Source organism: Photobacterium sp. J15, from assembly GCF_963870815.1.
Lineage (GTDB): Bacteria > Pseudomonadota > Gammaproteobacteria > Enterobacterales > Vibrionaceae > Photobacterium > Photobacterium marinum.
The window spans coordinates 346,029-403,699 of the sequence record NZ_CAWMUI010000001.1 but is presented as its reverse complement, the minus strand read 5'-3'; the positions used below and the strand labels follow the sequence as shown (position 1 = coordinate 403,699).

The 57,671-nt window shown below is 50.4% G+C and carries 31 protein-coding genes, 5 tRNA genes, 10 rRNA genes and 1 riboswitch (2 of these 47 cut by a window edge); of the genes, 11 read left to right on the top strand and 35 right to left on the bottom strand.

Going from position 1 to position 57,671, the window contains the following annotated elements:
* From AACQ93_RS01940 to csrD, 7 genes are all read right to left on the bottom strand, one after another.
* On the bottom strand, window positions 1-1,225 hold the 5' portion of the coding sequence (locus AACQ93_RS01940; protein WP_064601759.1) for a tetratricopeptide repeat protein. The gene continues 11 nt to the left of window position 1, outside the view; only the first 1,225 of its 1,236 coding nucleotides appear in the window; it begins with the start codon at window positions 1,223-1,225; its stop codon lies off the left edge, out of view.
* A gap of 2 nt (window positions 1,226-1,227) precedes the next feature.
* Entirely contained in the window at window positions 1,228-2,070 is an 843-nt protein-coding gene (locus tag AACQ93_RS01935; RefSeq protein WP_064601757.1) for an ExeA family protein, read from the bottom strand.
* A gap of 3 nt (window positions 2,071-2,073) precedes the next feature.
* Complete coding sequence (gene mshL / locus AACQ93_RS01930; RefSeq protein ID WP_064601755.1) at window positions 2,074-3,762, bottom strand: pilus (MSHA type) biogenesis protein MshL; 1,689 nt, start codon at window positions 3,760-3,762, stop codon at window positions 2,074-2,076.
* Between the two features lie 26 nt (window positions 3,763-3,788).
* Entirely contained in the window at window positions 3,789-4,115 is a 327-nt protein-coding gene (locus tag AACQ93_RS01925) for a hypothetical protein (RefSeq protein ID WP_064601753.1), read from the bottom strand.
* The gene (locus tag AACQ93_RS01920) at window positions 4,108-4,743 is read right to left on the bottom strand and encodes a hypothetical protein (RefSeq protein ID WP_064601751.1); all 636 of its coding nucleotides are present in this window, start codon (window positions 4,741-4,743) and stop codon (window positions 4,108-4,110) included. Before AACQ93_RS01920 ends, AACQ93_RS01925 begins: the two co-directional genes overlap by 8 nt.
* A complete protein-coding gene (locus AACQ93_RS01915) occupies window positions 4,740-6,212 on the bottom strand; it encodes a PilN domain-containing protein (protein WP_232323269.1) in 1,473 nt (490 codons plus the stop codon). The genes AACQ93_RS01920 and AACQ93_RS01915 overlap by 4 nt, the downstream gene beginning before the upstream one ends.
* Window positions 6,213-6,396: 184 nt before the next feature.
* A complete protein-coding gene (gene csrD, locus AACQ93_RS01910) occupies window positions 6,397-8,328 on the bottom strand; it encodes an RNase E specificity factor CsrD (protein WP_064601747.1) in 1,932 nt (643 codons plus the stop codon).
* A gap of 261 nt (window positions 8,329-8,589) precedes the next feature.
* Between csrD and AACQ93_RS01905 the strand changes: the two genes are divergently transcribed.
* Complete coding sequence (locus AACQ93_RS01905) at window positions 8,590-9,471, top strand: LysR family transcriptional regulator (RefSeq protein ID WP_064601745.1); 882 nt, start codon at window positions 8,590-8,592, stop codon at window positions 9,469-9,471.
* A gap of 72 nt (window positions 9,472-9,543) precedes the next feature.
* Here the strand turns inward: AACQ93_RS01905 and AACQ93_RS01900 are convergent, their stop codons facing one another.
* Window positions 9,544-10,086, bottom strand: a complete 543-nt coding sequence (locus AACQ93_RS01900) for a single-stranded DNA-binding protein (protein WP_064601744.1) — start codon at window positions 10,084-10,086, stop codon at window positions 9,544-9,546.
* Between the two features lie 331 nt (window positions 10,087-10,417).
* Between AACQ93_RS01900 and uvrA the strand changes: the two genes are divergently transcribed.
* The gene (gene uvrA, locus AACQ93_RS01895) at window positions 10,418-13,255 is read left to right on the top strand and encodes an excinuclease ABC subunit UvrA (RefSeq protein ID WP_064601742.1); all 2,838 of its coding nucleotides are present in this window, start codon (window positions 10,418-10,420) and stop codon (window positions 13,253-13,255) included.
* Window positions 13,256-13,339: 84 nt separating this feature from the next.
* A complete protein-coding gene (locus AACQ93_RS01890) occupies window positions 13,340-15,103 on the top strand; it encodes a PglL family O-oligosaccharyltransferase (RefSeq protein ID WP_064606452.1) in 1,764 nt (587 codons plus the stop codon).
* A 63-nt stretch (window positions 15,104-15,166) separates the two neighbouring features.
* Here the strand turns inward: AACQ93_RS01890 and AACQ93_RS01885 are convergent, their stop codons facing one another.
* On the bottom strand, window positions 15,167-16,285 hold the full coding sequence (locus AACQ93_RS01885) for a pyridoxal-phosphate-dependent aminotransferase family protein (RefSeq protein WP_064601740.1): 1,119 nt from the start codon (window positions 16,283-16,285) through the stop codon (window positions 15,167-15,169).
* Between the two features lie 294 nt (window positions 16,286-16,579).
* Window positions 16,580-16,771, top strand: a riboswitch (Lysine riboswitch).
* A gap of 114 nt (window positions 16,772-16,885) precedes the next feature.
* Here AACQ93_RS01885 and lysC point away from each other — a divergent pair.
* Window positions 16,886-18,268, top strand: a complete 1,383-nt coding sequence (lysC, locus tag AACQ93_RS01880; protein WP_064601738.1) for a lysine-sensitive aspartokinase 3 — start codon at window positions 16,886-16,888, stop codon at window positions 18,266-18,268.
* Window positions 18,269-18,327: 59 nt separating this feature from the next.
* On the opposite strand, the gene metH is transcribed toward lysC, so the two are convergent.
* Window positions 18,328-22,002 (bottom strand): methionine synthase, encoded by a 3,675-nt coding sequence (gene metH, locus AACQ93_RS01875; protein WP_064601737.1) that lies wholly within the window; start codon window positions 22,000-22,002, stop codon window positions 18,328-18,330.
* A 185-nt stretch (window positions 22,003-22,187) separates the two neighbouring features.
* Between metH and AACQ93_RS01870 the strand changes: the two genes are divergently transcribed.
* Window positions 22,188-23,468 carry a cation:proton antiporter gene (locus AACQ93_RS01870; RefSeq protein WP_064601735.1) on the top strand — a complete coding sequence of 427 codons (1,281 nt, stop codon included), beginning with the start codon at window positions 22,188-22,190 and terminating at the stop codon, window positions 23,466-23,468.
* A gap of 76 nt (window positions 23,469-23,544) precedes the next feature.
* Here AACQ93_RS01870 and metA read toward each other — a convergent pair whose 3' ends face one another.
* The 22 genes from metA to cysG form a co-directional block, all read right to left on the bottom strand.
* Complete coding sequence (gene metA / locus AACQ93_RS01865; protein WP_064601733.1) at window positions 23,545-24,486, bottom strand: homoserine O-acetyltransferase MetA; 942 nt, start codon at window positions 24,484-24,486, stop codon at window positions 23,545-23,547.
* 240 nt (window positions 24,487-24,726) lie between these two features.
* Window positions 24,727-24,842: ribosomal RNA gene (gene rrf / locus AACQ93_RS01860) — 5S ribosomal RNA — on the bottom strand.
* A gap of 8 nt (window positions 24,843-24,850) precedes the next feature.
* Window positions 24,851-24,926, bottom strand: a tRNA-Thr gene (locus tag AACQ93_RS01855).
* A 48-nt stretch (window positions 24,927-24,974) separates the two neighbouring features.
* A 5S ribosomal RNA gene (rrf, locus tag AACQ93_RS01850) occupies window positions 24,975-25,090 on the bottom strand.
* Window positions 25,091-25,179: 89 nt separating this feature from the next.
* A 23S ribosomal RNA gene (locus tag AACQ93_RS01845) occupies window positions 25,180-28,067 on the bottom strand.
* 240 nt (window positions 28,068-28,307) lie between these two features.
* Window positions 28,308-28,383: transfer RNA gene (locus tag AACQ93_RS01840), tRNA-Val, on the bottom strand.
* Between the two features lie 30 nt (window positions 28,384-28,413).
* A tRNA-Lys gene (locus AACQ93_RS01835) sits at window positions 28,414-28,489 on the bottom strand.
* A 1-nt stretch (window position 28,490) separates the two neighbouring features.
* Window positions 28,491-28,566: transfer RNA gene (locus AACQ93_RS01830), tRNA-Glu, on the bottom strand.
* A gap of 91 nt (window positions 28,567-28,657) precedes the next feature.
* A 16S ribosomal RNA gene (locus AACQ93_RS01825) occupies window positions 28,658-30,209 on the bottom strand.
* A 378-nt stretch (window positions 30,210-30,587) separates the two neighbouring features.
* Window positions 30,588-30,703 (bottom strand): 5S ribosomal RNA (rrf, locus tag AACQ93_RS01820).
* An 86-nt stretch (window positions 30,704-30,789) separates the two neighbouring features.
* A 23S ribosomal RNA gene (locus AACQ93_RS01815) occupies window positions 30,790-33,677 on the bottom strand.
* A gap of 242 nt (window positions 33,678-33,919) precedes the next feature.
* Window positions 33,920-33,995, bottom strand: a tRNA-Glu gene (locus AACQ93_RS01810).
* Between the two features lie 91 nt (window positions 33,996-34,086).
* Window positions 34,087-35,638 (bottom strand): 16S ribosomal RNA (locus AACQ93_RS01805).
* Between the two features lie 378 nt (window positions 35,639-36,016).
* Window positions 36,017-36,132, bottom strand: a 5S ribosomal RNA gene (gene rrf / locus AACQ93_RS01800).
* Window positions 36,133-36,219: 87 nt separating this feature from the next.
* Window positions 36,220-39,107 (bottom strand): 23S ribosomal RNA (locus AACQ93_RS01795).
* A 298-nt stretch (window positions 39,108-39,405) separates the two neighbouring features.
* Window positions 39,406-40,957, bottom strand: a 16S ribosomal RNA gene (locus tag AACQ93_RS01790).
* The 16S, 23S and 5S rRNA genes sit together here with 5 tRNA genes alongside, the layout of an rRNA operon.
* 683 nt (window positions 40,958-41,640) lie before the next feature.
* Window positions 41,641-42,384: a 3'(2'),5'-bisphosphate nucleotidase CysQ gene (gene cysQ / locus AACQ93_RS01785; protein WP_064601731.1), complete on the bottom strand. Its 744-nt coding sequence runs from the start codon at window positions 42,382-42,384 to the stop codon at window positions 41,641-41,643.
* A 12-nt stretch (window positions 42,385-42,396) separates the two neighbouring features.
* Window positions 42,397-43,020 (bottom strand): adenylyl-sulfate kinase, encoded by a 624-nt coding sequence (gene cysC / locus AACQ93_RS01780; protein ID WP_007470754.1) that lies wholly within the window; start codon window positions 43,018-43,020, stop codon window positions 42,397-42,399.
* A 27-nt stretch (window positions 43,021-43,047) separates the two neighbouring features.
* Window positions 43,048-44,784, bottom strand: a complete 1,737-nt coding sequence (locus AACQ93_RS01775; RefSeq protein WP_064601729.1) for an SLC13 family permease — start codon at window positions 44,782-44,784, stop codon at window positions 43,048-43,050.
* Between the two features lie 4 nt (window positions 44,785-44,788).
* Window positions 44,789-46,219 carry a sulfate adenylyltransferase subunit CysN gene (cysN, locus tag AACQ93_RS01770; RefSeq protein ID WP_064601727.1) on the bottom strand — a complete coding sequence of 477 codons (1,431 nt, stop codon included), beginning with the start codon at window positions 46,217-46,219 and terminating at the stop codon, window positions 44,789-44,791.
* 11 nt (window positions 46,220-46,230) lie between these two features.
* Entirely contained in the window at window positions 46,231-47,139 is a 909-nt protein-coding gene (cysD, locus tag AACQ93_RS01765) for a sulfate adenylyltransferase subunit CysD (RefSeq protein ID WP_064601725.1), read from the bottom strand.
* Between the two features lie 14 nt (window positions 47,140-47,153).
* Window positions 47,154-48,563, bottom strand: a complete 1,410-nt coding sequence (gene cysG, locus AACQ93_RS01760; protein WP_007470762.1) for a siroheme synthase CysG — start codon at window positions 48,561-48,563, stop codon at window positions 47,154-47,156.
* Window positions 48,564-48,973: 410 nt separating this feature from the next.
* Here cysG and AACQ93_RS01755 point away from each other — a divergent pair, with 410 nt between their 5' ends.
* The 4 genes from AACQ93_RS01755 (at window position 48,974) to AACQ93_RS01740 (ending at window position 53,053) form a co-directional block, all read left to right on the top strand.
* Window positions 48,974-50,935, top strand: a complete 1,962-nt coding sequence (locus tag AACQ93_RS01755) for a bifunctional 2',3'-cyclic-nucleotide 2'-phosphodiesterase/3'-nucleotidase (protein WP_064601723.1) — start codon at window positions 48,974-48,976, stop codon at window positions 50,933-50,935.
* 108 nt (window positions 50,936-51,043) lie between these two features.
* Window positions 51,044-51,610: a Crp/Fnr family transcriptional regulator gene (locus AACQ93_RS01750; protein ID WP_064606448.1), complete on the top strand. Its 567-nt coding sequence runs from the start codon at window positions 51,044-51,046 to the stop codon at window positions 51,608-51,610.
* An 89-nt stretch (window positions 51,611-51,699) separates the two neighbouring features.
* On the top strand, window positions 51,700-52,164 hold the full coding sequence (locus AACQ93_RS01745; protein ID WP_064601721.1) for a GNAT family N-acetyltransferase: 465 nt from the start codon (window positions 51,700-51,702) through the stop codon (window positions 52,162-52,164).
* Window positions 52,157-53,053, top strand: coding sequence for a DMT family transporter (locus AACQ93_RS01740; protein ID WP_064601719.1), 897 nt, complete (start codon window positions 52,157-52,159; stop codon window positions 53,051-53,053). Before AACQ93_RS01745 ends, AACQ93_RS01740 begins: the two co-directional genes overlap by 8 nt.
* 43 nt (window positions 53,054-53,096) lie before the next feature.
* On the opposite strand, the gene AACQ93_RS01735 is transcribed toward AACQ93_RS01740, so the two are convergent.
* The gene (locus AACQ93_RS01735; RefSeq protein WP_007470774.1) at window positions 53,097-53,768 is read right to left on the bottom strand and encodes a LysM-like peptidoglycan-binding domain-containing protein; all 672 of its coding nucleotides are present in this window, start codon (window positions 53,766-53,768) and stop codon (window positions 53,097-53,099) included.
* 125 nt (window positions 53,769-53,893) lie between these two features.
* Between AACQ93_RS01735 and AACQ93_RS01730 the strand changes: the two genes are divergently transcribed.
* Both AACQ93_RS01730 and AACQ93_RS01725 read left to right on the top strand, forming a co-directional pair.
* Window positions 53,894-54,514: an FKBP-type peptidyl-prolyl cis-trans isomerase gene (locus tag AACQ93_RS01730; RefSeq protein WP_007470777.1), complete on the top strand. Its 621-nt coding sequence runs from the start codon at window positions 53,894-53,896 to the stop codon at window positions 54,512-54,514.
* Between the two features lie 166 nt (window positions 54,515-54,680).
* Window positions 54,681-55,193 carry a DUF2780 domain-containing protein gene (locus tag AACQ93_RS01725; protein WP_064601717.1) on the top strand — a complete coding sequence of 171 codons (513 nt, stop codon included), beginning with the start codon at window positions 54,681-54,683 and terminating at the stop codon, window positions 55,191-55,193.
* Between the two features lie 141 nt (window positions 55,194-55,334).
* Here AACQ93_RS01725 and AACQ93_RS01720 read toward each other — a convergent pair whose 3' ends face one another.
* Complete coding sequence (locus AACQ93_RS01720; RefSeq protein ID WP_064601715.1) at window positions 55,335-56,096, bottom strand: phosphoadenylyl-sulfate reductase; 762 nt, start codon at window positions 56,094-56,096, stop codon at window positions 55,335-55,337.
* A protein-coding gene (gene cysI / locus AACQ93_RS01715; RefSeq protein WP_064601714.1) for an assimilatory sulfite reductase (NADPH) hemoprotein subunit crosses the window boundary here: on the bottom strand, window positions 56,089-57,671 show its 3' portion. 109 nt of this gene lie beyond the right edge of the window; only the last 1,583 of its 1,692 coding nucleotides appear in the window; its start codon lies off the right edge, out of view; its stop codon occupies window positions 56,089-56,091. Before cysI ends, AACQ93_RS01720 begins: the two co-directional genes overlap by 8 nt.

The window sequence follows — 57,671 nt, the reverse complement described above, 5'->3', positions numbered from 1 at the left end:
GAGAATCAAGCGCCGTCAGGCGCTGTTGAATAAACTGTTGTGACTGCGATGAAATACGTCCCATCAGCAATGCCTGCTCATAGGCATCACGGGCTTTACTTTCCTGCGCATCCCGCTCCAGCGCAATCCCTAATCCCATCCACCAGCGTCCGTCGTAAGGCTCATCCTTAACCAACATCCGGTAACTACTCATAGCTAAACCGTTATTATTAAGCTGCTGTGCCAGCGCACCGCGCATCGCCAGGTAGCCACTATGATGTTTTTCCGGCAACTGACTCAACACATTCAGTGCCGCCTGCGGCTGTGATTCATTGGCCAGCAATTTAGCCAGAGTCAGGCGCAGATCAAGCTGCTTGCTGTTCAACTCAAGTCCGTGCTGCAGGGTCGCAATGGCTTCACGAACCTCTCCCCGCCCGTAATACAGTGCCGACAGCTTCTGCCTCGCTTTCACCCACTCAGGCCGGTAAATCACAGCAGATTCCAGGTAACCAATCGCTTTTTTGCTGTCACCATTCTCCCAGGCTTTATGGGCTTTTTCGTATTCAATTTCCGCCAACTGGCCAGCATCCAGCTCTACCGTTTCAATACTCAGCTGTTCATCAGACGAAGCGGTATTCATCACTTCTGCCGACTCACTAACAGTGGCTGGCTCTGTATTTAACGGCTTCTGAGGCTTACTGGCAGAAGGCTTAGCCTTCACTACTTTCGTAATGACAGGAGCTGGCATCTGTTGTTTCTGCTCAGGCCCGGATGAAACAGATATTGGCCCAGCTTTAGACTCTGCCTTCACTCGGACTACGGTGTGTTTACTAGGCTCAGGTAACTGTGTTTTGTTTTCCACGGTTTGTAGCGGCTCTACCACTTCAGACTCAACAGTCGGTTCTGAAACCTTCTGGCTTTCAGCTGGCTGCTCACGCACTGGTAAACTCACCGCAACCGACTCAACAGTGTTTTCTCGTTCAGGCTCAACCGGTACGACGAAGTCATCGTGAACTTCCCGCTCTTCTTCCTGCTGCGCTGCCTGTGTCACTTGTCCGGCTAAACTCTGAGAGCCAAACCACCAACCGGCTGTCCCGGCAACCAACGCAATAGCCACAACCGACCCGGCCCAATAAGGAGCCCGGCTGCGCGGTACAGGCCGGATCGTTGCAGCCTGCAAAGGTGCTGCGGCAGTACTGTTATTCTTACGGCTCAACTCATTGAGCTTTTTATTAATTTCACTCATGCTCAATGCCATCCCCAAAGCACAGGGAACGTCCACCTCGGCTGACGTGCCCCTAAGGTATCTTTTACTGCATTTAAAATATCTTCACGCTCAACTGACGGAGTGTTACTACTGCAGGCCGCGATCAGGGCTTTATGGCACAGCTGGTTGATCAGGCGGGGGATTCCCCGACTCGCCTTCCAGATATCCCGATACTGAGCCAACTCAAACAACGATCGGGAGCAACCCGCACAAGTCAGGCGAAACTCGATATAAGAAATGGTTTCCGCTAAATCCAGCGGACGCAGACAAGCCCGAAACGTAATACGCTGCTGAAACTGTCGCATGTGATGCTGTGCCAGTCGCAAGTCAAGTTCCGGCTGTCCCAGCAAGACGATCTGCAACAGTTTTTCCTGTTCCGTTTCCAGATTGCCAAGCAGGCGAATCACTTCCAGAGCATCATCCGGCAGGGCCTGGGCTTCATCCAGCAACACAACAACAGAACGCCCCTTTGCCTTACGCGCAATCAGTGCTTGCTGCAGGTGCTCGGTCAGTGTCGTATTATCACCATCAGCCAGAACATTCAGCTCTCTTGCCAGCGCCAGGCGCAACTCATGACCGTTCGCAGCTGGCGTCGGCAGATATGCCAGATCAAAATGTTCCGGCAGCTGATTGATTAGCATGCGACAGACCAGAGTCTTCCCCGTTCCTACCTCACCGGAGATCTGGATGATCCCCTCTCCCATCTCCAGTGCCGCCAACGTCGTCTGGATGGCTTCCAGATGCGGTGGCAAAGCATGAAAAAGATCTGTATTCGGAGTAAGAGAAAATGGCAGCTCGCTGAAGCCGAAATGCGCCTGGTACATGACTTAGCCCTCTTCAGGGAACCATTCAGTTACCAGCGCACGAGAACGCTCCAGCTCCTTCTGCCAGGTATTCTCACCCACTACGGTTGGTTTCAGCAGGATCACCAGTTCTGTTTTGGTTTCCAGCTTATTAACATTGCGGAATAAGTGGCCCAGTACAGGAATGTCTCCCAGCAGCGGCACTTTAGATACCTGATCATTGAGTGATGATTTCATCAAACCACCAATCACCACCACATCACCGCTGCGGGCATGGATCACGGAATCCGATTCTCTCACCGAGCTTTTGGCCAGAGGCAGCTTATAAGTACCGAACGTCTGTCCCAACTCAATATCTCTTACCTCGGTAACCACATCGACAACCGCCGGGTGAACATGCAGTAACACGCCGCCTTCATCATCAATTTGCGGAGTCACATCAAGGGAGATACCGGAGAAGAAAGGGGTCAGTTCAATATCTGGAGAAGCGGTACCACCGTCGCTGTTCACTTCACCACCGGAAATATCAGTCACGAAATACTGATCACCACCGACCTTAATCACCGCTTTCTGATTATTGGCCGCCGTGACACGCGGGCTGGACAGAACGTTGAGGTCGCCCTGCGTATCCAGGAAGCTCAGCACGGCATCAAAGTTACCGTCAGAGATGGTGATATTAGTCTGGCCACCCAGTAAATCGGAAATCGCGCCGCCACCTGGCAGTGCCGGAATTTGAAGGTTACCGTTCGCATCTGATGTCAGGTTACCTCTGCCGAAAATGATCTCGGTACCGCCGATGGTCTTAGTAATATTGCTCCAGTTGATCCCCTGCTGATAGCCGTCGCTCAGGGTCACTTCCATGATCTTGGCTTCCAGCACCACCTGACGCTTAAGGCGTTTTTGAGATACCCCCAGAAACTCTTTCACTTCGCGCAGCTCATTCGGATAAGCGCGAACAGAAATCAGACTGGCCTGAGGCGATACAACGATGCTGCGTCCCTGACCACTGCCAATCATTGCCTGTACCGCCTTTTCCAGCTGCTGCCAGAAATCACTTTCAGAGGTCGTCTCAATCACAGTTCCGCCCGTGGCTGAACTTGACGAACGATCATTACTGTTCTGTGAGTTACTATCGTTATTATTGCTGTTAGCAGAACCGGAACTGCTGCCGGAGGAATTCGAACCGTTATCGGTAATCGAGCCGGTAGTCAGCGAGGTCAGAGACAGACCTCGGCGTTTAAGTTGTAGGTAATCAACCGGGATCACTTCAGTGCGCAAAGTGGCTGGGAATACCTGAATGATGTTGCCTTTACGGGTTGTGTTATAACCGTAGATATCTGATACCACATCAAGGACTTCATCCAGGGTTACATCACGCAGAGTCAGTGAAATGCGGCCTTTTACTTCAGGATGGAGCACGATATTAAATGGCGTTCCCTTCACCAGGCTGCCAAAAAAAGCACGGGCATCTACATTACGGGCATTAACCCGAAAACGCTTTTCAAGCGCAGAATGCGCCACGTAATCAGTGCCGTCGAGACTCGGCATCAGATCGGCATTCACCGCTGGAGGCAGATCCTGTAACGGCCGACTTGCGGCTTCATTCACCGCCTCATTCAGTGCACCTTTGACCTCAACGGGATCGCGATGTCCCATATTTGTCGAGCACCCGACCAGGGATGCAACAAGTACACCTACAACTAATCCACGCATGCTAACCACTTTACTCTTTTTATTTATTAATATGTTTTTACTTCGTCAGCAAAAAGCACCAGACGCCACTGCTTTCCGCCGCGTGTTACCGTGACGTAGTCATCCTTAATTTCGGTCAGGGTATAACCGCTAACACGCCCGCCAAGTTCAACAGGCACATTATTCAATATCACCGTACAGGCACTCTGCTCACCGCATACAATTCCCTGCAGCTCCGGTAAGCGAGCTTTTTTTGTTGTATATTTTTTTGCTGGGGCCTGCCATCCCAACGGGGCTGTCGGGTCCTGAGATGCATTGGCATAACCCGCCATTACAACCAGCATTGTCAGAGCCATCAAAACTGACTTAACCACCGATGAAATCCTTACTTTCGCCTAATGTGTAAACATCCAGCTGAATATCAGCCCACGGGTACTGTTCAACCTGATAGTTCAGGCTTTGCCAGTAATATTTCACCGGCAATGCTTCGAGCTGCTCCAGTGAAGAGACAACATCAAAATATCGACCACGTAATTTCAATCGCACCGGGTGAATGTAAAAACCTTCATCATCACCACTAATCAACTGAACCGGTGGCAGTGTTTCCAATGACACCAACTTAAGACGCTCGGAGCGCTGCAGTACCTGCTCCATCAGGCCTGACATCTGGAGAGGAGTAACAAGGCTTCCGACTCGTCCCTGCAGCTGTTCATCCAGCTCGGCATTTTCCAGCTCCAGCCGAGTAATTTTTTGTTCGATTTGCAGATCCGGATCGGCCCTTAGCTTACGCTCAGCGACAATCAGCTGATTGCTGCTGGCCGTTATTTCGTTGGCAACCGACAACATCTGTCGCTTCATTGCCGCAAATGCCTTGCTCTGAGGTTCAACAAACACCACAAAACCGACAAAAAGCAATGCTATCCAGCCGGAAACCAGGATCAGCCACTGCTCGCGGCGAGTCAGCAAATCAAATCGATCGCTTAATTTCTGCCAGCCATTCATGATTGATCCTCTTTAACTGCACGCCGCTCAGCATGCAGCCGGAACGTCACAATATTCTTTTTGTTTCTGCCCAGCGCCATCTGCTCAAAGCGTTTATCCGACAGAAACGGATAATTCCTGAAAGCCTGCAGCCAGGCCGGAACCGAATCAGGGCTTCGTGCCAGCCCCTCCAGATCCAGCTTGTTACCGTTCACCCGAATATGACTGATCGATATATCCCCGCTGGCAGCCGCAGATAACTGCTTCAACATACCGGCATAACCCACTTTCAGGCTGTCGTCATGCATTTCAATCGCCCTGAGTGAGGCCTGCTTCGCCGCCAGGTGCTGTTCCAGGTTACCGGCTAGCTCCACTTTCAACGGACTCGGGATATGTCTGACCAACGCCGCCTTAGCGCGATCCAGCTCAGCTTTTTTACTTGCCAGCCGCTGCTGATCAGCAACCAGCTGCTCTTGCACCAAATAATTCTGCCACTGATACCAGCCAGCAATAGACGCCATCACGACCACAATTGCCACCCAACTCAGCACCACATTCTGTAGTGTCATCAGACGGGTTTGCGGCCTGAGCACATCACTGTAGAAATTGATGCCCGCATCTTCAGGAGTCAGCAACGCAGCATAAGCAACCCGGGCATTGTTACTCACCAGATCTGGATGAGCTGGTTTCAGCGCTGCCACCAACACATTCAGTCGTTCGGTAAGCTCATTGGCCAAAACGCTGTCATTATCATCATCACAGGAAACCAGCAGCTGAGTTATCGGCGCTTCTCTTAACTGCGAACTTAAAAAATCCAGAGAACGCTGCAACTCCAGTGCCAGACTGTCCAACTGTAGCGCCGCTCCCGAATCACCGACTTTTTGCTCATCCAGCAAGGGAATCGGAAAGCCGCGTAACTGACGCTGAAAGCAGATTTCCTGCCGCTTAAACGCGGTGAGTTGCAAATTCGAATGGCGACGGCGATGTAAAATCAACTGACTACGAGATGGTTCAGCCAGCTGGCCCCACACAACTTCTTCAGCCGAAACAGACTGCACCTCACATCCCGCGTCTGAACACGCTTTAATTAGCAGTTCGACCTGTTTCCGGTTTGTAACGAACACCTGCAGACGATCTTTCAGCGGTGCCGGAAAACCGTCAGCGACTAAGTCCAGCGGAGATTCATTAACCAGATCTTTCACCAGAAAAGGCAGCGCCGTCGGATATTCTTCCCGCGGTAGCTCCGGCTTTTCGATCAGCATGCTCTGGTACAGACCGTGCCCAAGCACCACACGTACTGCACTACCTGTCAGCTGATGCTTTTCGAATAAAGAATGAATAGCACTCCCCCTGTCAGCCGAAGAAGAAACTACCACTTCATCAGTGATCCATTCCTGTTCGGTTTCGAAGGCTAAAGTGACCGAATCAGCAAATACAGCGACACTTACGTTCTGTTTCCGAGCTTTTCTTTTGAAATATCTACTAAACAAAGGGTTATAACTCACTAAAAATCAGTATTGCCGACCAATAACCCCTGGCAGGCTAAAGAAAAGTTTAAATAATCAATATGCGTCAATAATTTGACTATTATACCTAGGTTTTATTGATAACCTAATGCTTTTTGACCATTAAGTCGATTGATTTTCAAACAATGTCCTTATTAATTAATAACGGTCATTTAACAAAATTCTTAACAGGCAACTCTGATGCGAAATAACGCCCCTGTCCGCCATGAACACCAAGTTGCTTAAGTACCCGCCATTCCTTTTCATTTTCAATTCCGACAGCAATGACTTGGGCTTTCGAGTCAGCACAAGCCCCTAACATGCTGCGGACGAACAGCTGATTTTCCTGCCGCTGGTTAATCTCACGCACAAGTCCGCGATGCAGCTTAACGTAATCAACTTTGATGTCTTTGATATAATGGGTACTGACAATCGTCCTGCCAGCCTGATCGACCACCAGCTTACATCCCAGCCCCGCCAACATACGGGCAACAGGTCGCATCGCATCTAAGTGCTTCACCAATGCACCTTCAGCTAATTCAAATGACAGGCGGTTTAGCACCGTACGCGGCGTCTGCAACAGCTCATCTCGCAGCCAGCGAACAAACTGTTTCTCCAGCAGAGCCTCAACACTGACATTGACCGACAGCGGCTCGTCAACCGGATGATGCTTTAGCAACTCAAGCGCCTGAGCAACCACCAGTCTGTCCATCCGCGCACTGAAACCGACCTGTTCCACAGCGGTCAGAAAACGTGAGGCTTTAATCAATACACCATTTTCATCTTTTATTCGGGCCAGCAGTTCTCGGTGAATAACGGTCTGATCATCCAGTGCGATCGCTGGTTGCTGATAAAGCAGCGGACCGCCACTATTAAAAACAGCATCCAGCAAAGTACGCCAGCGAACACTGCCTCTTGCATCTTCATATTGCTGCTCTTTTTTGAATAAATACCAGCTGTTGGTTCCCTGAAGCTGGGCACTGCGTAGTGCCATATCTGCCTCATCCATGATCCGTCCGCGGCGATCCCCGCTGGCGCAGAAAGTCACCCCGATATGACACCAATTATCAGGCTGTAAAGGGGATGACGGGACCAAACGGTCTAATGCTTTCATCAGCATTCCGGTAAACAGCTTCACTTCCTTTACCGGCTGCTGAGATAGCAGGATGGCAAACTCAGCATCAAAGTAGCGGGATAAAACCGTGTCCGGGTATCGCTGAATCAGGTTAGAGAGCACCATGCCCACATCCTGGATCAGCTCATCAGCAACATCTTTGCCTTTTTCTGCCACCAGTTCATCCCAGTCAGCAATCCGGATCAAGATCACCGCGCCATGGGTTTCCTGATCCTGCACCATCGACTGCAACCGGCTGTCAAACAACACCCGGTTGGCTGCACCAGTCAGTTGATCCAGAAATGTATGGGTACGAATGAACGTATCAAAGCGGCTTCGTTCCTGGCGGGCATCTTTCAGCTCAGCAATCATCTGATCCAGTGCCAGGCTAGCTGTCGCCGGCCACTCCATCTCATCACCGACCGCATTATCATCGACTTTACCTGCGAGGATCAGTCTGCCACGCTGTTCAAGAAGTTCGGAACCGTGAAGTTGCTGCCGTAACCAGTTCATTCCCCAGACCAGCCCCATAATAATGATCATGATGGCAATACTGATCGAAGACATAGCCCCAAGCGAATAGGTGAATTCGGTATAAGGCGGGATCGACTTAAGTTCGATATAAAAACCGGGATTATGACTAAGTGGATATCGGTTCCGGTGGAGAACCGTCGGATCATTAACTTTCTGTAATCCTTTGAAAGAATAGATAACCCCGGCGGGACTGCCGACTTCAAGTTCAACAACATTGCTGGCCTTAAGCAGTTTGGGTAGCCAGCGCGACAAAGACTGCGCCCCCTGAGGATCAGCCAGTTCCTGATCAATCACTTCAACAACGCCGTCAAGATAATGAGTCAGGTAATCCTGCCCCAGTTTACGAAAACTGATGGCGCCGCCAATGAAAATAACAAATATAGCGCTTATAACGATGAGGGTAACGAAGGCAACCAGACGGTTAGTCAACTTCATGCCAGAGGCTTTTCTCATAGCGATCCGATTATTTTTGATTATTGATATTCAACAGGCCGGAAATAAGCTCAGCCCAAGAAAAACGGAGGGTCCGCAAGGGGGAAAATATCACTCAATACGCCATGATGACAGTATTCAGCGCAATTATTTAATATTTTGTTAACGACTTCAAATTCGGCTATTTCAGCAATCTTTTTCGGTCTGTTGATCCTTCACCTTTCCGGTTTGTTATTATCGCCATACCAGTATCAGTAACAGCCTGCGGATTAAGCGATATATATGGATTGGATCACCTGTACTAACAGCTTTGTCACCGTTGTCGATCAGGGCTCACTGGCCCAGGCCGCCACCAAGCTCAATACCTCAAGCTCAGCCCTGTCAAAGCGGTTGTCCTGGCTTGAAAAACAGCTGGGCGTTCAGCTATTAAAACGTACCACCCGCAGCCTGACCGTCACCGATGCCGGAAAGCTGTTCTACCAGCGCAGTGCCCGGCTGCTCGATGACTGGCACCAGATGCTGGCTGAAACCACTTCGGCCTACGGTGAAGTCAGCGGCGTGTTACGGATTGGAGCCCCTCTGGCTACCGGCAGCCGCCTGCTGGTTCACTACCTGGCGGAATTTATCGAAAGCTACCCCAATATTCAGGTCGAGCTTCACACCATAACACCGGGCCAACTGCCTGATCTTAATCTGGATGTTTTCATCAGCCGGGAGCTGACTGATTTCAACTCATCAAGCTATATCGCCACCCGACTGTTTGACTTCCAGCCGGGATTCTATGCCGCCCCGGGTTACCTAGAAGGTAAGCCGCCAATCGAAACCCCGGAGCAGCTAACCCAGCACAATTGCCTGTTGTTCGGCACTCATGGTCATGAGCAGGAACATATTTTCGAGAATAACCTGCGCCTGCGTCTGCGCGGTAACTTTACCACCCAGAATCCGGAAGCGCTGTTAGCCGCTGCGGTGGCAGGAATGGGACTCATTCTGGTTGGGGAAAACACGGTAAAAAAAGAACTGAACAAAGGCCTGCTGGTACCTGTTCTGCCAGAGCTGAAACAACCGGTCAGCTCAGCGTATGCCTACTACCCGAAGCTCGACTTCAACCATGTCAAAACCAAACTGTTTATCGACTTTATCAAGGCCAAGGCCAATCCGGCCTGACTCCTGTTTTTCAGGCAACAAAAAAGCAGCGACGGGCGCTGCTTTTTCCAATGTTTCAAAGACGATTGTTGATTAGAACGGAATGTCGTCGTCGAAATCCATTGGTGGTTCATTGTACTGCTGAGGAGCAGACTGCTGTGGTGCCTGCTGCTGTTGTTGCGGAGCAAAGTTTTGCTGAGGAGCTGCTGCCGGCTGCTGAGGCTGACCCCAACCACCTTGCTGTTGGCCACCCATAGGAGCGCCCATACCCTGACCGCCGCCCTGACGACCGCCAAGCATCTGCATAGTACCGTTGAAGCCCTGTACCACAACTTCTGTTGTGAAGCGGTCCTGACCGTTCTGATCCTGCCACTTACGAGTCTGCAACTGACCTTCGATGTATACCTGAGAACCTTTACGCAGGTACTCACCAGCTACTTCAGCCAGCTTACCGAAGATAGCAACACGGTGCCATTCCGTTTTTTCACGCTGCTCGCCGGTAGCTTTATCGCGCCATGACTCAGAGGTAGCCACGGTAATATTTGCTACTGCGCCACCATTCGGCATGTAACGGATTTCTGGGTCATTACCTAAGTTACCTACCAGGATAACTTTATTTACGCCACGACTGGCCATAGTTCACTCCAGATTCAGATAACGGTATGGCTTTTAGTCACCAGTACCGATATTCAAAGTTTATACTTAATCGCGCAGTCTAACATGCTTTCCCCCCGGGGGAATAGGGTTGAAACTGTGTAATTCTATGCAAAATAAACCTTCACCCGGGCTGAATACCAGTTCCAGACATCAGAGACCCAATGCAAAATTTTTCAGCATCAGCCACATAGAAATCGCGTTCAATTAATATACACAATACTGTATCTTTATACAGCAAAAATCTTTCCAGCTTTTCTTCGCTGTGACATAATGACTGACCAATAATTTGTCAGTCATATAAGCTCACACTATGGATAAAATCGAAGTCAGGGGCGCCAGAACCCATAACCTCAAGAACATTAATCTCACCATTCCCCGTGACAAGCTGATCGTGATCACCGGCCTGTCCGGCTCAGGTAAATCTTCCCTGGCTTTCGATACCCTTTACGCCGAAGGGCAGCGACGCTACGTCGAATCCCTGTCAGCTTATGCTCGTCAGTTCCTTTCTCTGATGGAAAAACCGGATGTCGACCATATCGAAGGACTTTCACCGGCCATTTCCATCGAGCAGAAATCCACCTCCCACAACCCGCGCTCAACCGTCGGCACCATTACCGAAGTGTACGATTACCTGCGTCTGCTCTATGCCAGGGTTGGTGAGCCCCGCTGTCCGACTCACGATGTCGAATTAGCGGCCCAAACCGTCAGCCAAATGGTCGACAAGGTCCTTGAGCTACCGGAAGGCAGCAAGATGATGTTGCTGGCACCTATCGTAAAAGAGCGTAAGGGCGAGCATGTTAAAACCCTGGCAAACCTTGCTGCCCAGGGATATATCCGTGCCCGCATTGACGGGGAAGTATGCGATCTTTCCGATCCACCGACACTGGAACTGCACAAAAAGCACACCATTGAAGTCATTGTCGATCGCTTCAAGGTCCGCGATGATCTTCAGCTGCGCCTGGCTGAGTCCTTCGAAACCGCTCTCGAACTCACTGGCGGTAACGTGGTGGTCAGCCCGATGACACCAGGCGAGCATGATGAGTTGGTATTCTCGGCCAACTTCGCCTGCCCGCACTGTGGCTACAGCATGGAAGAGCTGGAACCCCGCCTGTTTTCTTTCAACAACCCGGCCGGTGCCTGCGGTACCTGCGACGGGCTTGGCGTCCAGCAGTACTTTGACTCAGATCGCGTGGTACAAAATGGTGAACTGAGCCTGGCCGGCGGTGCAATCCGCGGCTGGGACCGCCGCAATTTCTATTACTTCCAAATGCTGTCATCGCTGGCGGAACACTACGACTTTGATATTGATACACCGTTTGACTCACTGCCGAAAAAGATCCAGAACGTCATCCTGAGCGGCTCTGGCAAAACCAACATTGAGTTCAAATACATCAATGACCGCGGTGATATTACCGTCCGCCGTCACCCTTTCGAGGGGATCCTGAACAACATGGAACGCCGCTACCGCGACACCGAGTCCAACTCAGTACGCGAAGAACTGGCCAAGTACATTTCCAACAAACCATGTAGCAGCTGTCACGGCTCCCGACTTCGCCTTGAAGCGCGTCATGTTTTCATTGCCGATACCACCCTGCCGCAAGTCAGCGAAATGAGCATCATTGAAGCTCTTGAGTTTTTCAATCAGCTCGAACTAACCGGTCAACGGGCACAAATCGCCGATAAGATCCTCAAAGAGATCCGTGAGCGCCTGAACTTCCTGGTGAACGTCGGCCTGAACTACCTTAACCTGTCACGCAGTGCTGAAACTCTTTCCGGCGGTGAAGCGCAGCGGATCCGCCTTGCCAGCCAGATCGGTGCCGGTCTGGTCGGCGTAATGTATGTGTTGGATGAGCCATCGATCGGCCTCCACCAGCGGGATAACGAACGCCTGCTGAACACCCTGACCCACCTGCGTGATCTCGGCAATACGGTGCTGGTCGTCGAACACGACGAAGACGCCATCCGCACCGCTGACCATGTTATTGATATCGGCCCGGGAGCTGGTGTCCACGGTGGTAATGTCATTGCCGAAGGCCCGCTAGAAGAGATAATCAAAATACCGGAGTCGCTGACCGGACAATACCTCAATGGCACCAAGTCCATAGCAGTGCCGGAACAACGCATCGAACATGATCCGGCCAAAACTATCAAGCTGCTCGGCGCAACCGGCAACAACCTGAAAAATGTGGATGTCGAAATACCGGTCGGCCTGTTTACCTGTATTACCGGCGTCTCCGGCTCAGGTAAATCAACCCTGATCAACGATACTTTCTTCCGCATTGCCCACCAGCGCCTCAACGGAGCCACAGCTACCGATGCGGCGCCATACCGTGAGATCCAGGATCTGGAACATTGCGATAAGGTTATCGACATCGACCAGAGCCCGATCGGCCGAACACCACGTTCCAACCCGGCCACCTATACCGGAATCTTCACCCCGATCCGCGAGCTGTTTGCCGGAACCCAGGAAGCCCGCTCCCGTGGCTACAAACCTGGCCGATTCAGCTTCAACGTAAAAGGCGGTCGCTGTGAAGCCTGCCAGGGTGACGGAGTGATCAAAGTGGAAATGCACTTCCTGCCGGATGTCTATGTTCCTTGTGACTCATGTAAAGGAAAGCGCTATAACCGCGAAACCCTGGAGATCCGCTACAAGGGCAAAACGATCGATGAAGTACTGCAACTGACTGTAGAGGACGCGAGGGAATTTTTTGACCCTGTTCCCGCTATTGCAAGAAAGTTGCAGACATTGATGGATGTCGGCTTATCGTATATTCGCTTGGGCCAGGCGGCGACAACCCTGTCAGGTGGTGAAGCGCAACGTGTGAAACTTGCCCGCGAACTGTCTAAGCGAGATACCGGAAAGACACTTTATATTTTGGATGAACCGACAACAGGTCTGCATTTCCATGACATTCAGCAGCTATTGTCGGTCCTCCATCGCCTGCGTAACCATGGCAATACCATTGTGGTGATTGAGCATAATCTTGATGTCATCAAAACCGCAGACTGGATTATTGACCTGGGACCAGAAGGCGGCAGCGGTGGCGGTGAGATCGTGGCGACCGGTACACCAGAGCAGGTTGCACAGGTTGAAGGTTCGCATACAGCACGCTTTCTCAAGCCGTTACTGCCAGCGACAAAAAAGTGAAACTTTCATAAGGTATAAACATCGCTTTGGGCCGGGAAACCGGCCTGAATGTTATCGGACGATCAGGGTAAATTCGGAACCATAATGACAGTGTTATACGTACAAGGCACCAGGCTGGAAGAAAAACAGAGGATAAGCAAACCAATGGTGAAGCCTTTCCTCATCTCGCTCGGTGTACTTTTCCTGCTGGCAATGCACTACTTTCAGCACAACCCGGGCGGTTCAGGACTGGAGCTGTCTTTCAATGTCATGAGCTGGATCCCGTTCAGCTTTGCTATTGCTTTCGGGTTGCTGGAAATCTGCCGTCAGCGTACCTGGCGTTATTCACGTCTGACCCTGACCTTACTTACCTGCTGCCTCTTGCTGACCCTGCCTGTTTTCTATCCGGAAGCGAACGGTGAAAACACAACCAACCGCCTGCTGGGTCTTTGGGCTGGCTTTTTGTTTTTCGTCGGTCTGCAGCAATTCTCGTTTACCGTAAAACAGCGCCAACGCATGCTGTGGCTGATCCTGCTCGCCGTCTGGCTCCAGGCACTGTTTGGCTGGTACCAATTCCTGCTGATGGAACCGGGTAACCCTATCGGCTACGACACAGTACAAAACCGTCCTTACGGTATTTTCCAGCAACCGAATGTTATGGCCAGCTTCCTGGCTACCGGTCTGGTACTGTCAGCTTATCTGCTGGCAAGGATCCCAATGTACCGCGGCAAATGGTCTTGGCTACAACTGCTGCCGTTGCTCACGCCTGTTGTGACAGTTCCCATGCTGGTTGTCGTCAGCTCGCGCACAGGCTGGCTGGGTGCCGGTATCGGTGCTCTGCTGATGCTGCCATACCTGTGTCGTTTTGCAGCCAAAGCACAGATGCGTATGTGGCTACTGATGGTTTTCCTTGGCCTGAGTGCAGCATGGAACATTAGCACTACAACCGGTTGGGCACCGAAAGAAGACAGAGTCAGCCTGGAAAGTGCTCGCTCCATCCACATTCCCCAGGCATTCAGGATGTTCATGAAAGAGCCGCTGACAGGTTATGGTTATGGCACTTTCGAATCAGCCTACCTGACCCAGACAGCCAAATGGCATCAGATCGATCCTGAGCAACCTCATGGCATGGCGGCTCTAGACCATCCTCATAATGAGCTTGCCTACTGGGCTGCAGAAGGTGGCAGTATCCCTCTTGTTGCCCTGCTGCTTGCAGCCTGGGCTGTTCTGGGACGGGTAAGAAAAGCGCGTACCGGAACCCAGTTAGCACTGGTCGGGCTGTTCTTCCCAATTACTCTGCATACCCAGCTGGAGTATCCTTTTTATCACTCGCTGGTGCACTGGGCTTGTTTCATTATTCTGATCTACTGGGTAGATAACCTGTCAGCCAAATATTACAAACTACAATTTGGCTTTGCCCGTTACTTCCGACTGCTTGTGCTGGCATTACCACTGACCGTCACCGGTTTTATGATGACAACTCTCTATTCAGGCCACATGCTGACCAAATATGAAACGACAGTGCCGGTTAATGTTGATTACCTTGATCAGGTCAATAACCCATGGGCCTGGAAAAACCGTTTTGAGTGGGATTTACATCTGACCCAACTTCAGCTGGGAACAGCAACAGATAACCCGGCGCTGATTAATGAGTATGTCCAATGGGCAACAAAAAAAGCGGCAACATGGCCTCGTCCGGCCCTTTACCATAACCTGATCACTGCATATCAGGCCCTGGGGAAAGAGCAACAGGCGGAGCAGATAAAACAGGAAGCCAACTTCCTATTTCCAAACGTTAGCTTCTCCACCCAGGCGCAAAGCATCCAAGCCTCAAACACTGACACAACACCTAAACTGGCAACCCAGTAAGGGTGAACCAAAAAACGGCTACTAAAAAGTAGCCGTTTTTATTCTGTTCGAGCCTGCTCCCTGTTATTTCAGGGTCGTTTCCAGCGCTTTCAAGCACAATGCTACGTTTTCACTGCGGGCCGCATAGCCCATCAAACCAATACGCCACGCCTTACCGGCCAGAGCACCTAATCCGGCTCCGATTTCCAGGTTATATCGCTCCAGCAAAGTCTGGCGAACCAACGCATCATCAACACCATCCGGAATGTACACAGCATTTAGCTGCGGCAGACGGTATTCTTCATCAACTACAAATTCGATACCCAGTTTTTCAAGGCCTTCTCTTAGTTCCAAATGAACATCGCGATGGCGTTGCCATGCATTTTCCAACCCTTCATTCTGCAGCAAAACCAAGGCTTCATGCAGAGCATACAAGCTGTTAACCGGCGCAGTGTGGTGATAACTTCGCTTACCCTCTCCACTCCAGTAACCCAGTACCAGGCTCTGATCCAGGAACCAGCTCTGAACCGGCGTCGAACGACTTTGGATCTTATCAACCGCACGCTGGGAAAACGTCAGTGGTGACAAGCCCGGCACACACGACAGGCACTTCTGGCTACCAGAATACACTGCATCCAATTGCCACTCATCCACCAGCAATGGCACACCGCCAAGCGAAGTCACCGCATCGACAATCGTCAGGCAATCGTACCGACGGGCCAGTTCAGAAAGCGCTTTGGCATCACTCAATGCCCCGGTCGATGTTTCTGCATGTACGAAAGCAACAATCTTCGCATCCGGATTATCATCCAGCGCCTGCTCCACCAGCTTAGGATCGACCGGCTTACCCCAGGCACTGTCCACCATGACCGCTTCACCGCCGCAACGCTCAACATTTTCACGCATGCGATCACCGAACACACCATTACGGCAGACAATGACTTTATCCCCCGGCTCCACCAAGTTAACGAAACAAGCTTCCATGCCGGCACTTCCCGGTGCAGACACCGCAATCGTAAAAGTATTGGTGGTCTGGAATGCATACTGCAACAGCTGTTTGAGTTCATCCATCATACCGATGAACTTAGGATCAAGGTGACCAATGGTCGGACGGCTCAATGCCTGAAGCACCTGAGGATAAATATCTGACGGGCCCGGCCCCATTAAGGTGCGTTGTGGCGGATAAAAACTACCGATTGTCATTATTGTTTCTCCCTGAGTAAGAGTTCGTGATTCCCTGAGAAATGCTGGTAGGGCGGGAATGCTTTTTCAGGCAGAGATACCTTGGACAAATAATCAAAGGTTCCTGCATTTTCATAGACGTAACATAAGAGTATCAGAAGAATCTTCATGTTAGGCAAACAATCACAACATGCTCAAAGCTGCTATTGCATTTTCTTTGCATAAATTCTCAAACAGGCATTGACAATGCCCGGGAAAATCGGCTTCAATTAAGGACACTTTTTGTTCAACCTGATGTTTGTTTAACATCAGGGGAAAAACAGAAGAGGAGCGTTACCCAGGTATCTATGGTTGCGGGGCCCCACCCCAAAGCAGCCTGGAGAGGGGGAGTAACGCCGAGATATGGCATGACAGGGGGCATGGCATATCGGCTTAGAAGGTTGAATCCTTCTGGCTGTCACCTTTCCGGACACAATGGTTTCCGGCAGGTGGAGGGCTTCTGGTTGTTGTACATATTTACATCTTACCTGTTTGTTGCTCTCCTGACATTTTAGTCGGGATTATTCCCGCATCTTCCCCCCTGGGTATTGAAATTAATTTATTCATCCTGGGAGACTCATTTTGAGCTTTGTTGATAATAACTTTACTGTTCCTCCGCCGATCACCGTAGCGAAATTTGGCGGCACCAGCGTAGCCGATTATGCCGCCATGAGCCGTAGCGCGACGATTATTAAGGAAAATCCATCAGCTAAAGTAGTGCTGATCAGTGCGTGCTCCGGTGTTACTAACCTGCTGGTTGAATTAGCAAATGGAATTACCGATAACGAGCAGCGCTCACAACGGCTACAACAACTTCATACTATCCATAAGAATATTCTTAACCACCTCACCAATCCGGAGACGGTATCTGGTGATATCCAACGCTTGCTTGATGATGTTGCCGCACTTTCAGCACAAGCAGCCCAAACCGCTTCTTCACAGTTAACCGACTTGCTGGTTTCACACGGCGAATTACTGTCGACTTACCTTTTTACCCAAATTCTGAATGAAATGGGTGCCGATGCCCTGCGCTTTGATATTCGCCCGGTAATGAAAACCGACAGCCAGTTTGGTAAAGCCATTCCTGACATAGATGCAATCTGTCTGCAGGCCGAAGTACAACTCAAGCCATTGCTGGCTAACGATCAGATTATTGTGTCCCAGGGCTTTATCGGTTCAGATACCAATGGAGTGACCACAACCCTGGGTCGTGGAGGCAGCGACTATAGTGCCGCCCTGATTGCAGAAGCCATTCAGGCCGATAAATTGGAAATCTGGACAGATGTTCCGGGCATGTATTCCACCGACCCCCGACTGGCTGCTGCTGCACAGCCAATTAAGGAGATCAGCTTCTGTGAAGCCTCCGAAATGGCAAACTTCGGAGCAAAAATCTTGCACCCTTCAACCCTGGTTCCGGCTATTCGCCAGCAGATCCCTGTTTTTATCGGCTCATCAAAAGCACCGGAACAGGGCGGGACCTGGATCCGCGAGCATGTCGAGCAGCCTCCGAAGTTCCGAGCTCTTGCTCTGCGCTGCAACCAGACAATGGTAACCCTGACCAGCCTGAACATGTTCCATGCCTATGGCTTCTTGGCGGAAGTCTTTCGCATCCTTGCCAAATACAAGATCTCTGTCGATCTCATCACCACTTCCGAGGTGAGTGTCTCGCTGACACTGGATCAAACCGATACCGGCGGTGGTGCCCCGACACTACCAACGGCGGCTATAGAAGAGCTCAACCAATTATGTCGGGTAGAGGTCGAGCAAGATCTTTGCCTGGTTGCCCTGATTGGTAACAAACTGGGTGAAGCTCCGGGAGCCGCAACGCAAGTATTTAGTACCTTGGAGCAATACAGCCCCCGAATGATTTGCTTTGGTGCCAGCACACATAACCTGTGTTTTTTGGTCAAAACCAATGAATCTCGCGCAGTCATCAAAACGCTCCACCACGCCCTGTTTGAATAACGGGCAAATGACAGAAAAAGTAAAGGCGCTCCATGGGCGCCTTTTATATCTCTGAATTATTAGTGAAGATTCGGCCCAAGCCACTTCTCTGCCTCAACCAAATCCCACCCTTTTCGCTCTGCATAACTGTCACGCTGATCCGGTTGAATTTGTGCCACCGCAAAATAGCGCGACTCCGGATGAGAGAAGTACCAGCCGGAAACCGCCGCCCCCGGCCACATCGCATAACTTTCGGTCAGCGTCATACCGGTATTAGCTTCCACATCCAACAAAGACCAGATTTCACCTTTCTCGGTATGCTCAGGGCAAGCAGGATAACCAGGAGCCGGTCGGATCCCTTGGTACTTTTCCCGGATCAGCGATTCATTGGTCAGCGCTTCATCCGGCGCATAGCCCCAAATTTCCTTGCGCACCATCTCGTGCATACACTCAGCAAAAGCCTCTGCCAAACGATCCGCCACCGCCTGGATCATGATGGCACTGTAATCATCACCGCTGGATTTGAACTGCTCAGCCAAATCCGCCTCACCAATACCACCGGTCACCGCAAACGCACCGATCCAATCAGCCTTACCGCTCTCTTTCGGAGCTATATAATCAGACAAGCAGTAGTTAGCACCTTTGGGTTTTCGGGTCTGCTGACGTAATCCCCTCAGCACGGTTCTCACCTCTGAGCGGGAATCATCGGTATAGATTTCAATATCATCACCGATATTATTGGCCGGAAACAGGCCGCATACTCCATTAGCTCGGATGATGCCGGTCTGCTCAATCTCATCAAGCATATTATTTGCGTCTTCAAACAACCGGCGCGCTTCTTCACCGACAAGTTCATGCTCAAGAATCGCAGGATATTTACCACTAAGGGACCAGGTCATAAAGAAAGGTGTCCAGTCGATATAACGACGAAGCGTTGAAACCGGAAAATCCCTGAACGCATGAACCCCACCTTTAACCGGCTCCGGTGGTGTGTAAGCCGCCCAATCAAGATTAACTTTGTTAGCCCTCGCCTCCTCCAGTGATATGGGCTCGGTTCGTGGCTTCTTGCGCATATGCTGATCGCGGACAATTTCGTATTCCCGATCCAGGCGAGCAACAAACGCCGGTTTCTGCTCATCAGAAAGCAACGCGCTACAGACACCAACAGCACGGGACGCATTCGAAACATAAACCACAGGCGCATGATAGTTTTGTTCAATCTTGACTGCGGTATGGGCTTTTGATGTTGTGGCACCACCAATCAGCAAAGGAATATCAAATCCCTGTCGTTCCATCTCTTTAGCCACATGCACCATTTCATCAAGAGACGGAGTGATCAGGCCACTCAGGCCAATGATGTCGACATTTTCCTCTCTGGCCACTTTCAGGATCTTATCGCACGGCACCATCACACCAAGATCAATGATCTCGTAGTTATTACACTGCAGTACAACACCGACAATATTCTTTCCAATGTCATGAACATCTCCTTTCACCGTAGCCAGCAGGATTTTTCCGTTCGAGCTGCCCGCCTTTTTCTCGGCATTGATAAAAGGCTCCAAATAAGCCACGGCCTGTTTCATCACCCGCGCCGACTTTACCACCTGCGGCAAGAACATCTTGCCTTCACCAAACAAATCACCGACAACATTCATGCCAGACATCAACGGGCCTTCAATCACCTCAAGCGGCTTGCTTGCCTTCTGGCGTGCCTGTTCTGTATCTTCGACAATAAACTCGGTAATTCCTTTCACCAAGGCGTGTTCAAGTCGTTTCTCTACCGGCCAGCCCCGCCACTCCTGTGCTGAAGTATCTTCTTCAGCTTTTCCGCTATCCCGGTACTTATCCGCAATTTCCAGCAGACGTTCAGTACTGTCTGAACGGCGGTTCAGGACAACATCTTCGACTGCATCGCGCAACTCCGACGGCAGGTCATCATAGATAGCCAACTGACCGGCATTGACGATCCCCATGTCCATACCCCGTTTAATACAGTGATATAAAAACACGGCATGAATGGCTTCCCTAACCGGGTTATTACCCCGAAACGAGAATGATACGTTGGATACTCCGCCGGAGACCATCGCATGTGGCAGTGTACGCTTGATATCGCCAACCGCCTCAATGAAATCAACGGCATAGTTATTATGCTCATCAATACCCGTCGCCACAGCAAAGATGTTCGGGTCGAAAATGATGTCTTCAGGCGGGAAACCGACCTCATCAACCAGAACACGGTAGGCATTGGTACAAATTTCAATTTTGCGCTCGCGGGTATCGGCCTGCCCGGTTTCATCGAATGCCATCACGATCACGGCAGCACCATACCTGCGGATCAACCTTGCCTGCTCAACGAACTTCGCTTTTCCTTCCTTAAGCGAAATTGAGTTAACAATCGATTTACCCTGTACACATTTCAGGCCCGCTTCCATGACTTCCCATTTCGATGAGTCGATCATGATCGGCACTTTCGAGATCTCAGGCTCACTAGCACACAAATTAAGGAATCGAACCATCGCCGCCTCGGCATCGATCATTCCTTCATCCATATTGATATCGATGATCTGAGCACCAGCCTCAACCTGCTGACGGGCAACTTCCAATGCCTCGTCATACAGATCTTCTTTGATCAGTCGCTTAAAACGAGCCGAACCCGTCACATTGGTTCGCTCCCCGACATTGAGAAACAACGTGTCGGACTCAATAATTAATGGCTCAAGGCCGGAAAGCCGACAGGCCACAGGAATTTCAGGTAACGGACGCGGAGTAATATCCTGAGTAACATTCGCGATGGCACGGATATGTTCAGGTGTAGTACCGCAGCATCCCCCTACCATATTTAGAAAACCACTTTGCGCCCATTCCTGAATATGAGCAGCCATCTCTTCCGGCCCGAGATCATATTCACCGAAAGCATTCGGCAGACCAGCATTCGGGTGCGCCGACACTGCACATTCAGAAATACGGGAGAGTTCTTCTACATACTGGCGCAGCTCATCAGGGCCGAGTGCACAGTTCAGACCAAAGGAAATCGGCTTTACGTGGCGTAGTGAATTATAGAAAGCTTCTGTCGTCTGACCGGAAAGCGTTCGCCCTGATGCATCCGTTATGGTACCGGAGATCATCACCGGTAAAGTGATGTCGAGCTCGTCGAACACACTCTCAACCGCAAAAGCACAGGCCTTGGCATTCAGGGTATCGAAGATAGTTTCAATCAGGATGATATCAACACCACCACGGATCAAGGCGCGAGTTGACTCAGAATAAGTCTCAACCAACAGGTCAAAAGTGATATTACGAAATCCCGGGTCGTTAACATCAGGAGAGATAGAACAAGTCCGGTTAGTCGGACCTAACACCCCGGCAACAAAGCGTGGCTTTTCTGGTGTCTTCGCAGACCACTCATCTGCCGCCTCTCTTGCCAGCCGGGCAGCTTCAAAATTAATTTCAGCGCTGAGACTTTCCATGCCATAGTCAGCCATGGCAATAGTCGTGGCATTAAATGTATTGGTTTCCAGGATATCTGCCCCGGCTTCAAGGTAAGCCGCATGGATATCTTTTATAAGCTGAGGCTGAGTCAGCACCAACAAATCATTATTCCCTTTCAAATCGCTCTGCCAGTCGGCAAACCGACTTCCACGGTAATCCCCTTCATCCAGCTTATATCCCTGGATCATGGTGCCCATCCCGCCATCAATAATCAGGATCTGCTCTTGCAACCGCTTCTGTAGTAATTCCTTGCCCTTTAACACCACATCACTTCCCTTCTATAATGTTACAGCTGAGTAACATCCTACCACAGCCCAAATGGAAATCTAGACGTCTATAGCTCTTTTCTTTTTTCGCTTTCCCTCAAACTTTTTATAGCCTTTCTCCCCAAGATGCATTTATATTTTGACCAAATTTAACCCTGATTCTTTTCAATTACCGAGGTTAACGCATGTCGGTCTATAGCACCCTCTGCTTCCTTGCTGCAGCAGCAATGGTTATTGCTTTTATAAACAGCAAAATAGGAAAAATGCAGACAACCATTGCCATCACAGCCGGTGCACTGGTCCTTTCTCTGGGGATTGTCATTGCAGGTCAGAATGGCTGGTTCCATCTTGAAGATATTGCTGCTGAGCAGCTTGGTGAAATCAACTTTGAGAATTTCTTGCTGAAAGGCATTTTAGGCTTTTTGTTATTCGCCGGCGGGCTCGGTATCAAACTGCCTCATCTGGAAGAGCAGAAATGGGAAATCACGGTTTTGGCTCTGGCCGCGACTCTGTTTTCCACTTTCTTTATCGGCTTTTCGCTTTGGGGGCTCTGCCAGTTAATCGGTATCCAGTTCGATCTCATCTACTGCCTGCTATTTGGCTCCCTGATATCGCCAACCGACCCTATCGCCGTCCTCGCGATTGTCAAAAAGCTCGATGCGCCACGCCGTATCTCAACACAAATCGAAGGCGAATCCCTGTTTAACGACGGTTTCGGCCTAGTGATTTTTGTCACCTTGTTTACGATTGCGTTCGGCAACGAAGCCCCGACAGTCCTCGGCGTCGGCCAGTTGTTCCTTCAAGAAGCGATAGGCGGTATAGCTTACGGCTTCCTGCTGGGCCTGCTATTCCACTATCTGATCAGTTCAACCGATGACCACTCAATGGAGTTACTACTGACAATCGGCATACCGACGGCAGGTTATGTCTTTGCCGATCTGATCCATGTCTCCGGCCCGCTGGCAATGGTGGTATCCGGTATTATGATTGGTAACTGGACACGCTATATCGGTTTTTCAAAAGAGAGTGAAGACCATCTGGATCACTTCTGGGAACTGGTTGACGAGTTTCTAAATGGTGTGCTGTTCCTGCTGATCGGTATGAGCATGCTTCAGTTCAGCTTCCATCAGGAAGACTGGGTATTGATGGCAATTGCCATTCCTCTGGTCCTGCTCAGCCGCTACCTGAGTATCAAGCTCTCCTATCTCGGTTTCGAGCGTTATCGCGACTACAACCCACTATCAGTTAGAATTCTGACCTGGGGTGGTCTGCGGGGAGGATTAGCACTGGCGATGGCGATGGCAATCCCGGCTGGCGTTATCGTAATTCCGGAAAAAAGCATTGATGTCAAAGAGATCATTTTGGTAATGACTTACGCAGTTGTGGTGTTCTCAATCCTTGTACAAGGTTCAACAATCACGCCATTAATCCACAAAGCCAAAGCCTGGGAAGCTCAAAACCGCTAAAGATCATTTTGCTTAAAGTAAAAAGACCTGCAATTTGCAGGTCTTTTTGTATGACATATTCTTATTGTGATTGAGGTTACTCATCACGGGTAAAATTCTCTTCTGAGAAATGCTCCAGATCATACGGTGTTTGCTGATAGACACAGTAGTTAAGCCAGTTCGAAAATAATAAATGACCATGACTGCGCCAGCTGGCTATTGGAGTATTATCAGGATTGTCGCCAGGATAATAGTTAACCGGCAAATTAGGCTCCATCCCTTCCCCCAAATCCCTCACATATTCATTATGCAAAGTACTGACATCATACTCAGGATGACCGGTGACAAAGACATTACGCTTATCTTTAGTGGCAGCTAAGTAAACCCCAGCCTCATCAGAGGTCGCGAGAATATCCAGATCTGTATTTTCGGCCAAAAATTCAGGAGAAAAATCAGCATAACGCGAATGCGGAGCCCAAAAGCTATCATCAAACCCGCGAAGGATCGGATGGTAGCAATCTTGTGTCCTATGAGAATACACTCCGGACAGCTTTTCTTTACGGGTACGCTTCGGTAAATCATATAACAGCTTCAGCCCAGCCTGAGCAGCCCAACAGACAAACATTGTTGATGTCACATGTTTCTTAGCCCAGTTCAAAATAGCCTGGATTTCTTCCCAGTAAAGCACATCCTCAAACTGAACCAGACCTAACGGTGCGCCGGTTACAATCAAACCGTCAAAATTACGATCTTTTACCATCTCAAACTGACGGTAAAAAGTATCTAAATGCTCAATGGGTGTATTTTTTGTCGGCCTATTATCAATCCGCAACAGCTCAACATCCACCTGCAGTGGTGTATTAGAAAGCAGCCGCAAGAACTGAGTTTCCGTCTCAATTTTTTTGGGCATCAGATTTAACAACAGCACTTTCAACGGACGTATTTCCTGACTGGTAGCCCGAGCTTCCGACATCACAAAAATATTCTCTCGGCGCAAGATATCAGTCGCAGGTAATTGATCAGGAATTTTAATCGGCATCTTGGTTTACTCCTTAAACGTTATACCGAACGAAACATATTCAATGAAGCTAAACTAAGCAACAAGATGTTTAGACGTCCAGATTTCTAAATAAAACTATATAAGTTTTGTCAGTCACGCAAGAAAAACAAGATAAAAAGAATTAAGGATCAAGATAGGAAATATGAGAAAATTTGATAAGTCGTTTTTCATAAAGCAAAAACGAAAAAACCCAGCCTAAAGCTGGGTTTTTGAATGGGTGTTCAGCAATGTCCTACTCTCACATGGGGAGGCCCCACACTACCATCGGCGCTACAACGTTTCACTACTGAGTTCGGCATGGGATCAGGTGGTACCATTGTGCTATTGTCGCTGAACAAATTAGTGGTGCTAGTACCCAGATTTGAACTGGGGACCTCACCCTTACCAAGGGTGCGCTCTACCAACTGAGCTATACCAGCACGCAATTCTGCGTTGAAACCCGCTATCGCGAATTTCTAAAATTGGAAGCCTGGCGATGTCCTACTCTCACATGGGGAGGCCCCACACTACCATCGGCGCTATTACGTTTCACTACTGAGTTCGGCATGGGATCAGGTGGGTCCATAATGCTATGGTCGCCAAGCAAATTCGTTACAATCTTGGAAAATCTGACTATGTTCTCGCACTACATTCAAGTGCTCATGGAGTCCTATAAAACCCCTTGGGTGTTGTATGGTTAAGCCTCACGGGCAATTAGTACAGGTTAGCTCAACGCCTCACAGCGCTTACACACCCTGCCTATCAACGTTCTAGTCTTGAACAGCCCTTCAGGATACTTAAAGTATCAGGGATGACTCATCTTGAGGCTCGCTTCCCGCTTAGATGCTTTCAGCGGTTATCGATTCCGAACTTAGCTACCGGGCAATGCGTCTGGCGACACAACCCGAACACCAGCGGTTCGTCCACTCCGGTCCTCTCGTACTAGGAGCAGCCCCTCTCAATCATCCAGCGCCCACGGCAGATAGGGACCGAACTGTCTCACGACGTTCTAAACCCAGCTCGCGTACCACTTTAAATGGCGAACAGCCATACCCTTGGGACCGACTTCAGCCCCAGGATGTGATGAGCCGACATCGAGGTGCCAAACACCGCCGTCGATATGAACTCTTGGGCGGTATCAGCCTGTTATCCCCGGAGTACCTTTTATCCGTTGAGCGATGGCCCTTCCATTCAGAACCACCGGATCACTATGACCTGCTTTCGCACCTGCTCGAACCGTCATTCTCGCAGTCAAGCGGGCTTATGCCATTGCACTAACCTCACGATGTCCGACCGTGATTAGCCCACCTTCGTGCTCCTCCGTTACGCTTTGGGAGGAGACCGCCCCAGTCAAACTACCCACCAGGCACTGTCCTCACCCCGGATAACGGGGCCAAGTTAGAACATCAACACTACAAGGGTGGTATTTCAAGGACGGCTCCACAGATACTGGCGTACCTGCTTCGAAGCCTCCCACCTATCCTACACATGTAGGGTCAATGTTCAGTGCCAAGCTGTAGTAAAGGTTCACGGGGTCTTTCCGTCTAGCCGCGGGGACGCAGCATCTTCACTGCGATTTCAATTTCACTGAGTCTCGGGTGGAGACAGCGTGGCCATCATTACGCCATTCGTGCAGGTCGGAACTTACCCGACAAGGAATTTCGCTACCTTAGGACCGTTATAGTTACGGCCGCCGTTTACCGGGGCTTCGATCAAGAGCTTCGACCTAAGTCTAACCCCATCAATTAACCTTCCGGCACCGGGCAGGCGTCACACCGTATACGTCATCTTTCGATTTTGCACAGTGCTGTGTTTTTAATAAACAGTTGCAGCCACCTGGTATCTGCGACTGCCGGCAGCTCCAAGAGCAAGTCTCTTCACCGCCAGCAGCGTACCTTCTCCCGAAGTTACGGTACCATTTTGCCTAGTTCCTTCACCCGAGTTCTCTCAAGCGCCTTGGTATTCTCTACCTGATCACCTGTGTCGGTTTGGGGTACGATTCCTTACTATCTGAAGCTTAGAGGCTTTTCCCGGAAGCATGGCATCAATGACTTCACTGCCGTAGCAGCTCGACATCGGGTCTCAGCCTAACGTATTCCCGGATTTGCCTAAGAATACAGCCTACACCCTTGAACCAGGACAACCGTCGCCTGGCCCACCTAGCCTTCTCCGTCCCCCCATCGCAATAGTAAGAAGTACGGGAATATTAACCCGTTTCCCATCGACTACGCCTTTCGGCCTCGCCTTAGGGGTCGACTCACCCTGCCCCGATTAACGTTGGACAGGAACCCTTGATCTTCCGGCGAGGAGGTTTTTCACCCCCTTTATCGTTACTCATGTCAGCATTCGCACTTCTGATACGTCCAGCAAGCCTTACGACTCACCTTCAACCGCTTACAGAACGCTCCCCTACCCAATACGCTAATGCGCATTGCCGCAGCTTCGGTGTATAGCTTAGCCCCGTTAAATCTTCCGCGCAGGCCGACTCGACCAGTGAGCTATTACGCTTTCTTTAAATGATGGCTGCTTCTAAGCCAACATCCTGGCTGTCTGAGCCTTCCCACATCGTTTCCCACTTAGCTATAACTTTGGGACCTTAGCTGGCGGTCTGGGTTGTTTCCCTCTCCACGACGGACGTTAGCACCCGCCGTGTGTCTCCCGGATAGTACTTACTGGTATTCGGAGTTTGCAAAGGGTTGGTAAGTCGGGATGACCCCCTAGCCTTAACAGTGCTCTACCCCCAGTAGTATTCGTCCGAGGCGCTACCTAAATAGCTTTCGGGGAGAACCAGCTATCTCCAGGTTTGATTGGCCTTTCACCCCTAGCCACAAGTCATCCGCTAATTTTTCAACATTAGTCGGTTCGGTCCTCCAGTAAGTGTTACCTCACCTTCAACCTGCCCATGGCTAGATCACCTGGTTTCGGGTCTAATCCCAGCAACTGCACGCCCAGTTAAGACTCGGTTTCCCTACGGCTCCCCTATTCGGTTAACCTTGCTACTGAAATTAAGTCGCTGACCCATTATACAAAAGGTACGCAGTCACCCCGAAGGGCTCCTACTGCTTGTACGTACACGGTTTCAGGTTCTATTTCACTCCCCTCACAGGGGTTCTTTTCGCCTTTCCCTCACGGTACTGGTTCACTATCGGTCAGTCAGGAGTATTTAGCCTTGGAGGATGGTCCCCCCATGTTCAGACAGGATATCACGTGTCCCGTCCTACTCGATTTCACTCGTTATGCGCCGTCGGCTACGGGGCTGTCACCCTGTATCGCCAAGCTTTCCAGCTTGTTCACCTAACGCAAGACTAGCTTAAGGGCTAATCCGGTTTCGCTCGCCGCTACTGCCGGAATCTCGGTTGATTTCTGTTCCTCGGGGTACTTAGATGTTTCAGTTCCCCCGGTTCGCCTCACAACGCTATGTATTCACGTTGTGATACTTGCTTATGCAAGTGGGTTTCCCCATTCGGAAATCCGAGAGTATAGTGATTCTTACCATCTCCTCTCGGCTTATCGCAGGTTAGCACGTCCTTCATCGCCTCTGACTGCCAAGGCATCCACCGTGTACGCTTAGTCACTTAACCATACAACCCCAAGAGGTTTCGTATGGCAAACAACCAAGGTTTTCCATCTGAGTATTGATGGAATAGTTTTGCCGGACTCTTACACAAGACACTTGAATGTGTATTGCTTGAGAACTCGTTTGTCTTTCGACAAACAATAATTCAATTATGAATTACTAGTCAGCTTTCCAGATTGTTAAAGAGCATGTGTTTTCTTTCGAAACCACTTTTTAAAAACACTCAGTGAGTGTGCTTAAAGAGTGGTGGGCGATACCGGGCTCGAACCAGTGACCCCCTCCTTGTAAGGGAGGTGCTCTCCCAACTGAGCTAATCGCCCTCCGATGTTTTACATCTTCCGAGGAGAAGATGGTGGGTCGTGCAGGATTCGAACCTGCGACCAATTGATTAAAAGTCAACTGCTCTACCAACTGAGCTAACGACCCGTGGCGTCCCATAGGGGAGTCGAACCCCTGTTACCGCCGTGAAAGGGCGGTGTCCTAGGCCTCTAGACGAATGGGACTAAGTGTGTCAGGTTTGGGCACCTGAACATGTTCTTTACTTTTTAACCAGGCAATCTGTGTGGACACTGCATCAAATGAGCAGTCTATCGTTAAGGAGGTGATCCAGCCCCAGGTTCCCCTAGGGCTACCTTGTTACGACTTCACCCCAGTCATGAACCACACCGTGGTAAACGCCCTCCCGAAGGTTAAGCTATCTACTTCTGGTGCAGCCCACTCCCATGGTGTGACGGGCGGTGTGTACAAGGCCCGGGAACGTATTCACCGTGGCATTCTGATCCACGATTACTAGCGATTCCGACTTCATGGAGTCGAGTTGCAGACTCCAATCCGGACTACGACATACTTTCTGGGATTCGCTCACCATCGCTGGTTGGCCGCCCTCTGTATATGCCATTGTAGCACGTGTGTAGCCCTACTCGTAAGGGCCATGATGACTTGACGTCGTCCCCACCTTCCTCCGGTTTATCACCGGCAGTCTCCCTGGAGTTCCCACCCGAAGTGCTGGCAAACAAGGATAAGGGTTGCGCTCGTTGCGGGACTTAACCCAACATTTCACAACACGAGCTGACGACAGCCATGCAGCACCTGTCTCACGGTTCCCGAAGGCACTCCTCTATCTCTAAAGGATTCCGTGGATGTCAAGAGTAGGTAAGGTTCTTCGCGTTGCATCGAATTAAACCACATGCTCCACCGCTTGTGCGGGCCCCCGTCAATTCATTTGAGTTTTAATCTTGCGACCGTACTCCCCAGGCGGTCTACTTAACGCGTTAGCTCCGAAAGCCAGAACTCAAGGTCCCAACCTCCAAGTAGACATCGTTTACGGCGTGGACTACCAGGGTATCTAATCCTGTTTGCTCCCCACGCTTTCGCATCTGAGCGTCAGTCTTTGTCCAGGGGGCCGCCTTCGCCACCGGTATTCCTTCAGATCTCTACGCATTTCACCGCTACACCTGAAATTCTACCCCCCTCTACAAGACTCTAGCCTGCCAGTTCAAAATGCTGTTCCGAGGTTAAGCCCCGGGCTTTCACATCTTGCTTAACAGACCGCCTGCATGCGCTTTACGCCCAGTAATTCCGATTAACGCTCGCACCCTCCGTATTACCGCGGCTGCTGGCACGGAGTTAGCCGGTGCTTCTTCTGCAGCTAACGTCAAAGATATACGCTATTAACGCATACCCCTTCCTCACTGCTGAAAGTACTTTACAACCCGAAGGCCTTCTTCATACACGCGGCATGGCTGCATCAGGGTTTCCCCCATTGTGCAATATTCCCCACTGCTGCCTCCCGTAGGAGTCTGGACCGTGTCTCAGTTCCAGTGTGGCTGATCATCCTCTCAGACCAGCTAGGGATCGTCGCCTTGGTGAGCCGTTACCCCACCAACTAGCTAATCCCACCTGGGCTAATCCTGACGCGAGAGGCCCGAAGGTCCCCCTCTTTGCTCCGAAGAGATTATGCGGTATTAGCTATCGTTTCCAATAGTTATCCCCCACATCAGGGCATATTCCCAGGCATTACTCACCCGTCCGCCGCTCGCCGCCCATAATTTCCACCGAAGCTTCTATTATGTCGCTGCCGCTCGACTTGCATGTGTTAGGCCTGCCGCCAGCGTTCAATCTGAGCCATGATCAAACTCTTCAATTCAAGTTTTGGCTCAATGAATACTGATTGTTCCAACCGAAGTTGAAACGAATTGACTGTGCCAAATAATAAGTAAACTTAGTATTTGTATTGGTCACTCAGTTCATTGATAAATCTTTTTGACTAATCATTTCACGAGTGCCCACACAGATTGCATGGTCAAATTGTTAAAGAACGTTGACTTTCAATGCCTTAGCACTGTGTGCATCAGCAAGTCAGGTGGCGTATAATACGCTTTTCTGATGTCCAGTCAAGATAAAATTTTCAACTTTTTCATTGCCTCAATGGAAAAGCAAAAACCCTATGTTGACTCCGCTCACATCCTGTCCGGTTTGAGCGAAAGAAAAGCCCGTTGTTGCCAACGGGCTTCCTGAAATCAAAGCCTGGCGATGTCCTACTCTCACATGGGGAGGCCCCACACTACCATCGGCGCTATTACGTTTCACTACTGAGTTCGGCATGGGATCAGGTGGGTCCATAATGCTATGGTCGCCAAGCAAATTCTTACAATCTGGAAAATCTGACTATGTTCTCGCACTACATTCAAGTGCTCATGGAGTCCATAAAACCCCTTGGGTGTTGTATGGTTAAGCCTCACGGGCAATTAGTACAGGTTAGCTCAACGCCTCACAGCGCTTACACACCCTGCCTATCAACGTTCTAGTCTTGAACAGCCCTTCAGGATACTTGAAGTATCAGGGATGACTCATCTTGAGGCTCGCTTCCCGCTTAGATGCTTTCAGCGGTTATCGATTCCGAACTTAGCTACCGGGCAATGCGTCTGGCGACACAACCCGAACACCAGCGGTTCGTCCACTCCGGTCCTCTCGTACTAGGAGCAGCCCCTCTCAATCATCCAGCGCCCACGGCAGATAGGGACCGAACTGTCTCACGACGTTCTAAACCCAGCTCGCGTACCACTTTAAATGGCGAACAGCCATACCCTTGGGACCGACTTCAGCCCCAGGATGTGATGAGCCGACATCGAGGTGCCAAACACCGCCGTCGATATGAACTCTTGGGCGGTATCAGCCTGTTATCCCCGGAGTACCTTTTATCCGTTGAGCGATGGCCCTTCCATTCAGAACCACCGGATCACTATGACCTGCTTTCGCACCTGCTCGAACCGTCATTCTCGCAGTCAAGCGGGCTTATGCCATTGCACTAACCTCACGATGTCCGACCGTGATTAGCCCACCTTCGTGCTCCTCCGTTACGCTTTGGGAGGAGACCGCCCCAGTCAAACTACCCACCAGGCACTGTCCTCACCCCGGATAACGGGGCCAAGTTAGAACATCAACACTACAAGGGTGGTATTTCAAGGACGGCTCCACAGATACTGGCGTACCTGCTTCGAAGCCTCCCACCTATCCTACACATGTAGGGTCAATGTTCAGTGCCAAGCTGTAGTAAAGGTTCACGGGGTCTTTCCGTCTAGCCGCGGGGACGCAGCATCTTCACTGCGATTTCAATTTCACTGAGTCTCGGGTGGAGACAGCGTGGCCATCATTACGCCATTCGTGCAGGTCGGAACTTACCCGACAAGGAATTTCGCTACCTTAGGACCGTTATAGTTACGGCCGCCGTTTACCGGGGCTTCGATCAAGAGCTTCGACCTAAGTCTAACCCCATCAATTAACCTTCCGGCACCGGGCAGGCGTCACACCGTATACGTCATCTTTCGATTTTGCACAGTGCTGTGTTTTTAATAAACAGTTGCAGCCACCTGGTATCTGCGACTGCCGGCAGCTCCAAGAGCAAGTCTCTTCACCGCCAGCAGCGTACCTTCTCCCGAAGTTACGGTACCATTTTGCCTAGTTCCTTCACCCGAGTTCTCTCAAGCGCCTTGGTATTCTCTACCTGATCACCTGTGTCGGTTTGGGGTACGATTCCTTACTATCTGAAGCTTAGAGGCTTTTCCCGGAAGCATGGCATCAATGACTTCACTGCCGTAGCAGCTCGACATCGGGTCTCAGCCTGATGTATTCCCGGATTTGCCTAAGAATACAGCCTACACCCTTGAACCAGGGCAACCGTCGCCTGGCCCACCTAGCCTTCTCCGTCCCCCCATCGCAATAGTAAGAAGTACGGGAATATTAACCCGTTTCCCATCGACTACGCCTTTCGGCCTCGCCTTAGGGGTCGACTCACCCTGCCCCGATTAACGTTGGACAGGAACCCTTGATCTTCCGGCGAGGAGGTTTTTCACCCCCTTTATCGTTACTCATGTCAGCATTCGCACTTCTGATACGTCCAGCAAGCCTTACGACTCACCTTCAACCGCTTACAGAACGCTCCCCTACCCAATACGCCAATGCGCATTGCCGCAGCTTCGGTGTATAGCTTAGCCCCGTTAAATCTTCCGCGCAGGCCGACTCGACCAGTGAGCTATTACGCTTTCTTTAAATGATGGCTGCTTCTAAGCCAACATCCTGGCTGTCTGAGCCTTCCCACATCGTTTCCCACTTAGCTATAACTTTGGGACCTTAGCTGGCGGTCTGGGTTGTTTCCCTCTCCACGACGGACGTTAGCACCCGCCGTGTGTCTCCCGGATAGTACTTACTGGTATTCGGAGTTTGCAAAGGGTTGGTAAGTCGGGATGACCCCCTAGCCTTAACAGTGCTCTACCCCCAGTAGTATTCGTCCGAGGCGCTACCTAAATAGCTTTCGGGGAGAACCAGCTATCTCCAGGTTTGATTGGCCTTTCACCCCTAGCCACAAGTCATCCGCTAATTTTTCAACATTAGTCGGTTCGGTCCTCCAGTAAGTGTTACCTCACCTTCAACCTGCCCATGGCTAGATCACCTGGTTTCGGGTCTAATCCCAGCAACTGTACGCCCAGTTAAGACTCGGTTTCCCTACGGCTCCCCTATTCGGTTAACCTTGCTACTGAAATTAAGTCGCTGACCCATTATACAAAAGGTACGCAGTCACCCCGAAGGGCTCCTACTGCTTGTACGTACACGGTTTCAGGTTCTATTTCACTCCCCTCACAGGGGTTCTTTTCGCCTTTCCCTCACGGTACTGGTTCACTATCGGTCAGTCAGGAGTATTTAGCCTTGGAGGATGGTCCCCCCATGTTCAGACAGGATATCACGTGTCCCGTCCTACTCGATTTCACTCGTTATGCGCCGTCGGCTACGGGGCTGTCACCCTGTATCGCCAAGCTTTCCAGCTTGTTCACCTGACGCAAGACTAGCTTAAGGGCTAATCCGGTTTCGCTCGCCGCTACTGCCGGAATCTCGGTTGATTTCTGTTCCTCGGGGTACTTAGATGTTTCAGTTCCCCCGGTTCGCCTCACAACGCTATGTATTCACGTTGTGATACTTGCTTATGCAAGTGGGTTTCCCCATTCGGAAATCCGAGAGTATAGTGATTCTTACCATCTCCTCTCGGCTTATCGCAGGTTAGCACGTCCTTCATCGCCTCTGACTGCCAAGGCATCCACCGTGTACGCTTAGTCACTTAACCATACAACCCCAAGAGGTTTCGTATGGCAAACAACCAAGGTTTTCCATCTGAGTAAATGATGGAATAGTTTTGCCGGACTCTTACACAAGACACTTGAATGTGTATTGCTTGAGAACTCGTTTGTCTTTCGACAAACAATAATTCAATTATGAATTACTAGTCAGCTTTCCAGATTGTTAAAGAGCATGTGTTTCCATCAGGAACCACTTTTTAAAGTTTCTTAAGGAAAAAACCTTAAAGAGTGGCGTCCCATAGGGGAGTCGAACCCCTGTTACCGCCGTGAAAGGGCGGTGTCCTAGGCCTCTAGACGAATGGGACTAAGTGTGTCAGGTTTGGGCACCTGAACATGTTCTTTACTTTTTAACCAAGCAATCTGTGTGGACACTGCATCAAATGAGCAGTCTATCGTTAAGGAGGTGATCCAGCCCCAGGTTCCCCTAGGGCTACCTTGTTACGACTTCACCCCAGTCATGAACCACACCGTGGTAAACGCCCTCCCGAAGGTTAAGCTATCTACTTCTGGTGCAGCCCACTCCCATGGTGTGACGGGCGGTGTGTACAAGGCCCGGGAACGTATTCACCGTGGCATTCTGATCCACGATTACTAGCGATTCCGACTTCATGGAGTCGAGTTGCAGACTCCAATCCGGACTACGACATACTTTCTGGGATTCGCTCACCATCGCTGGTTGGCCGCCCTCTGTATATGCCATTGTAGCACGTGTGTAGCCCTACTCGTAAGGGCCATGATGACTTGACGTCGTCCCCACCTTCCTCCGGTTTATCACCGGCAGTCTCCCTGGAGTTCCCACCCGAAGTGCTGGCAAACAAGGATAAGGGTTGCGCTCGTTGCGGGACTTAACCCAACATTTCACAACACGAGCTGACGACAGCCATGCAGCACCTGTCTCACGGTTCCCGAAGGCACTCCTCTATCTCTAAAGGATTCCGTGGATGTCAAGAGTAGGTAAGGTTCTTCGCGTTGCATCGAATTAAACCACATGCTCCACCGCTTGTGCGGGCCCCCGTCAATTCATTTGAGTTTTAATCTTGCGACCGTACTCCCCAGGCGGTCTACTTAACGCGTTAGCTCCGAAAGCCAGAACTCAAGGTCCCAACCTCCAAGTAGACATCGTTTACGGCGTGGACTACCAGGGTATCTAATCCTGTTTGCTCCCCACGCTTTCGCATCTGAGCGTCAGTCTTTGTCCAGGGGGCCGCCTTCGCCACCGGTATTCCTTCAGATCTCTACGCATTTCACCGCTACACCTGAAATTCTACCCCCCTCTACAAGACTCTAGCCTGCCAGTTCAAAATGCTGTTCCGAGGTTAAGCCCCGGGCTTTCACATCTTGCTTAACAGACCGCCTGCATGCGCTTTACGCCCAGTAATTCCGATTAACGCTCGCACCCTCCGTATTACCGCGGCTGCTGGCACGGAGTTAGCCGGTGCTTCTTCTGCAGCTAACGTCAAAGATGCACGCTATTAACGTACACCCCTTCCTCACTGCTGAAAGTACTTTACAACCCGAAGGCCTTCTTCATACACGCGGCATGGCTGCATCAGGGTTTCCCCCATTGTGCAATATTCCCCACTGCTGCCTCCCGTAGGAGTCTGGACCGTGTCTCAGTTCCAGTGTGGCTGATCATCCTCTCAGACCAGCTAGGGATCGTCGCCTTGGTGAGCCGTTACCCCACCAACTAGCTAATCCCACCTGGGCTAATCCTGACGCGAGAGGCCCGAAGGTCCCCCTCTTTGCTCCGTAGAGATTATGCGGTATTAGCTATCGTTTCCAATAGTTATCCCCCACATCAGGGCATATTCCCAGGCATTACTCACCCGTCCGCCGCTCGCCGCCCATGATGTCCACCGAAGCTTCTATCATGTCGCTGCCGCTCGACTTGCATGTGTTAGGCCTGCCGCCAGCGTTCAATCTGAGCCATGATCAAACTCTTCAATTCAAGTTTTGGCTCAATGAATACTGATTGTTCCAACCGAAGTTGAAACGAATTGACTGTGCCAAATAATAAGTAAACTTAGTATTTGTATTGGTCACTCAGTTCATTGATAAATCTTTTTGACTAATCATTTCACGAGTGCCCACACAGATTGCATGGTCAAATTGTTAAAGAACGTTGACTTTCAATGCCTTAGCACTGTGTGCATCAGCAAGTCAGGTGGCGTATAATACGCTTTTCTGACGTCCAGTCAAGATAAAATTTTCAACTTTTTCATTGCCTCAATGGAAAAGCAAAAACCCTATGTTGACTCCGCTCACATCGCATTCAATCGGAGCGAAAGAAAAGCCCGTTGTTGCCAACGGGCTTCCTGAAATCAAAGCCTGGCGATGTCCTACTCTCACATGGGGAGGCCCCACACTACCATCGGCGCTATTACGTTTCACTACTGAGTTCGGCATGGGATCAGGTGGGTCCATAATGCTATGGTCGCCAAGCAAAATTCTTACAATCTTGAAAACTGTCTAGGTTCTCGCACTACATTCAAGTGCTCATGGAGTCCAATAAAACCCCTTGGGTGTTGTATGGTTAAGCCTCACGGGCAATTAGTACAGGTTAGCTCAACGCCTCACAGCGCTTACACACCCTGCCTATCAACGTTCTAGTCTTGAACAGCCCTTCAGGATACTTGAAGTATCAGGGATGACTCATCTTGAGGCTCGCTTCCCGCTTAGATGCTTTCAGCGGTTATCGATTCCGAACTTAGCTACCGGGCAATGCGTCTGGCGACACAACCCGAACACCAGCGGTTCGTCCACTCCGGTCCTCTCGTACTAGGAGCAGCCCCTCTCAATCATCCAGCGCCCACGGCAGATAGGGACCGAACTGTCTCACGACGTTCTAAACCCAGCTCGCGTACCACTTTAAATGGCGAACAGCCATACCCTTGGGACCGACTTCAGCCCCAGGATGTGATGAGCCGACATCGAGGTGCCAAACACCGCCGTCGATATGAACTCTTGGGCGGTATCAGCCTGTTATCCCCGGAGTACCTTTTATCCGTTGAGCGATGGCCCTTCCATTCAGAACCACCGGATCACTATGACCTGCTTTCGCACCTGCTCGAACCGTCATTCTCGCAGTCAAGCGGGCTTATGCCATTGCACTAACCTCACGATGTCCGACCGTGATTAGCCCACCTTCGTGCTCCTCCGTTACGCTTTGGGAGGAGACCGCCCCAGTCAAACTACCCACCAGGCACTGTCCTCACCCCGGATGACGGGGCCAAGTTAGAACATCAACACTACAAGGGTGGTATTTCAAGGACGGCTCCACAGATACTGGCGTACCTGCTTCGAAGCCTCCCACCTATCCTACACATGTAGGGTCAATGTTCAGTGCCAAGCTGTAGTAAAGGTTCACGGGGTCTTTCCGTCTAGCCGCGGGGACGCAGCATCTTCACTGCGATTTCAATTTCACTGAGTCTCGGGTGGAGACAGCGTGGCCATCATTACGCCATTCGTGCAGGTCGGAACTTACCCGACAAGGAATTTCGCTACCTTAGGACCGTTATAGTTACGGCCGCCGTTTACCGGGGCTTCGATCAAGAGCTTCGACCTAAGTCTAACCCCATCAATTAACCTTCCGGCACCGGGCAGGCGTCACACCGTATACGTCATCTTTCGATTTTGCACAGTGCTGTGTTTTTAATAAACAGTTGCAGCCACCTGGTATCTGCGACTGCCGGCAGCTCCAAGAGCAAGTCTCTTCACCGCCAGCAGCGTACCTTCTCCCGAAGTTACGGTACCATTTTGCCTAGTTCCTTCACCCGAGTTCTCTCAAGCGCCTTGGTATTCTCTACCTGATCACCTGTGTCGGTTTGGGGTACGATTCCTTACTATCTGAAGCTTAGAGGCTTTTCCCGGAAGCATGGCATCAATGACTTCACTGCCGTAGCAGCTCGACATCGGGTCTCAGCCTGATGTATTCCCGGATTTGCCTAAGAATACAGCCTACACCCTTGAACCAGGACAACCGTCGCCTGGCCCACCTAGCCTTCTCCGTCCCCCCATCGCAATAGCAAGAAGTACGGGAATATTAACCCGTTTCCCATCGACTACGCCTTTCGGCCTCGCCTTAGGGGTCGACTCACCCTGCCCCGATTAACGTTGGACAGGAACCCTTGATCTTCCGGCGAGGAGGTTTTTCACCCCCTTTATCGTTACTCATGTCAGCATTCGCACTTCTGATACGTCCAGCAAGCCTTACGACTCACCTTCAACCGCTTACAGAACGCTCCCCTACCCAATACGCTAATGCGCATTGCCGCAGCTTCGGTGTATAGCTTAGCCCCGTTAAATCTTCCGCGCAGGCCGACTCGACCAGTGAGCTATTACGCTTTCTTTAAATGATGGCTGCTTCTAAGCCAACATCCTGGCTGTCTGAGCCTTCCCACATCGTTTCCCACTTAGCTATAACTTTGGGACCTTAGCTGGCGGTCTGGGTTGTTTCCCTCTCCACGACGGACGTTAGCACCCGCCGTGTGTCTCCCGGATAGTACTTACTGGTATTCGGAGTTTGCAAAGGGTTGGTAAGTCGGGATGACCCCCTAGCCTTAACAGTGCTCTACCCCCAGTAGTATTCGTCCGAGGCGCTACCTAAATAGCTTTCGGGGAGAACCAGCTATCTCCAGGTTTGATTGGCCTTTCACCCCTAGCCACAAGTCATCCGCTAATTTTTCAACATTAGTCGGTTCGGTCCTCCAGTAAGTGTTACCTCACCTTCAACCTGCCCATGGCTAGATCACCTGGTTTCGGGTCTAATCCCAGCAACTGCACGCCCAGTTAAGACTCGGTTTCCCTACGGCTCCCCTATTCGGTTAACCTTGCTACTGAAATTAAGTCGCTGACCCATTATACAAAAGGTACGCAGTCACCCCGAAGGGCTCCTACTGCTTGTACGTACACGGTTTCAGGTTCTATTTCACTCCCCTCACAGGGGTTCTTTTCGCCTTTCCCTCACGGTACTGGTTCACTATCGGTCAGTCAGGAGTATTTAGCCTTGGAGGATGGTCCCCCCATGTTCAGACAGGATATCACGTGTCCCGTCCTACTCGATTTCACTCGTTATGCGCCGTCGGCTACGGGGCTGTCACCCTGTATCGCCAAGCTTTCCAGCTTGTTCACCTAACGCAAGACTAGCTTAAGGGCTAATCCGGTTTCGCTCGCCGCTACTGCCGGAATCTCGGTTGATTTCTGTTCCTCGGGGTACTTAGATGTTTCAGTTCCCCCGGTTCGCCTCACAACGCTATGTATTCACGTTGTGATACTTGCTTATACAAGTGGGTTTCCCCATTCGGAAATCCGAGAGTATAGTGATTCTTACCATCTCCTCTCGGCTTATCGCAGGTTAGCACGTCCTTCATCGCCTCTGACTGCCAAGGCATCCACCGTGTACGCTTAGTCACTTAACCATACAACCCCAAGAGGTTTCGTATGGCAAACAACCAAGGTTTTCCATCTGAGTATTGATGGAATAGTTTTGCCGGACTCTTACACAAGACACTTGAATGTGTATTGCTTGAGAACTCGTTCTTCTTTCGAAGAACAATAATTCAATTATGAATTACTAGTCAGCTTTCCAGATTGTTAAAGAGCATAACGCAAAAGCGTTAATCAATAACTGACGTTATTCATTAGCACTCTTGCCGTTCTTTCACATATTAACCAAGCAATCTGTGTGGACACTGCATCAAATGAGCAGTCTATCGTTAAGGAGGTGATCCAGCCCCAGGTTCCCCTAGGGCTACCTTGTTACGACTTCACCCCAGTCATGAACCACACCGTGGTAAACGCCCTCCCGAAGGTTAAGCTATCTACTTCTGGTGCAGCCCACTCCCATGGTGTGACGGGCGGTGTGTACAAGGCCCGGGAACGTATTCACCGTGGCATTCTGATCCACGATTACTAGCGATTCCGACTTCATGGAGTCGAGTTGCAGACTCCAATCCGGACTACGACATACTTTCTGGGATTCGCTCACCATCGCTGGTTGGCCGCCCTCTGTATATGCCATTGTAGCACGTGTGTAGCCCTACTCGTAAGGGCCATGATGACTTGACGTCGTCCCCACCTTCCTCCGGTTTATCACCGGCAGTCTCCCTGGAGTTCCCACCCGAAGTGCTGGCAAACAAGGATAAGGGTTGCGCTCGTTGCGGGACTTAACCCAACATTTCACAACACGAGCTGACGACAGCCATGCAGCACCTGTCTCACGGTTCCCGAAGGCACTCCTCTATCTCTAAAGGATTCCGTGGATGTCAAGAGTAGGTAAGGTTCTTCGCGTTGCATCGAATTAAACCACATGCTCCACCGCTTGTGCGGGCCCCCGTCAATTCATTTGAGTTTTAATCTTGCGACCGTACTCCCCAGGCGGTCTACTTAACGCGTTAGCTCCGAAAGCCAGAACTCAAGGTCCCAACCTCCAAGTAGACATCGTTTACGGCGTGGACTACCAGGGTATCTAATCCTGTTTGCTCCCCACGCTTTCGCATCTGAGCGTCAGTCTTTGTCCAGGGGGCCGCCTTCGCCACCGGTATTCCTTCAGATCTCTACGCATTTCACCGCTACACCTGAAATTCTACCCCCCTCTACAAGACTCTAGCCTGCCAGTTCAAAATGCTGTTCCGAGGTTAAGCCCCGGGCTTTCACATCTTGCTTAACAGACCGCCTGCATGCGCTTTACGCCCAGTAATTCCGATTAACGCTCGCACCCTCCGTATTACCGCGGCTGCTGGCACGGAGTTAGCCGGTGCTTCTTCTGCAGCTAACGTCAAAGATGCACGCTATTAACGTACACCCCTTCCTCACTGCTGAAAGTACTTTACAACCCGAAGGCCTTCTTCATACACGCGGCATGGCTGCATCAGGGTTTCCCCCATTGTGCAATATTCCCCACTGCTGCCTCCCGTAGGAGTCTGGACCGTGTCTCAGTTCCAGTGTGGCTGATCATCCTCTCAGACCAGCTAGGGATCGTCGCCTTGGTGAGCCGTTACCTCACCAACTAGCTAATCCCACCTGGGCTAATCCTGACGCGAGAGGCCCGAAGGTCCCCCTCTTTGCTCCGAAGAGATTATGCGGTATTAGCCATCGTTTCCAATGGTTATCCCCCACATCAGGGCATATTCCCAGGCATTACTCACCCGTCCGCCGCTCGCCGCCCATGATGTCCACCGAAGCTTCTATCATGTCGCTGCCGCTCGACTTGCATGTGTTAGGCCTGCCGCCAGCGTTCAATCTGAGCCATGATCAAACTCTTCAATTCAAGTTTTGGCTCAATGAATACTGTTATTACTTATTTCTAAGTAAGAATTGACTGTGCTGATACCTAAGTATCAATTGGTCACTCAGCTTCATTGATAAATCTTTTTGACTAATCATTTCACGAGTGCCCACACAGATTGCATGGTCAAATTGTTAAAGAACATTGACTCAACAACTCAGTGTTGGTCAGGGCTGCGTATGTTACACCCCTTTTCTTTTAAGTCAAGAAGTTTTTTTTGAAACTCTCAAAACCGCTTCCGACCTAGCTTCAGCTAAGCAAAACATTAACTTTCAATGCTTTCGAGCTCTCAACTAAAGAGGCTGGCCATTTTATTCACTTTAAAAAGCACGTCAAGCCCTTTTTAAAACATATTTTGTTGCCAACCTTACAACCAACAAGTTATCCACAACTTACAAATAGCTTACTAAGTACTGGGTTAACCTGTCGATGGAGCGGCATTATAGGGAGAAGGAAATATAAGACAATCGTTTTTTTTGATTTTTTGACTGATCGATGGCAATTCAGACCAAACCCCTTAAAAACGACAACAAATAAAGCAATTCACACACATGAATTAGCACTTCATATTTATCGCCACAGAAAGTAAGTGTAGTCAAAAAACAAAAAAGCGGATAATTGATAGGGTGATTTGACAAAAAAGGCAGCCTATAGCTGCCTGCTCTTTATGCCACTTCCACGATAAAGTAGGGATTCAGAAGATCCTCCCGGTGATAATTCAATTCATCACCGTTGAACTGATGCACTTTCGCGCCGGCACTTTCTGCAATACATTGGCCAGCAGCAGTATCCCACATCATGGTCGGTCCCAAGCGCGGATAATACTGAGCCCGCCCTTCTGCAACCATACAGAATTTCAGAGATGAACCGACCTCTATCATTTTATGCTCACCCAAGTTTGACAGGTAATCCGCCATATCCGGACTCGGATGAGAACGACTTCCAACGACTATCGGTACTGTAGATAGTCTTGCTTTTATTTGTTCTCGTCCAGCTTTGGTCTGGAGCCAAGCTTTATCACTATCGCCCAGCCATGTTTTTTCCAGTGCAGGAGCATGAACAACCGCCAAGACCGGTTTGCCATTTTCAATTAAGGCGATATTGACGGTGAACTCTCCATTTTTCCGGAGGAACTCTTTGGTGCCATCTAACGGATCCACCAGCCAGAACGTACTCCATTCCTGTCTTTCCGACCATGGGGTATGTGCCGACTCTTCTGTTAGAAGAGGTATTTCAGGAGTAAGCCTAGTAAGCTGCTCAACAATAATGGTATTGGCCGCAAGATCAGCCTCGGTTACCGGACTACTATCCGCTTTCTCTTCAACCTGAATGTTGCCATGATAGCGCTCCATGATCGCAGCTCCTGCTTCAAGCGCTATGTCATAAATTGATTCGAGTAAGTTACTCAACCGTAGCTCCTTTTATTCGCGGATAATCTGACGCTCTTTTAAAGATGCGATACACAGGTCAACCAACTCTGTCACAGACACCTCTCCGGCCGATAGGTGAATCTCCGGTTCTTGAGGTGACTGATATTCAGAATCAATCCCTGTGAATTGCTTAATTTCACCCGCCCGGGCTTTCTTATACAAGCCTTTCGGATCACGCTTCTCACATTCAGTCAGGGGAGTATCAACAAAAACCTCAAGAAACTCCCCTTCAGGCAATAGCTCTCTGACCAACTGCCGCTCCTGACGATATGGCGAAATAAAAGCGCTCAGTACTATCAGGCCAGCATCAGCCATTAACTTAGCAACTTCGCCAATTCGGCGGATGTTCTCCCTGCGATCTTCCGTTGAAAACCCCAAATCCCGACATAGCCCGTGCCTGACATTATCACCATCGAGTAAATAAGTGTGATAACCCAGTTCCGCCAAACGAAACTCCAGCGCTCCCGCCACTGTGGACTTACCAGCGCCACTCAAGCCGGTAAACCACATAACACAGGGCTTCTGTTGTTTTTGCCCGGCACGAAAATCTTTATCGATATGATGGCGGTGCCAGACTACATTCTCATCTTTATGTGGCTGTACTGCGGCTGTCATAATTAGCTCCGTAATAAAGGTGTTCTTTTATGAAGGGAAAAAGGGGAACAGTTGCGGGATCAAAACCAGCACAACAACTGAATACACAACAGAAACAGGCAAGCCCACACGAAGATAATCCCTTAGCTTGTAGTTCCCGACGCTATAAACCAAAAGGTTCGTCTGATACCCATAAGGCGAAATAAAGCTCGCACTGGCTCCAAATAAAATAGCCATGATAAATGGCATAGGATCTGCGCCGTAACTGAGCGCAAGGCTATAGGCAATAGGAAAAGCGAGCGCAGCCGCTGCATTGTTTGTTACCAACTCAGTCAACACCAGGGTAAGAAGGTAAATGGCAATCAAAGCACCATATATCCCCCAGCTTTCAAACGATGCCATCAGCATATTGCCCATCCGCTCGGACAGACCACTGGATATCATCAACTGCGCCAGTGACAAAGCTGAACCAACAATCACTATGATGTCGACAGGAAACCGGCGCCGGATTTCAGCGAAAGAAATGATCCCAGTAGCCAACAGTACCAGCAGGTATGCGGCAAGCCCGTTGATGATCGGAAAAATATCAAGTAAAGCGGCAGCAATAACGCCCATAAACCCCGCCAGGACGGCAAAGCTCTTACTGCTGTCAAGCCGGGCACTGGAATCCAAACCATTGACCAACACAAACTCACGATTGAGCCGCTGTTTCTTCTCCCCGAAAGTTTTCCCCGGCACCACCACCAGAGTATCGCCGGCATGCAGCTCTATATTGCCAAGACCACCAGCCAGGCGCTCGTGCCCTCGCCGAATGGCAACCACAACCGCATCGAACCGCTCCCGAAAACGGGCGCTTTTTAATGTCTTACCGCGGATCCCTGCGGAATGGCTCACTATTAGCTCCAGCATAGACTGGCCGTTCATATGATGCTGACCAAATAAATGCAGCCCGTTAATTTCTTGTAGCGTTGCCACACTGCCGATATCCCCACAAAACAGCAAAGTATCTCCGGCCAACAAACGGGTATCCGGGCAAACAGGGGCTAATGCCTTGCCGTCTCGGATCACCTCTGCCAAAAAAAGTCGGCGCAAGGCGCGCAGTCCGTTTTCTGCTACGGTTTTACCAGCCAGTGGTGAACCGCCTTCTATTTTTGCTTCCAAAAAGTAAGGCAGATCGTCCTGGGAATGATCGTCATATACAGGCAATAGATAACTCAGCGGGATCAGGATCAGCAAGCCGAACACCAAAACAGCCAGACCAATGGTTGTCGGGGCAAAGAAATCCAGTCCCGGCAATCCGGCATCTTCAACAAAGCTATTAATGATAAGGTTGGTTGATGTACCGATCAGAGTCAGCGTGCCACCAAGAATTGCGGTATAGGAAAGCGGGATCAGCAAGCGGGACGGGGCATGACGCTGATTACGCTTAATCGCCCCAATCAATGACACCACCACCGCCGTATTATTAGTAAAAGAAGATAAAAATGCCGTCGACAATCCAAGCTTGGCTACCACTGTCGACTGGCCGCCTTGTGAAATCTGGCGGCCAACCCAACTGATCAGGCGGGTTTTCTCCAAGGCAACGGAAACAAGGATCAGCAATACCAGAGTTAACAGTGATGAGTTGGTAAAGTTACCGGCCAGAGTCGGCAACGCAATCATCCCGGTCTGAAAACCGACAAACGCCGCCCCAGCAAACAGATATGCCGGCTTGATCCGCGTTGTCAGCAGACAGGTCACAATCACCATTAACATGGCAAGAACCATTCCTTGTTCCCAGTTCATTGCCTTATCCCAGTAACTTACTGATGTCTTTTGCATCCCAGTGCGGGAAGTGCTTTCGTATCAGCGCATTGAGTTCAATTTCGAACGCACTGTGGTTACCTTCAAGAGCCGTTTTCTTACCTGTCAGTGCTTCGCGAACCATTCCGGCACCCACGGTCACATTGCTCAGGCGATCAATCAGAATAAAACCTCCGGTATCGGTGCAATCCTTGTAAGCATCCACGGCTATCGGCTCATTAAGGACAACTTCACACAAACCAATACCATTAAGCGGCAGAATGTCAGTTTTGAAGGTTTCCAGGTTATTGATATCTACCTGATGGCGAATTACCTCAACAGAGCCAATGGTCTTCTTACCGGCAACTTTAATGTCATACTGACGTCCGGCCTCAAGCGGGGCTTCCGCCATCCAGACAATATCGGCCAGCAAACGGCTGCTCAGCGGCACCTCATCATCTTTCGCCACCAGCGTATCGCCACGACTGATATCAATTTCGTCCTGCAAGGTTAATGTCACCGCTTGTCCCGGGAAGGCTTCTTTCAGATCACCGTCAAAAGTCACGATACGTGCTACGGTTGAACTTTTACCTGAAGGTAGCACTTTGACAGCATCTCCGACGCTGACACTGCCGGATGCGACTGTGCCGGCAAAGCCTCGGAAATCCAGATTGGGTCGGTTGACATACTGAACCGGGAAACGGAACAAGCCGCAGTCTTTCTCCTGACCGATTTCAACCGACTCCAGAATGTCCAGTAACGGCTCGCCTTCATACCAAGGCGTATGCTGACTGCGCTCAACTACATTGTCGCCATCCAGGGCCGACAACGGCACCAACTGGATCTCCAGCTCAGCATTCAACTTATCGGCAAAGGCTAAATACTCATCCCGGATCGCCTCAAAGCGAGACTGGTCAAAACCGACTAGGTCCATCTTATTGACGGCCACCACAAAGTGACGGATCCCCAGCAGACTAGCGATGTAAGAATGGCGACGAGTCTGATCCAATACACCTTTACGGGCATCAATCAGAATCACCGCCACATCACAGGTTGATGCACCGGTTGCCATATTCCGGGTGTACTGTTCATGGCCAGGAGTATCAGCAATGATGAATTTGCGTTTTTTGGTAGAGAAATAACGATAAGCGACATCAATAGTGATCCCCTGCTCGCGCTCAGCCTGAAGGCCATCTACCAAAAGTGCCAAATCCGGCTTGTCGCCCGTAGTCCCTACCTTCTGACTATCAGAATGGATAGCAGCCAGCTGATCTTCGTAAATCTGTTGGGAATCATGGAGCAGGCGGCCAATCAAAGTACTTTTGCCATCATCCACCGACCCGCAGGTCAGAAATCTAAGCAGAGATTTGTTCTGATGCTGATCCAGGTAGGCTTCAATACCCAGCTCCGCCACTTGTTGTTCAATTGCGCTGTTCATTCATCCTCTCCTTAGAAATAACCCTGGCGTTTTTTCAGCTCCATCGACCCGGATTGATCATGATCTATCGCCCGGCCCTGACGCTCGCTCGATGTTGCCACCAGCATCTCTTCAATAATGCCGGGCAGCGTATCGGCCTGAGATTCAATCGCTCCGGTCAGCGGGTAACATCCCAAGGTGCGGAACCGCACACTCTTGTGCTCGATTTTTTCCCCTGGCTGCAACTCCATACGATCGTCATCAACCATGATCAACATGCCGTCACGATTGACGACCGGACGTACCTCAGACAAATAAAGCGGAACTATTTCAATCCCTTCCAGGTAGATGTACTGCCAGATGTCCAGCTCAGTCCAGTTGGAAAGCGGAAACACGCGAATGCTTTCACCTTTATTGATCTGGCCGTTGTAGGTTTTCCACAGCTCCGGGCGCTGGTTCTTCGGATCCCAGGTATGGTTCTTGTCACGGAAAGAATAAACGCGCTCTTTGGCTCGCGACTTCTCTTCATCACGGCGGGCTCCACCGAAAGCAGCATCAAAGCCGTATTTATTCAGCGCCTGCTTCAGAGACTGGGTTTTCATGATATCGGTATGCTTGGATGAGCCATGTGTGAACGGGTTAATCCCCATCGCCAGCCCTTCCTGGTTTTTGTGCACCAGCAAATCAAAGCCATAATTTTTCGCCGTACGGTCACGAAACTCAATCATTTCACGGAACTTCCAGTCGGTATCAACATGGAGCAGCGGGAACGGAATTTTGCCCGGGTAGAATGCCTTTCTGGCCAGATGCAGCATCACTGACGAATCTTTGCCGATGGAGTACATCATTACCGGATTATCAAACTCGGCAGCCACTTCACGGATAATATGAATACTCTCCGCTTCCAACTGCTTGAGGTGGGTTAAACGCTTGGGATCCATCTCTCTCTCCATAACTATGCCAGCTTCACAACCGCTGTGTGTTGTGACTGCTGCTCCTGCTTTCCGAACCAATGTAATTTTTCTGATAGATTCACAACCTCACCCACCACAATCAGGGCCGGAGATGCTGCATGTTGAGCTAACTGAGCCAGCTCATGGAGCTGACCTTTCAAAACGTTTTGTGTCTGCTGAGTACCGCGCTCGATGATCGCAACAGGTGTCTCGGGAGCCCGACCATGGGAAATCAACTGCTGCCCGATATAACCGGATTTCATCAGCCCCATATAAATCACCAAAGTTTGCTTACCGCGGGCTAACGTCGACCAGTCAAGCTGGTCGCCATCCGGTTTCTGATGACCGGTAATGAACATCGCCGTCTGGGCATAATCACGATGGGTCAGAGGGATCCCCGCATAAGCAGTGGCTCCGGCCGCAGCAGTAATTCCCGGTACCACTTGAAAAGGGATACCGGCATCAAATAACACTTCCAGTTCCTCACCGCCCCGGCCAAATACAAACGGATCACCGCCTTTAAGGCGAACTACTCGCTTACCCTGTCGTGCGTATTCCACCAGCAAGCGGTTCGTTTCTTCCTGCGGCACACTATGAAATCCGGCTTTCTTTCCAACACACACCTGTTCAGCATCGCGGCGAACCAATTCCATCACCTCATCAGAAACCAGGTAGTCGTACAGCACCACATCGGCCTGCTGCATCAACTGCAACGCCCGCAAAGTCAACAGTCCGGCATCCCCCGGCCCGGCTCCTATCAGGGCCACCTGTCCTTGCGGTTCACTCTTAAGGGACAAAGACTGCAATTCGTGTTCTGCTTCCTGCTCTCGTCCGGCTGCAACCAAATCGGAAAAGCGTCCGTTAAAAGCCTGCTCCCAGAAATGGCGGCGCCCCGAAAGTGTCATGACGGTTTTAGCCAGCCGAGCCCGGAAGCGTCCGGCAATCTCAGCCATTCGTCCGAGGTGCTGCGGCAAAGTAGCTTCAAGCTTCTCGCGTATTAGGCGAGCAAGAACCGGCGCTCGGCCGGAAGAGGAAATAGCAACGATGATCGGCGAGCGATCGACAACAGAAGGGACAATGAAACTGCAACGCTGGGTATCATCAACGACATTAACCATCACCTGACGCTGATTAGCCGACTGATAAACCAGCGCATTAACCGCCTTGCGGTCGGTCGCAGCAATCGCCAGGAAGATACCATCGAGATCAGACGGAGAAAATTCATCAGCAAAGTGAGTCACTTCTCCGCTCTGTACAGCACGCCGGAAATCAGCATTTAGCTCAGGCGCAATCACCCGAACATCTGCTCCCGCCTTTAACAGCATACGGGTTTTTCGCCATGCGACTTCACCGCCGCCGACAACGAGGCAAGGCCGACGTTTCAAGTCTGCAAAAATTGGCAAGTAATCCATTCCAGCGCCCTCTGCTCCTATAACTAAAAGCACTATAGTCGGGCTTGGATATTACCTGAAATTCTATAATTTCATTTTTTATTCCAAAAAGTTTGGAACAGGCATAATTCCGGTGAATACCGACAGATAAAAAGGAGGGAGAAGAGAATTAACCTAAAATTAGCAGTAATTACAGGAAAGTACCGCTTTAATTCATATTTCAGTCAGGCGAATTCAGCCTATGTTATGCCTTTTTTGTATTAGTTCTGCATGATGAATTCGGTGAAACCATAAGCATAGCGAGATGTCATCGACCTTTTTACGCAAAAAATGCGATTCCGAACACAATAAGGTAAATAGCTCACGAAACAACGACATCTTTTTTGATACCTTTAGCACGCTTTTTTCTGTTCTATATCCTGGAGATAACCATGAAACTCTCAGCCAAGCCGCTGTCGATTGCAGTTCTTGGTGGCATGCTGGCTATGGCCGGCCCAGCCACAGCAGAAACAATCAAACTGCGTATCCTGGAAACAACCGATATCCATACCAATGTGATGGATTACGACTACTACAAGGATAAGCCAACCCTGAAAACAGGTCTGGTACGTACGGCCACGCTGGTAAAAAAAGCTCAGGCAGAAGTTATCAACAGCATCCTGGTTGATAACGGTGACTTACTCCAGGGCAGTCCAATGGGCGACTACATGGCCGCGAAGGGGATTAAAAAAGGCGAGGTTCACCCGGTTTATAAAGCCATGAACCAGCTGGACTATGAAGTCGGTAATATCGGTAACCACGAATTTAACTATGGCCTTGAGTTCCTCCATAATTCGCTGGCCGGCGCGAAGTTCCCGTATGTAAATGCCAACGTTTATGATCTGAAAACCGGCAAAAACCTGTTCACACCTTACATCATCAAAACCCATAAGTTCAAAGACACTGATGGTGTCGAGCATGACGTAAAAGTCGGCTACATCGGTTTTGTTCCGCCTCAGATCATGATCTGGGATAAGAAGAACCTTGAAGGCAAGGTAGAAGCAAAAGATATCAAACAAACCGCGGAGAAATTTGTCCCTCAAATGAAAGCGGAAGGGGCTGATATCATCATCGCAATCCCTCACTCTGGCGTAACGGCAGATCCGTACAAAGTACTGGCGGAAAACTCCGTATTCTACCTCACAGAAGTTGAAGGTATTGATGCCATCACTTTCGGCCACTCCCACGCAGTATTCCCGAGCAAAACCTTTGCGAACCTGCCAAAAACAGACATAGAAAAAGGCACCATCAACGGTGTGCCAGCTGTTATGCCTGGTCGCTGGGGTGATCACGTGGGTGTTATCGATTTGGTTCTGGAAAAAGCCGGTGACGACTGGACTGTAGCTGACGCTCAGACTGAAGCCCGTCCTATCTACGACAAATTCAAGAAAGAAGCCTTAGTCGAAGCTGACACTAAGATGGTCGCTGCACTGAAAACAGACCATGAAGCAACCCGCGACTTTGTTAACCAGCCTATCGGTAAAGCCAGTGACGTGATGTACAGCTACCTGGCACTGGTACAGGATGATCCGACAGTTCAAATTGTCAGCCTGGCTCAGAAAGATTATGTCGAGCGCTTTATCCAGGGTGACCCGGATCTGGACGGCACTCCGGTTCTGTCTGCTGCTGCGCCGTTCAAAGCCGGTGGCCGTGGTAACGATCCAGCCAACTTCACCGAAGTTGAGTCCGGTCAGCTGACATTCCGTAATGCAGCCGACCTTTACCTGTACCCGAATACTTTGGTTGCACTGAAAGTAACAGGTAAAGAAGTAAAAGAGTGGCTCGAATGCTCTGCAGGTCAGTTCAACCAGATTGATCTGAACAGCACAGCACAACAGGGCCTGATCAACTGGGAAGGCTTCCGCACCTATAACTTCGATGTCATTGACGGCGTTCACTACACAATCGACGTTTCCCAACCGGCCCGTTATGACGGTGACTGTAAGCTAATCAACGACAAAGCAGAGCGTGTTAAAGAGCTGACCTTCAACGGAAAACCTGTTGATCCGGCACAGCCGTTTATCATTGCTACCAACAACTACCGAGCTTACAGCGGTAAATTTGCCGGTACCGGTGAAGCCTTTGTTGCCTTCTCATCACCGGATGAGAACCGTACCGTTGTGGCGGATTACATCAGCCGCATCAGTAAAGAAAAAGGTCAGGTTGTGCCAAGTGCCGACAACAACTGGCGTTTTGCTCCACTTAAGAGCGACAAGAAGCTGAATGTGACTTTCGAAACTTCACCAGGCAACAAGGCTGCGAAGTTTATTAAAGACAAAGGTCAGTACCCAATGGAACAAGTGGCAACAGATAAGGTTGGCTTTGCGGTTTACCGTATCGACCTGCAAAAGTAATCACTCACCTTTCATCACATTAGCAATATAACCACACAATACCGCAGCCTTGGCTGCGGTATTTTTTTGCTATGATGGCGAAATATCCCAACATTGATGATCACCGAGATGAAAGAATCCCTGCACCAATTTCTCAGCCAGCTGGGCGCATCAACAGAAACCGTTGAGCAGGCCGTATCCCAGGCCGAACTGATGGAACTCCCGACCCGCCACGTTCTGCTTAATCAGGGAGAGCCTCCTGCTTACTGCTACTTTCTGCTAGAAGGACTTTGCCACGCCTGCTACCTCACAGCCGAGGGAAAACAGTTCAGTAAGGAATTCTACTGGGATCAGGATGTTATTATCGGCTTTGAAAGCCTGATCAGCGAACAGGCTTCGCCTTACCTGCTGGAAACCCTTTCCGCCAGCCGCCTGCTGGCTCTGCCGTTTAACCTGCTGAAACAGTGGCGGGAAGAAGGCAATCCACTTTATGTCCGCCTGATGGAGCGCCAATTAATCTTTAAAGAGCAAAAAGAAAGATTCATGCTGATGCACTCACCGGAAGAGCGCTACCAACTGTTCACTACCAACTTTCCAGAACTTAAAACCCGAATCGCGGATTACCAGATAGCCTCTTATTTAGGGATCACGCCTATCAGCCTCAGCCGGATCAAAAAACGTCTGGAAGAAGAGTAATTATCCGGGGAAATTAACAATGGTTAATGTCAGGGAAAATGACGACAGTTAATCTGCGTTCAATAACTGTTTCAGCCAAGGAGAATACAATGCAGTGGCAATGCCTGCCTTTTGAAGAACTGACGACCCACCAGCTCTATGATTTGATGAAACTCAGGGTTGATGTCTTTGTTGTTGAACAAAACTGCCCTTACCCTGAGCTGGACGATAATGACCGCCGGGCTGGCACTCATCACCTGCTGGGCTACAACAATGATCAGCTTGTGGCCTACCTGAGACTGCTGCCACCGGGCACCACCTATACCAACGTCAGTATCGGGCGGGTCCTTACCGCAGAATCCACACGGGGAACCGGTGCTGGCCATGAACTACTTCGCCTTGGACTAGAACATGCTGAGCGATTATGGCCGGATCACACCATCGACATCGGTGCCCAGTCACACCTCCAGCACTATTACGCCCGTTATGGCTTTGAAGCTATCTCAGAGGAGTACCTGGAAGACGGTATTCCCCATGTCGATATGAGGCTGAGCAAAGGGATAGTCTGTGGCTAAGCTATCGCCAGTCGCCGTCGGTGTCCTTTTCCTGCTGCTGGGCAACCTGTCATCGTCACTGTCTGATGTCGCCGTAAAACTGCTCGAAGGCGGGATCAGTGCCTTTCAGTATATGTTCATCCGCCAGTTACTGAGCGTGGTTATCGTCCTGCCATTCTGGCTGAAACTGGCGCCGGCACAGCGAGCCATCGGCAACACGTCAGTCACAATAATACGAGCCCATTTAGTGCTGGCAGGAAGCGGACTGGTCATGGTCGCCCTGACTTGGCTGCCACTGGCGACAGCCAATGCCCTGTTTTATGCCGCACCACTATTGATGTTGCCACTATCGGCATGGTTGCTAAAAGAAAAGCCGGAGCGAACCAAAGTGCTGGCAACCCTGACAGGCTTTTTCGGTGTCCTTGTTGTCCTACGTCCGGAACATTTTCACTGGGCGGCTGTTGCTGCCCTTGGCTGTGCCCTGACTCTGGCCCTTTACAACGTGCTGGTCAGGAAATTGCCAGCTCAGCAACCAGTCATCACCACATTGTTCTGGACCGGCGTGTTCTCTCTGCCAATTGCCGCCGCACTAGCAGTTATTTACTGGCAACCGATAACCGTCGATGAAATCATGTTAATTGCCGCCAGCGCCGTGTTTACCCTCGGCTATCATGGCAGCAGTGTCGTCGCTTACCGCCAGGCCGAAACCTGTAAGCTGGGATTAGTGGAATATTCAGGACTGGTATTCGTCACCATCATCGGGATCATCGGGTTTAATGAAGTGCCAGATCTGTTAACCACGATAGGTATTCTGCTAATTATCCTGCCAATGATGCCTTTAGGCAGATTGCGCAGAAATCACCGACCAAACACATCAGTTCCGGCTTCGGCTGACAAACTGACAGACTAAAAAAGGCCGCAAAGCGGCCTTTTCTTATTATAAATATCGGCTTTTATTTGCCTCGGGCAAAACTGCCATCTGAACGGCGGAAGAACAGCACAGGATCACCGCTGCGACTTTCAATCTGCAGCGCATCCAACGAACCATCTGCGGTTTGTTTATAGCGAAGCCACTGACCAGCCTTAATCCGACTTAGCGGTTTGTCTTTTCCCTCAATCGCAGCTACTGCGTAAAGATCGGACAGCGGCAGGGATTTATCGCGGAAGATGTTGGCAAGAGTTTCACCCTGCTTCACCTGATACTGCTGCCACTGCAACTCAACCGACTCCCGGGAAGCTGGAGATACTGGCTGAGGCTCCGGTGATACGGGCTCAGTTCTGGCAACCGGGCGTTTCGGTGATAGCGGCTCAGCACGCTCACCAACTGGAATTTTCGTCGGCTCATTTTCACCGAGGTTAAGCGAAATCTCGCGGCGCTGCGGCTCTCCGCTACTGACCGGTTCTGGAGCTTCACTAACAGGAAGCAGCAGTAAAACAGCGACAACAGGCACCAGTACAGCCAAAGCCCGACGATGCAGCTTGGGCAAGGCTTGCCACCTTGCTTTCAACGGAGCCAGCCTGGCTTGAAGTTTTTCTTTATAAACATCAAGATTCGCCTTGTTAAGGGAAAGATCAGGAAGCTTAAATTCACTTTTTTTCTTTGAACGGCGTTTGGCCTGTCCCATATACAACACTCCAGAGCATTCTTGCTCACGCTATCAAACGACATCTTGTCACAAAAGTTTACCCATAAGGGTCTAAACTGTTATCCTGCCCACTTAAATTCACTCTAAATTAAAGAGATGACATCATGTCTGACGTTAAACTAGATACAGTTGAAACTAAAGCAAGCTACGGCATCGGCCTGCAAATGGGCCAGCAGCTGGCACAAAGCGGCCTTGAAGGCCTAAACGTTGCTGCGATTGCTAAAGGCATTGCAACTTCACTAACTGGTGAAATGCCAGAAATCGAAGTTGACGAAATCAACAATGCACTACGTGAAATCCACGTTCGCGCAGAAGAAGCTCGTAAAGAGCAGGCTAAGCTTGCAGCAGCTGAAGGCGAAGCATTCCTAAAAGATAACGCACTACGCCCTGAAGTTACAGTAACTGAATCTGGTCTTCAGTACGAAGTTCTTGTTGAAGGTAACGGTGAAATCCCTACTTCAGACAAGCAAGTACGCGTTCACTACCACGGTGAGCTAACAGACGGTACTGTATTCGACAGCTCTGTATCTCGCGGTCAGCCAGCTGAATTCCCTGTAACTGGCGTTATCGCTGGTTGGGTTGAAGCTCTGCAAATGATGCCTGTTGGCTCTAAGTGGAAGCTTTACATTCCTCAAAACCTAGCTTACGGTGAGCGTGGCGCAGGTGCTGCTATTCCTCCATACGCAGCGCTAGTATTCGAAGTTGAACTACTAGACATCCTGTAAGACATCTCAGTCACACTGTATGAACAAAACGGTGCTTTTCCAGCACCGTTTTTTTATCGTACCAGACAAGCAAACCAACTACCTTTCTTGTCAATTATTCTCAATTTAATTTGGTACTTAGGCCGCATTCCCCACTACGCTTATAACGTTAACCAAGGAGGATGCAATGACCCCACAACAGACAAAAAAGAACAGTTTCACTCGCCACTTACTTACCTTCGCAGCCCTGCTTAGCTGCCTGATTTTCTCAACCACCAGCTCCGCATTCAGTCTGTCAGATTTATTTGGCGGAGGTGATGACAAAAAAGCCGAAGCCACGACAACGGCAAGTAACCCGCTAACCGAAGCACTCAGCAACCAGCTAGGCGTCACGCCAGAACAAGCAGCAGGCGGTGCCGGCGCCCTATTATCACTGGCATCAAGCCAGCTCAGCGGTGACCAAGCAGCAGAGCTGAGCAAAATGATCCCGGGAGCCGATGCCCTCAGCGCCGCTATTCCACCGGGAATGAACGCCCTGCTTACCAACATGGATACTATCAACCAGGTATTTTCAGCCTTGGGGATGGATGCCAGTATGGTAAGCCATTTTATTCCGGTGGTAATGCAGTTCCTAGGTAGCCAGGGGGCCAGCTCCGGACTGATGGACTCACTCGGTGCCATCTGGAACCCGGTCGGCTAGAAAACGGCGGCAGAAGGATAGCGGGAAATATCCAGCTTGCTGTCAGAAGCAGGTAAATTATTGAATAAACAAAAGCCTGAGCCGTTAAAACGGCTCAGGCTTTTTCATCAGCAGAATCTTAATTCATCATAAGCTCAAGGCTCAAATCCCGGAACCGTCGTATTCGCCGTCATCCTCATGCAGGCCACATTCTCGCTTAAGACCGAAGAAACGAGTTTCCTCTTCTTTCATACCCGGCTCCCACTTACGAGTCGTATGGGTATCTCCGACAGACAGGTACCCCTGTTCCCACAACGGGTGATACGGCAGATCGTGCTTTGTCAGATACTGATGGATATCTTTGTTATTCCAGTCAATCAACGGCAGGAATTTAAAAAGCCCATTCTGAATCGCCAATACCGGCAAGGTCGCCCGCGAATCCGATTGCTCCCGGCGCAGGCCGGAGAACCAAGTTCCGGTATTCAGCTCATCCAAAGCACGTCGCATCGGCTCGACCTTGTTGAGCCGATTGTACTGTTTGAGTCCGTCAACGCCCTGCTCCCAAAGCCTGCCAAACCGCGCTTCCTGCCAGGCTGGCGTCTGCCCTGCACTGTACACATGCAGATTCAGCGACAGACGATCAGTCAACTCATCGATAAAACGATAAGTCTCCGGGAAAAGGTAACCAGTATCGGTCAGGATCACCGGAATGTCTGGCTTTTCCCGGGTGATCATATGCAGCATCACCGCCGACTGGATGCCAAAGCTTGATGCCAGGGCAAACTCACCATCCAAATTTTCCAATGCCCAGCGAACCCGCTCCTGGGCAGATAACGCTTCCAGTTCAGCATTAATTTCCGCTAGCCGGAGAATTTGTTCAACTTTACTTTTCTGGCGTAATTCAGCCAATGCGATATCAGGCATAGAAATCCCTCTTAGAAACTAAAACCGGCTCGATGATCCCTGCGCGGATGGTAAAGTCGCCAAAATCTTCCCCTTTATTCCGCTCTGCCGCCCAGCGGCCGACTAAAGCATCAATCTCTTCCATAATCTGAGCCACAGTAATGTTTTCACGGTACATCTTCGGGATCCGGGTACCATTTCGGTTACCGCCCAAATGCAGGTTATAACGCCCAGGAGCCTTGCCGACCAGGCCTATCTCTGCCAGCATCGCCCGGCCACAGCCGTTCGGACAGCCAGTAACCCGTAAAATGATATTTTCATCTTTTGCCAGCCCGTGTTTTGCCAACAGCGCTTCAATGTCGGTAACAAAACCAGGCAGGAAACGCTCGGCTTCCGCCATTGCCAGCGGACACGTCGGCAACGAAACACAAGCCATTGAATTTTTGCGCTGCTCACTGACACCATCGTCGATCAGCCCGTGATCACGGGCGATCTTTTCGATCGCCTTTTTGTTTCTGGCAGCCACGCCAGCCACAATCAGGTTCTGGTTGGCTGTCATTCGAAAATCACCTTTATGAACTTTGGCGATTTCAGCAACACCGGTTTTAAGTGGCTTATCGGGATAATCCAGCAAGCGACCATTTTCGATGAACAGTGCCAGATGGTGTTTACCATCAATCCCCTCCACCCAGCCGATACGATCACCGCGCTCGGTAAACTCATAAGGACGACTGTCGGCAAACGTAATTCCGGCACGCTTTTCCACTTCCGTCTTGAAGACATCAATACCAACCCGATCCAGGGTGTATTTGGTCTTAGCATTTTTCCGGTTTGAACGGTTACCCCAATCACGCTGGGTAGTGACAACCGCAGCCGCGACATCCAGTGTTTTATCCAGCGGGATAAAACCAAAATCATCAGCCCGGCGCGGATATGTCGACTTGTCACCATGGGTCATGGCCAGACCGCCACCAACCAGGACATTAAAGCCCACCAACTTGCCATCTTCCGCAATAGCCACAAAGTTCAAGTCGTTGGCATGAACGTCGACATCATTTTGCGGCGGGATCACCACTGTGGTTTTGAACTTACGTGGCAGGTAAGTACTGCCCAGTATCGGTTCTTCATCCGTAGTTTCCAGCTTCTCGCCATCAAGCCAAATCTCGGCATAAGCCCGGGTTTTCGGCAACAGGTGCTCACTGATCTTTTTCGCCCACTCATAGGCTTCCTGATGAAGGGTCGACTCTACCGGGTTCGAGGTACAGAGAACATTACGGTTCACATCGCCGGCAGTCGCAATCGAATCAATCCCAATCTGGTTCAATGTCCGGTGCATCAGCTTGATATTTGGCTTCAGTACACCGTGGAACTGGAATGTCTGGCGCGTCGTCAGGCGAATACTGCCATACAGAGTATGTTCATCAGCGAACTTATCAATCGCCAGCCATTGCTTGGGGGTGATGATGCCGCCCGGCATTCGTGCCCGCAGCATCACATTGTGCAGCGGTTCCAGCTTTTGTTTGGCTCGCTCGGCACGGATATCCCGGTCATCCTGCTGATACATGCCATGAAAGCGGATCAGCTGAAAGTTATCGG

Excerpts from the sequence above, each read along its gene's own strand:
- AACQ93_RS01935 (WP_064601757.1), bottom strand. The coding sequence starts at position 2,070 with ATGTACCAGGCGCATTTCGGCTTCAGCGAGCTGCCATTTTCTCTTACT.
- mshL (WP_064601755.1), bottom strand. The coding sequence starts at position 3,762 with ATGCGTGGATTAGTTGTAGGTGTACTTGTTGCATCCCTGGTCGGGTGC.
- AACQ93_RS01920 (WP_064601751.1), bottom strand. The coding sequence starts at position 4,743 with ATGAATGGCTGGCAGAAATTAAGCGATCGATTTGATTTGCTGACTCGC.
- csrD (WP_064601747.1), bottom strand. The coding sequence starts at position 8,328 with ATGAGAAAAGCCTCTGGCATGAAGTTGACTAACCGTCTGGTTGCCTTC.
- AACQ93_RS01905 (WP_064601745.1), top strand. The coding sequence starts at position 8,590 with ATGGATTGGATCACCTGTACTAACAGCTTTGTCACCGTTGTCGATCAG.
- AACQ93_RS01900 (WP_064601744.1), bottom strand. The coding sequence starts at position 10,086 with ATGGCCAGTCGTGGCGTAAATAAAGTTATCCTGGTAGGTAACTTAGGT.
- uvrA (WP_064601742.1), top strand. The coding sequence starts at position 10,418 with ATGGATAAAATCGAAGTCAGGGGCGCCAGAACCCATAACCTCAAGAAC.
- AACQ93_RS01890 (WP_064606452.1), top strand. The coding sequence starts at position 13,340 with ATGACAGTGTTATACGTACAAGGCACCAGGCTGGAAGAAAAACAGAGG.
- AACQ93_RS01885 (WP_064601740.1), bottom strand. The coding sequence starts at position 16,285 with ATGACAATCGGTAGTTTTTATCCGCCACAACGCACCTTAATGGGGCCG.
- AACQ93_RS01870 (WP_064601735.1), top strand. The coding sequence starts at position 22,188 with ATGTCGGTCTATAGCACCCTCTGCTTCCTTGCTGCAGCAGCAATGGTT.
- metA (WP_064601733.1), bottom strand. The coding sequence starts at position 24,486 with ATGCCGATTAAAATTCCTGATCAATTACCTGCGACTGATATCTTGCGC.
- cysC (WP_007470754.1), bottom strand. The coding sequence starts at position 43,020 with ATGACAGCCGCAGTACAGCCACATAAAGATGAGAATGTAGTCTGGCAC.
- AACQ93_RS01775 (WP_064601729.1), bottom strand. The coding sequence starts at position 44,784 with ATGAACTGGGAACAAGGAATGGTTCTTGCCATGTTAATGGTGATTGTG.
- cysN (WP_064601727.1), bottom strand. The coding sequence starts at position 46,219 with ATGAACAGCGCAATTGAACAACAAGTGGCGGAGCTGGGTATTGAAGCC.
- cysD (WP_064601725.1), bottom strand. The coding sequence starts at position 47,139 with ATGGATCCCAAGCGTTTAACCCACCTCAAGCAGTTGGAAGCGGAGAGT.
- cysG (WP_007470762.1), bottom strand. The coding sequence starts at position 48,563 with ATGGATTACTTGCCAATTTTTGCAGACTTGAAACGTCGGCCTTGCCTC.
- AACQ93_RS01755 (WP_064601723.1), top strand. The coding sequence starts at position 48,974 with ATGAAACTCTCAGCCAAGCCGCTGTCGATTGCAGTTCTTGGTGGCATG.
- AACQ93_RS01750 (WP_064606448.1), top strand. The coding sequence starts at position 51,044 with ATGAAAGAATCCCTGCACCAATTTCTCAGCCAGCTGGGCGCATCAACA.
- AACQ93_RS01745 (WP_064601721.1), top strand. The coding sequence starts at position 51,700 with ATGCAGTGGCAATGCCTGCCTTTTGAAGAACTGACGACCCACCAGCTC.
- AACQ93_RS01735 (WP_007470774.1), bottom strand. The coding sequence starts at position 53,768 with ATGGGACAGGCCAAACGCCGTTCAAAGAAAAAAAGTGAATTTAAGCTT.
- AACQ93_RS01730 (WP_007470777.1), top strand. The coding sequence starts at position 53,894 with ATGTCTGACGTTAAACTAGATACAGTTGAAACTAAAGCAAGCTACGGC.
- AACQ93_RS01725 (WP_064601717.1), top strand. The coding sequence starts at position 54,681 with ATGACCCCACAACAGACAAAAAAGAACAGTTTCACTCGCCACTTACTT.
- AACQ93_RS01720 (WP_064601715.1), bottom strand. The coding sequence starts at position 56,096 with ATGCCTGATATCGCATTGGCTGAATTACGCCAGAAAAGTAAAGTTGAA.